Source organism: Pseudomonas weihenstephanensis (genome assembly GCF_001043055.1).
Classification (GTDB): Bacteria; Pseudomonadota; Gammaproteobacteria; order Pseudomonadales; family Pseudomonadaceae; genus Aquipseudomonas; species Aquipseudomonas weihenstephanensis.
In genome coordinates this window covers 115343-173013 of record NZ_JYLF01000008.1, presented here as the reverse complement: position 1 = coordinate 173013, position 57671 = coordinate 115343, and the positions used below count along the sequence as shown (strand labels likewise).

Below are 57671 nucleotides of genomic sequence, written 5' to 3'. Positions count from 1 at the left end.
AAACGGCTGTAAGACAGACCGTTGATACGTGCACCAGCGTTGATACGAGCGATCCACAGAGCGCGGAACTGACGTTTTTTCTGACGACGGTCACGGTAGGCGTATTGGCCTGCCTTGATTACCGCTTGCTTGGCAACACGGAATACGCGGGAGCGTGCGCCGTAGTAGCCTTTAGCCAGTTTCAGAATTTTTTTGTGACGTTTACGGGCGACAACGCCACGCTTTACACGAGCCATGAGTTACTTCCTCTATTCTTGACCGAAATTAGCAAAGGCGCAGCATGCGCTTCACTTTTGCCACGTCAGACGGATGCAGCAAGCTGCTACCGCGCAGTTGACGCTTACGCTTAGTCGACATTTTGGTCAGGATGTGGCTCTTGAAAGCGTGCTTGTGCTTGATGCCGTTAGCAGTTTTCAGAAACCGCTTAGCAGCACCACTTTTAGTTTTCATCTTTGGCATGTTCGGTACTCCGCATTCAGTTGATAAACATAATCAGAAGGCCTGCCGTGCCCAATTGATTACTTCTTCTTTTTCGGGGCGATGACCATGATCAGCTGGCGTCCTTCCATCTTAGGATGCTGTTCGACGGTACCGTATTCCGCGAGGTCAGCTTCAACCCGCTTCAACAGTTCCATACCCAGCTCCTGGTGGGCCATCTCACGGCCGCGGAATCGTAACGATACCTTGGCCCTGTCCCCATCACTCAGGAAACGTACCAGGTTGCGCAGTTTTACCTGGTAATCCCCTTCCTCCGTCCCTGGACGAAACTTGATTTCTTTAACCTGGATCTGTTTCTGGTTTTTCTTTGCAGCGGCAACCTGCTTCTTCTTTTCGAAGATCGATTTGCCGTAGTCCATCAGCTTACAAACTGGGGGTACTGCATCAGCGGAAATTTCCACCAAATCCAGTTTGGCCTCTTCAGCTTTAAGAAGCGCGTCTTCAATTGACACAATCCCAAGCTGCTCGCCTTCAGCCCCAATTAACCGAACCTCGCGTGCAGAGATATTCTCGTTGATCGGGGCTTTCGGTGCAGCTCGTTTATCTTGTCTCATTTCACGCTTAATAATAATTACTCCGAATCATGGCGACCACGCCGGGAAACCGCTTGTGCGAGGAATTCAGCGAATTGCGCGACGGACATAGAGCCCAGGTCAGCACCTTCACGTGTACGCACAGCGACAGTCTGCATCTCGACTTCCCGATCTCCGATAACCAAGAGATAAGGAACCTTGAGCAAAGTATGCTCGCGGATTTTAAAGCCGATCTTTTCATTTCTCAAGTCAGACTTGGCACGAAATCCGCTCTGATTGAGAATTTTTTCAACTTCAGCAGCAAATTCTGCCTGTTTATCAGTGATATTCATGATCACTGCCTGAGTTGGCGCTAGCCACGCAGGGAACGCACCTTCGTAATGCTCGATCAGAATACCGACGAAACGCTCGAACGATCCGAGGATCGCGCGATGCAGCATGACAGGGTGCTTGCGGCTATTGTCTTCAGACACATATTCTGCGCCAAGACGGATAGGCAGGTTGAAATCGAGCTGTAAGGTACCACACTGCCAGACACGACCCAGACAATCTTTCAAAGAAAATTCAATCTTGGGTCCGTAGAAAGCACCTTCACCCGGCTGCAAATCATACGCCAGGCCAGCACTATCAAGGGCTGAAGCCAGCGCGCTCTCAGCGCGATCCCACAACTCATCTGAACCCACGCGCTTTTCCGGGCGCGTCGAAAGCTTCAGCTCGATGTCTTTGAAACCGAAATCTGCGTAAACATCCAGCGTTAACTTGATGAACGCTGCGGACTCCGCCTGCATTTGCTCTTCTGTGCAGAAAATATGCGCATCGTCTTGCGTAAAAGCCCGAACCCGCATGATGCCGTGCAAAGCACCCGACGGCTCGTTACGGTGGCAAGCACCGAATTCAGCCAAACGCAGCGGCAACTCACGGTAGCTTTTCAGGCCTTGATTGAAAACTTGCACATGGCACGGACAGTTCATCGGCTTGATCGCGTAATCGCGGTTTTCCGACTCAGTGGTGAACATGTTTTCAGCATAGTTAGCCCAGTGACCGGACTTTTCCCACAAGCTGCGATCCACAACCTGAGGCGTCTTGATCTCCAGATAACCGTTATCACGCTGCACTTTGCGCATGTATTGCTCAAGCACTTGATACAGCGTCCAGCCATTCGGGTGCCAGAACACCATGCCCGGCGCTTCTTCTTGTGTATGGAACAGACCCAGGCGTTTGCCGATTTTACGGTGATCGCGCTTTTCAGCCTCTTCGATACGCTGGATGTAGGCTGCCAGCTGCTTTTTATCCGCCCATGCGGTGCCGTAAATACGCTGCAACTGCTCGTTCTTGGCATCGCCGCGCCAGTAAGCGCCCGACAATTTAGTCAGTTTGAAGGATTTCAGGAAGCGCGTATTAGGCACGTGAGGCCCACGACACATATCGACGTATTCTTCGTGAAAGTACAGGCCCATCGCCTGCTCATCGGGCATGTCCTCGATCAGGCGAAGCTTGTAGTCTTCACCGCGCTCAGAGAACAGCTCGATAACTTCTGCGCGAGGCGTGACCTTTTTGATCACGTCGTAGTCTTTCTCGATCAGCTGCTGCATACGCTGCTCGATAGCAGCCATGTCATCCGGCGTGAAGGGACGATCATAGAAAATATCGTAGTAAAAACCTTCCTGAATGACAGGACCAATGACCATTTTGGCCGTTGGGTACAGCTGCTTCACTGCATGGCCTACCAAGTGGGCGCAAGAGTGACGAATGATCTCCAGCCCCTCTTCATCTTTAGGCGTGATGATTTGCAGAGTGGCGTCATTTTCAATCAGATCGCACGCATCAACCAGTTTGCCGTTGACCTTGCCGGCCACGGTGGCTTTTGCCAGACCTGCGCCAATCGATGCTGCAACATCGGCAACAGAGACTGCATGATCGAACGAACGTTGACTGCCGTCGGGAAGAGTAATAGTTGGCATGGCGCCTCCTCTCCTAGTGGTGACCCCTACCAAAGGTCACGTGGGTTGGGATGAGCCAGTACGCGATTCGGTGGTGAGCCTGCCTCACAGTGGCAGGAGCCTTGCGGCCAACCATTTACCGAACCAGAGTGACTGGAGTTCAAATCAAAAAGGGTATATGGCTCTGTTCCGGGGCTAACACTGAATGCACCGAGAAAAAAGCCAAGGGCGGCATGCTAGCACAGATGCCTGGTTGATGCAGCGTACCCCGGCATTCAACGCTTCACGCTGCCTTTTTTGCATAATGCTGAACTTGAGCTGCACTTGTGCCCTCAAATACACCGTGAATCACGTTCGACTTAAATGTCCAAGAAGGAGCATCACATGCGCTTGAATCCTCTGTTTGCTTTCGCTGCCCCTCTGGCACTGCTTATTCCTTTAAGCGCTCACGCCGATAACTGGCCTGCAGGCGCTAAAAATGACTACATGAAGGACTGCGTTGCAGCCGCCAGCCAAAGCGTCGATGTAAAGACAGCTCAACAGCATTGCGCCTGCGGTGCTGACAAATTATCCGAAAAGTTTTCGACTGCCGAAATCACGCAGCTAATGAGCAAGACCACTCAGCCTAGTGTCGAACTACGCACCAAAGCCCTGGATGCAATTCAGACCTGCCGCGCTGAGAAAAAGCCCGCGACCAAAGGCTGAGCAAGTGCTTTCGTGAGTAAAAACGACTTAAAAAGCACTTATCTTTAAAAAAAAAATCATTCACAGCAGCTTTTTTTTAAAGCGTTTTTCGACCCCAAGCCCCCATAAAATGGGGGCCATGGCGGTTTTCAGCAACACATACACGCTAACAATTGTGCAAACTGTGACTCAGGGGGGGTTCCAAACCGTACATTTCGACTATGATAGCCAAGTGTGCCCAGTTGGCCTGAGCAACACAGTACTACTGAAAATATAAGTTTCTTGGAGATACACCATGTCTAATCGCCAAACCGGCACCGTAAAATGGTTCAACGATGAAAAAGGCTTCGGCTTCATCACTCCTCAAGGTGGCGGTGACGACCTGTTCGTACACTTCAAAGCTATCGAAAGCGACGGTTTCAAAAGCCTGAAAGAAGGCCAGACTGTTTCCTTCGTGGCTGAGAAAGGCCAAAAGGGTATGCAAGCTGCGCAGGTTCGTCCGGAGTAAATCTCCTTCGAACAAAAAAACCCCGTCCATGTGACGGGGTTTTTTATGCCTGATAGAACGCTAAACCGCTGCGCCTAACCGCAATTCACGCGCGTAATGATCGCGTTATCGTCGGCATTCAGGTTCAGTCGATCAGAACGATATTCCAGCGTCATAACGTCGTGCGGCCCCAGAATGCGCGCATTCTGCGCCCCGGCCTTGACTCGAGCCTGCTCCAGAAGCTCAGAGGAGGCTTTTTTACCGATCACAAACGCTGCGGCTTGAGCGTCGCACCGGCGGTGTCCAGCGTCTTGTGTCACCTCGTTGTCAGAACTCGGTGTGGTGCAGCCAGATAAGACCAGCACCGCCAACAACGAACCCAATGGCATTAGCTTCCAGGACATGAAACCTCCTTAAATTGAATGAGCGAAGCCTTTGCGACAGCTGTATCGCAAAGAGGTTGCACGGCACAAAGCAACAAAACACCTCATGACCGAAAGGCGCGTGATTCTGAACGAAAAATTGGCTATTGCTCAGCCACAATCGTCACGGCATGTGTGCACGCTCTAGTACACGTCAATGTAGTCAAAAGCAGGATTGGGCCAGTTCTCTTTGAGCGCATTGAAAATCTGCATCACCCAAACCTCATCGCTGGCCGCAACGTTGCCCACGTACCCCGACCCTGCCGCCCAGGTTTCCAGCCTGAACAGCAGCCCGTCGATATCGGCTCCACCTACGACGCCGACAGACAGATACGCAATGCCTGCTTTCGTTACGCGCAACTGCGTATGCACATCATCGCTGGCAGAGGCCAGCAACTGGCGTACGGCGTCAATGGTGAGCGCATCCGCTTTGTTCAAATCAATGCTTATCATCCACCTGCCCCTCAAAAAGGCCAAGTGTGACACGCACCCGTCACTGATGGGCCTAAGGATTGGGGCACGACGGCCTCCAACGCTGGTGGCTTATCGATAGCATTTTGCTAAAATCGCGGTTTTAAACGCCATGAGATAACCATGATCACGGTCACGATTGACGCAAACATCAAGGCAAAGTGGTCTCAAGGCCAGTGTTCATACAGCCCGGGCACCCCTGAAGAACTGGCGATTATCGGGATTGATCTGCTGGTCAAGGCGCTGGGGAAAGACGCTGCGCACGTATTTGTCAGCCAGATTTTCGAGAAGTATGGAGACATGTCCCGCGCAACATGACGTTGCGCAGACATGCGTCTGCGCACTTTCTGGTTATTTCAAGCGCCCTAAACGAGCCGTTAGCAAATCAAAAAAACCTTGGGCGTTTCCGTTTTCGACCCAAAATGCATTTTTTGGCTGATCTAAGGTGTTATACCAATCAGCAATGGTCTGACCAAACGTCGGGCCTTCGCGCGTATCAATCACAAGATTGACTTCACGCCCTGTAAACAAGCCAGGCTCCAGTAAATACGCGATAACACTGGCATCGTGCACCGGTCCACCTGGCAAACCATAGTGCTCCATATCCCCTTTCACGTATTCATTCAAAATACCGCCTACCAGCTTCCCGGCCGTATTACCCAACGATGCAATTTGCTTTAACCGCGCGTCGCTGGTGAGGATTTTGTGTGTCACATCCAGCGGTATATAAGTCAGCTTGACCCCGCTTTTGAGCACCACATCGGCCGCATGTGGATCTGCGTACAGATTGAACTCTGCGACCGGAGTGATATTGCCGCCGTTAAAGTGCGCGCCTCCCATTACCACCACTTCTTTAATGCCCTTGGCAATGCCAGGAGCCTGGGTCAACGCCAGCGCAAGATTGGTCTGAGGCCCCAGCATGGCAATGGTCACACTGCCAGGCTTGGCAGCCGTAAGCGTTTCGATCAGGTAGTTGACTGCATTTTTGGACTCAAGACCTTTGGCAGGCTCATGCACAGGCACACCCGTTATGCCCTCCTGACCATGAATGTTCTCAGCGTAGATAGGCGAGCGAACCAGTGGGCGTGGCGCACCCGCGTACACCGGAATCTCTTCGCGCCCTGCCCACTCACGCGCCAGGCGCGCATTGCGCGAGGTTTTATCCAGGCGCACATTCCCGGCCACCGTGGTAATCGCGCGCACGTTCAATTGCTCTGGAGACGCCAGTGCCAGCAGCAAAGCAACCACATCATCAGCCCCCGGATCGGTGTCGATGATGAGATCTATCTTTTCTGCAGCCTGAGCACTTGAAAGCGTGATAGCTGACAAAAACAAGACACTCCTGATGACTTGAGGCAGACGTGGTGTAAAGCGTGGCATAACCGAATTCCTGTATTGATCGTTATTAAAATGTAACACCCGCAAACAACGCGATATTGCTGTAAGGACGACACTCCCCCGTACGCACGATCACTTTTGCCTGCCGGCATAAGTCTTTGAACGCATCATGTGAAAGCAGGCACCTGCCCCCCAACTCGGTCCGAATTGCGTGCGCCTCGATACTGTCCAGCGCGGCACTGGGCACCAGCAGCAGCTCGTGGGCCAGTGCATGGCTTTGCACCTGCATTTCACTCAATACGGTCCGTAAGGTGCTAGCGAAGTCCGGCACGCCTTGAGTCAAGGCCAGGTCGATCAACTCAACACCTTTGGGCACCGGCAAACCGGCATCTGCAATCACCACGATGTCTCCATGGCCCAACGATGCAATGAGCCGGGAAAGCGCAATATTCAATAAAGGCGTCTTTTTCATGACGGTGAAAACCCCTCAACGTCCGATAAATAAGGAATAGAGGGTTGAGCGCCTGAGCGTGTGACCGACAAGGCCGCCGCCACCTGGGCAAATCGGATGGCTTGATCCTCGCTACGACCAGCGGCCAGTGCGGCAGAAAACGCACCGACAAAGGTGTCGCCAGCGGCCGTCGCGTCAACCGCCAGCACCTTGGGCGCCGCAAAATGCACCGCCCGTTGCTCGCTGACAAACAGAGCGCCCTGAGCGCCAAGCGTGACAATGACCTTGCCTGCACCGAACCCCATCAACGTGCGCGCCGCCAATTCGGCTGAGTCGAGTGAGTCGACAACCACACCGCTGAGTGCCTGCGCTTCACTTTCATTGGGAATCAAATAATCAACAGCGTCATACCACTCAACCGGCAATGGGCCGCTGGCCGGCGCCGGGTTGAGAATGACGGTTTTATTCAGCGCTCGCCCCCGATCGAGCGTGTAACCCACAGTGCTCATTGGCACCTCAAGCTGACACACAATCACATCGGCTTTTTGCAATGCGCTATCACACGCATCAATGTCTTGAGACACCAGGCACGCATTAGTACCCGGCACGACCACGATGGTGTTCTGACTGTTGGCATCGACCACAATCAACGCCACGCCACTGACGCCACCTTCAACGTTACGCACACCTTGGCAATCAATCTGTTCGGCCAACAGCCCCTCGCGCAATTGCAGGCCGTACGCGTCACTGCCCACGCACCCTATCATCGCCACCTGCGCGCCAAGCCTCGCCGCTGCAACCGCCTGATTAGCCCCTTTGCCCCCGTGCACGGTCGCCAATGAATGACCAAAGAGCGTCTCGCCCGGTTGAGGCAATCGCTCGGTACGCGTTACCAGATCCATATTCAGACTGCCAACCACTACGACATTTGCTTGCATGTATCGACACTCATCCATTGGATTGCTGTGGGTATTGCAAGGCTACGTCGTACGGCCCTGTGGACTCTCGCAATACGATGCTGGGCGCAACAATCAACTGTTCGACGGCCTGCTGCGGTGTAGCAATACGTCGTAATAAAACCTGTGCGGCGGTTTCACCCAGTTGCAGGATCGACTGCCCCACCGTGGTCAAGGCCGGGTACACATAACGGCTCATTTGCACATCATCAAAACCGATGACAGACAACTGCTCGGGCACCCGAATGTGCCGCTCGGCAGCTGCGCGCAGCACACCAATACCCATCATGTCGTTGCACGCAAAAATGGCCGACGGCCTGCCGCCGCTCAACAAGCGGCCCGCCGCCTCATAGCCACCCGTACAACTGAAGTCACTCTCGATCATCCAGTCGTCGTTGGGTGTCACGCCCGCCTCGCTCAGCGCACGCAGATAACCGGCCTTGCGCATGTGGGCCACGCTAGTGATGGCTGGCCCGCCAATGCACGCGATTGCGCGATGCCCCAGATCAAGCAGGTGCCGTGTAGCGAGATAAGCGCCCTGCTCGTGATCGATTCGCACCAGATCGGCATCTATGCCTTCAAGGCTGCGGTCGACGATCACCATCGGTGTGCGAACCCCCGCCAACCCGCTGGCAAGGCCCGCATTCCCCCCCGCAGAGGCGACCACCAGCCCATCGACGCGTTTTTCCAGCAACACGCGCAAATAGCTGCGTTGCTTGTCGGGGTCATCGTCGCAATTACACAGGATCACGCAGTAATTGTTGCGCTCGCAATAATCCTCGATGCCCCGCGCCAACTCAGCGAAATAGGGGTTGAGGCTATTGGCAACCAGCAGGCCAATGGTTGCCGTGCTTTTGGCCTTCAAGGAACGAGCGACAGCGCTGGGCACGTAGTCAAGGCGCGCAATGGCCTCTTCCACTTTCAACCGCACGGGTTCACTCACAGGACGCGTTTTGTTCAACACATGAGAGACCGTTGTGTAGGAAATCCCTGCCAGTGCCGCGACATCTTTAATCGTTGCCATTGCTTAATTCCGTCGACGTGCTCGTTGACTGCGGTAAGTGTCCAGAATCACTGCTATCACAATGACAGCACCGGTAATAATACGCTTGGTCGGCTCCGTTGCGCCGATTTGGGCCAATCCGGCCGCCAGCACCGAAATAATCAGCACACCAAAAAACGTGCTGATGACCGAGCCACGTCCGCCCATCAAGCTTGTGCCGCCGATCACCACGGCAGCAATGACCTGCAATTCAAGGCCAGAGCCCGCATTGGGATCTGCGGCCTCAAGACGCGAAACCTGGAACAACGCCGCCACGCCAGCCAGTAAACCCATCAGACTGAACACCAGCACCTTATAAGGTTTGGGGTTGATACCCGCCAGCCGCACCGCCTCTTCGTTGGTACCAATGGCGATCAGGTAACGACCAAATACCGTTCGGGTCAGTACTGCTTGAGCCATCAGGATCACCAGTAAAGCGATGATGAATGAAGGCGCGATGCCAAACGCAATCGGGTTGGACAGCCATGCAAAGGCGTCACCGATATAAGCCGTGCGCGAGCCTGTCATTTGATACGCCGCGCCACGCGCCATTTCCAGCACACCCAGTGACACGATGAACGAGGGAATACGCCAGGCAACGGTGATCGAACCCGTGATCGTTCCGGCCAATGCCGCGCACCCCATACCCAGCAACGCAGCAGGCAACACGCCCCACCCCCAGCCGAGTATTGCCACGCTTACCACCGAGGCTGCCAGCGCCAGTACCGAACCCACCGACAAGTCGATGCCGCCGATAATCAGCACGAACGTCATACCGACCGCGAGCACCATCAGGTCCGGGATCTGGTTGGCCAATGTGCTCAGGGTGTCATAGGAAAAGAAGTGATCACTGAGGCTGGAGAACAACACCACCATGCCCAGCAAAGCCCCCGCCAACCCCAAGTACGTCCCCATCCCATAGAAATTGTGTGCAGCTTTGTGCACCGAGGCAGCCGTTTTCATGACGCATCCTTTGGCGTTACTGGCGTGAGTAACGCATCGTGTTTTTGATAACCGGCAAATGCTGCAGCCAGCAGTTGCTCCTGACTCCAGGACTCGCGCTCGAAGGTGTCGATCAAACGCCCGGCAGAGAGCACGCCGATCCGATCACAAATCAGCATCAGCTCACGTAAATCACTGGACACCACCACCAACGCTTTGCCTTGGCGCGTTAGCTCACCCAGCAAACGATAAATATCGAATTTGGCGCCGATATCAATGCCGCGGGTAGGTTCGTCAAACAGTAATACGGTGCAGTCGCGTTCTAGCCAGCGGCCGATGACGACCTTCTGCTGATTGCCGCCCGACAATTGCGCAACCATTTGATCAGGCCCGGAGCTGCGAATGCCCATCGCGTCTATCTGACGCTGAGCCAGAGCGTCTTGAGCAATACCGTTAACAACCCCTGCGCGGGAGATGCGAGCCATATTGCCCAGGCCGACATTGGCGCCGATGGATTGACTCATGAGCAAGCCTTCGCCTTTGCGGTCTTCGGTGATCAGGGCGATGCCCTGCTTAACCGCGTCAACCGGCGAACGGATACGCACCACCTGCAAAGGCGAACCCACGGCTACCGAACCGCTGTCAGCGGTGTCTGCGCCATAAATCAGGCGCAAAAGCTCGGTGCGCCCTGCCCCGATCAAGCCAGAAACACCAAAAATCTCGCCCTTTCGGACCTCAAAAGAGACATCCAGCACTTTGTTCGAGCGACCCAGCCCCTTCACCTGCAACACAGGCGCCCCACGCTGGCGAGACCCCATATCCAGATGATCACCCAGCTCTCGCCCCACCATCAGGTTGACCAGTTGCTGGCTGTCGTAATTGGCCATCGGCTCGACACACACCAGGCAACCATCACGCAATACCGCAATGCGCTGCGCCACCCGTGCCAGCTCTTCAAGGCGATGCGAGATGTAGACGATGGCAACCCCGCGCGCTTGCAGTTGCGCGATCTGCACAAATAACAGCTCAACCTCACGACCGGTGAGCATGGCCGTGGGTTCGTCGAGAATCAGCACATGGCAGTCGCCGATCAAATTGCGCGCAATTTCGACCATCTGCTGATGGCCAACGCCCAATTCTCCTACCAATGTATCGGGGTCTATCGCTTCAAGCCCAACGTGCGCCATTGCTTCAATCGCCGCCTGGCGCAGCTTTTTACGGCTGATCCACCCCCCACGGCTGGGCAGATTATCGAGAAACAGATTCTCAGCCACCGTCAGTGTCGGCAGCAGATTGAGTTCTTGCATGACCATGCGCACACCCAGGCGCTCAGCCTGCGCCCGGCTGCCTGGCGTATAAGGCTGGCCATTGAACTGCATCTGGCCGGTGGTAGGCGTTTCCAGGCCGCCGATGATTTTCGACAGCGTACTTTTGCCGGCACCATTTTCACCGGTCAACGCCAGCACTTCGCCACGATTCAGGGTCAAATCGATGCCGCTCAACACAGGCTGCGTATAGGTTTTACCAATCCCGCTGACTGAAAGGGCCACTCCGGCTACAGGAGTCGTCATAGAGCATCTCCGAACACCTGCTCAACCGAACAGGTGCTCCGGGCAGGGGGAAATTTAAGGTTGGGTGACCAGTTGAACCGGGGTATCAATCACACCCTCTTTGAGGTTTTCAACCGGCTCTTTCTTGATCAGTTTGAGCGCCGTTTCGATACCAAAAACTGCCTGTTGGGTAGCAGCCTGATCCGCAGTGGCAACGACACGACCATCCTTGAGCATCGGTTTGATGGCATCGATATTGTCATACCCCACCACCAACACCTTACCGGTCTTGCCCGCCGCCCGAATGGCCGAGACCGCACCGATCGCCATGCTGTCGTTACCAGCCAGCAGCGCTTTTATGTTCGGGTATTCGCTGAGCATGGCAGCCGCTTTCTTGTTACCGCCATCAATCTCCCAATCCCCCGATTGCACCGAGACCACGTTCATCTGCGCCGCTTGCATGGCGTCCTTGAAGCCAGCTGTGCGCTGCTGGGCGTTGGTGGTGGTCGACACCCCCTCAATAATTCCAACCTCGTCCCCCGCGCTCAGTTTGGCCGCCAGAAACTCGCCCACCTTACGCGCGCCATCACGGTTGTTAGGCCCGACAAATGGCACATCCAGGTGCTTGGCTTTCAACACTTGAGGGTCTAGCTGATTGTCGATATTGACCACCACGATGCCGGCTTTGCGAGCTTTATCAATGGTCGAGATCAGCGCCTTGGAGTCTGCTGGCGCAATAACCAGCCCGTCGACTTTGGCGATGATCATCTGATTGATGATGTCGACCTGACCCGCGGTGTCGGTTTCGTTCTTGATTCCGTTGGAGATCAAGTCGAAATCAGCCGGATGCTGTTGTTGATAAGCCTTGGCGCCATCGGCCATGGTGACGAAGAACTCATTGGCCAGCGACTTCATCACGAGGCCGACCTTCGGTTTCTCAGGGGTATCTGCGTGGGCAACAGGAAGGGATAAAGAGGTCGCCGCCAACATGGCGACAGCGAGAAGACGTCCAGCAAAGGGCAGCTTCATGGGAGCACTCCGATCTTATGATTATTGTGAGCAACATCCTGTTTACGCGAAGTAGCAGGTCGACAGCTACAACCGACCTTGTGTGTTTTCAGACACTTAGAAAAAGCACAACTAAAAGCAGCGCGCAAACGTTTGCTTGAACCTCACTATGGAAACCCGTTTCGTATTTGTCAACGTCAAAAAATGGCGTCATAAAACCGACGAACGGACGCATCTCCGAACAAAAAATCTGCCGGACATTCGGGAAACCGTCCAATAGAGGAAAGACACAGGGTGAAATATTTACTTTTTTTGATATAAATCAATTAGTTGTAGAAATTTCCGAGAACCCTTCGCACTGGCACAAATCATGCGTCCCTAAGACCAGCGCGTGGCCAGTGGATGGCACGCGCCGTGCTAGGTGTATGTGCATCAGCACTCTCATCATTAAGAGAGAACATAATGAAAACAGCTGTGTTGAAATCGATTGTTCCGGGCGCTTTGGCCCTTCTGCTAGCCCTGCCAACTGCTCAGGCGCAAGAAACCGCTACTAAACCCAATGTGATCATCCTGGCCACGGGCGGCACCATCGCGGGTGCTGGCGCCAGTGCTGCTAACAGCGCGACCTACACCGCTGCCAAAGTGGGTATCGACCAACTGATCGCCGGTGTACCCGAGCTGAGCCAATTGGCCAACGTGCGTGGCGAGCAAGTGATGCAGATCGCGTCCGAAAGCATCACCAACGACAACCTGCTGCAACTGGGCCGCCGTGTTGCTGAGCTGGCTGACAGCAAAGACGTTGATGGCATCGTGATCACGCACGGCACCGACACCCTGGAAGAAACCGCTTACTTCCTCAACCTGGTCGAAAAAACCGACAAGCCTATTGTGGTTGTGGGTTCCATGCGTCCAGGCACCGCCATGTCCGCAGACGGCATGCTGAACCTGTACAACGCTGTGGCGGTCGCCGGCAGCAAAGAAGCGCGCGGCAAAGGCGTACTGGTCACCATGAACGACGAAATCCAGTCGGGCCGTGATGTCAGCAAAATGATGAACATCAAGACCGAAGCCTTCAAAAGCCCTTGGGGCCCGCTGGGTATGGTCGTTGAAGGAAAATCCTACTGGTTCCGCTTGCCTGCCAAGCGTCACACCCTGGATTCTGAATTCGACATCAAAAACATCAAGAGCCTGCCAAACGTAGGCATCGCCTACTCCTATGGCAACGTTGATGACACTGCCTACAAAGCACTGGCTCAATCGGGCGCTAAAGCCATCATCCACGTAGGCACTGGCAACGGTTCCGTTTCTTCGCGTGTGGTTCCGACCCTGCAAGCCCTGCGTAAAGATGGCGTGCAGATCATCCGTTCGTCTCACGTGAATAACGGCGGTTTCGTACTGCGTAACGCAGAACAGCCTGACGACAAAAATGATTGGGTGGTTGCACACGACCTCAACCCACAGAAAGCCCGCATCCTGGCGATGGTTGCACTGACCAAAACCCAAGACAGCAAAGAATTGCAGCGGATGTTCTGGGAGTACTAAGTCACGCGGAATCACTTCCCTGTGAGCATTAAAAAAGCCAACTGACAGTCTGCTGTCAGTTGGCTTTTTTGTGAGCCGTCGCTTCAGTGCGTTGCCACGGCGTCCATTTTCTGGCGCAAGCTCAGCGGACGCATGTCCGTCCACACCTCTTCGATATAAGCCAGGCACTCCGGCTTCAAGCCGCTTTTGCCCACTGCGCGCCAGCCGTTGGGAATGGCCTTGTAATCGGGCCAGATCGAATACTGGTCTTCGTGGTTCACCACCACCTGAAAGAGAATGTCGTCGCGGTCAAATACTGAACTCATGTGCGGGTCTCCGTCGCAGCAATCTGGCTGCGCGATCACGCGCAGCGGGGGTAATAAAACAAACGATCAAGGAGGGCCTGGAATTAGAGCCGGGCGATGGCGGCTGCCAGCGCATTGCCAAAAATGGCGGCAACCTGATCAATTTCAGCGCGGGTGATGATCAGTGGCGGCAAAAACCTCACCACACTGCCATGCCGACCGCCCAACTCAAGAATCAGCCCACGTTTGAGGCATTCGCGCTGTACCAAGGGCGCCAACCGGCCAAATGCAGGGGGATGGCCCTGCGCGTCGGCCTTACCTGTCGGGTCAACCAGCTCCACACCCAGCATCAGCCCACGACCACGGATATCGCCCAACTGCGCAAAATCACGTTGCAGGATGTGCAGGTGTTCGCTCAATCGCTCACCCATCGCGGCCGCATGAGCGGCTACTTCGTGTTCCTTGAGGTAACGCATCACGGCCGAGCCGGCCACCATCGCCATTTGGTTGCCACGGAACGTACCCGCATGTGCGCCCGGCAACCAGGTATCGAGCCACTCGCGATACACCACCACCGCCAGTGGCAGACTGCCGCCAATCGCCTTGGACAGCACCACCACATCAGGAATGATCCCGGCATGCTCAAACGCAAACATTTTACCGGTACGGGCAAAACCGCTTTGGATTTCATCGACGATCAGCGCCACGCCGGCCTGCTCCGTGATACGACGTACACCCCGCAGCCAGTCCAGATCAGCCGGAATCACTCCGCCTTCACCCTGCACCACTTCTACGATCACGGCGGCAGGCAATTGCACACCGGCTTCCGGGTCACTGAACAGGTTTTCCAGATAGTGCAGGTTTGCTTTCACACCTTGCTCACCGCCCAAACCGAAGGGGCAGCGGTAATCGTAGGGATAGGGCATAAACTGCACACCGTTGCCGAGCAGTGCGGCCATCGGCTTTTTCGGCCCCAGGCTGCCCATCAGGCTCAACGCACCTTGGCTCATGCCGTGATAGCCGCCTTGAAACGACACTACCGTGTTACGCCCGGTGGCCGTACGCACCAACTTCAACGCCGCTTCGACTGCGTCGGTGCCGGTCGGTCCACAAAACTGGATTTTCGCTTCTGCGGCCAGCGCTTCTGGCAGCAAGCCGAACAAGTCCTGAACGAACTGGTCTTTGACCGGCGTCGTGAGGTCCAGCGTGTGCAGCGGCAGACCGTCATCCAGCACTTGGCGAATCGCGTCGATCACCACCGGATGGTTATGCCCTAGCGCCAGCGTGCCGGCACCCGCCAGACAATCGATAAAACGTCGGCCTTCAACGTCCTCGACGTACAGACCCTTTGCGCGTTTCAACACCAGCGGGATACGCCGCGGATAGCTGCGCGCATTGGACTCTTGACGGCTCTGACGGGCCAACAAAGGGGATTCTTCAAATTCATACAGCGCTTCAGTTGGACTGACTCCAACCGGCTGATCGTCGATAAAACGGCTAGCGACTGACATTTCCGGGACCCTCAATACGCTGATGAGATTGACCAAAACCGCAGACCTGGCCAGTGACCTCCCTGTACGGAAGAACACCGCAGGCTTTCCTGCTTTGGAGACGCATCAGCGCGGTCACGATTTAGAGCTCAAGCAGATAATTCTCAGACGACGGGGCACCAAACGACCAAGGGGGCGGCGCCTTGCAGCGCCCCCCCCTTAAACAAACCGCAAAGCGCTCCGGCCCCTAGAGATCCGCTTTACAGGCCCGCAGTGCTATGCGCTGCTTGTTGCGCACAATTGATCGATAAGCCAATGCCAGCAACACAAACCAGCCTGGCACGACGTACAGCGCCTGGCGGGTGTCGTCTTCGAGCGCCAGCAACACCAGAATGAACGCAAAGAATGTCAGGCACACCCAGACCATGACTTTGCCCCCCGGCATCTTGTAGCGCGATGCCAGATGCAAATGGGCACGGTTTTTACGATAGGCCAGATAGGACAACAGAATCATCGACCAGACAAACATGAACAAAGTCGCTGACACCGTGGTGATCAGGGTGAAGGCCTCCATCAGATTAGGGATCAGATAAATCACCAGTGCCCCCGCCAACAGGCAGATGCAGGAAAAAATCAAACCGTTTGAAGGCACCGCACGACGCGACAGGTGTTTAAATTTACCGGGTGCGTCGCCTTCCAGCGCCAAGCCGTAAAGCATGCGACTGGTCGAGAACACGCCGCTGTTGGCCGAAGACGCCGCTGACGTCAGCACCACAAAATTAATGATTCCCGCTGCCGCCGGAAGGCCCGCCAGCATAAAGAGCTCAACAAAAGGGCTTTTATCGGCGACCACATCCCGCCACGGGGTCACGGCCAAAATGGCAATCAGCGCGAACACATAAAACATGATGATGCGCAGAGGGATGGAGTTGATCGCTCGGGGCAGATTGCGCTCCGGGTTCTTGGTTTCTGCGGCTGTGGTACCGGCCAGTTCAATGCCGACAAAGGCAAATACGGCGATCTGGAAGCCTGCAAAAAAGCCCATCACTCCATGTGGAAACATGCCGCCGTCATTCCATAGGTTCCCCAGGCTTGCCGTGTGGCCGACGGGGGACTGGTATGCCGTAACGACCATATACAGACCGGTGCAGACCAACGCGCAAATGGCAACGATCTTGATCATGGCAAACCAGAATTCCAGCTCGCCGAACATTTTCACGGTAATCAGGTTCAGCGACAGCAGTAACGCGACACACCCCAGCGCCGGCAACCACAGAGGTACGTTCGGAAACCAGAATTGTGTGTACCCGGAGATGGCAATCACATCAGCGATGCCGGTGACTATCCAGCAAAACCAGTAGGTCCAGCCCATGAAATAGCCAGCCATCGGTCCGAGCAAGTCGGCCGAAAAATCAATAAATGACTTGTAGTTGAGGTTGGATAAGAGCAATTCGCCCATCGCACGCATGACGAAAAACAGCATGAAACCAATGATCATGTAGACAAAAATGATCGAGGGCCCTGCCAAGCTAATGGTCTTGCCAGAGCCCATAAACAGACCGGTACCAATGGCTCCGCCAATGGCAATCAGTTGAATGTGGCGGTTGGACAAACTGCGCTGCAATGCTGGGGGTTCCCCAGCTGGACGGTGATCAAACGCTGAATCCTTCAATGTTCTATTACCTTACAAGTGGATTATTTTTATAGGCGGGACCCACGTGGCCCCCTTATAAATCGAGAGCCACTGTAAAGAGGTAACGGGTGCGAAACACTGAGCTATATCAGTGCTTGCTCGACTGCCTGTTTGCCGGTTCGATACAAACAGGCACCCAAAACCTGCCCTATTGCAACGGCATCCTGAGTTCAACCCGCAGCCCGTCGGGCTGACTGTCAAACTGCAACTCACCCCCACAACGCTCAACAATTGCCTGCACAATCGCCAGTCCCAACCCACAACCATTGCTGTTGTCATTGCGCCAGAAGCGCTGGGTCATGTGTTGCAAGGTTTGAGGCGAGATACCTGGCCCATGATCGCGCACCACAAAATAGATGAACTGACCTTCGGCACGCAATTTCAATTCGACCCGGGTCTCTTCCGGCGTATGGCGCAAGGCGTTGTCCAGCAGATTTCGCAATGCGGCAATGGCCAGAACCGATGGCACCTTCAGTGCTGTGGCGGGCAAATCTGCGGGCACTTGCACAATGATTCGATCCGCCGCACCACTCGCCGCATCGTGGATCGCCAGACGCGCCACTTGCTCGGCCGAACACTGCACACCGTCATCGAAGGACAAGCTGCCCTCCACCCGCGCCAATAGCAACAACTGCTCAAGGGTACGGTGCAAACGGTCAGCACCCGCCTCGGCATGCGCCAGCGACTGCTCACGGGCCTCGCCATCCGTCATGCGCGCCACCTGTAAGTGGGTCTTGATTGCCGTCAGCGGGCTGCGCAATTCGTGGGCAGCGTCACCCGTCAGGCGCCGTTCACGCTCAATCGCTTTGGCAATACGCGCCAGTAACTGGTTCTGTGAGTCGAGCAAAGGTTGCAGTTCGCTGGGCAATGGACTGATTTGCAACGGTTGCAACGAATCAGCATCCCGGCGCATCAACGCATCGCGCATCCGTTTGAGTGGCGCCAGCCCCTGGCCAATCCCTAGCCATAACAACAGCAAACACACCATCAGCGCCATGCCCACCGGCACAGAGGCCGCCAGTAACACGGAGAGATTCAGCGCCTCGCGCTCCACTTGCCGGTCTGCGGTAGTGATGCGCAAGTCACCGCGTACCAGGGTAAACGTGCGCCAGGCTGCGCCATCGATGATCTGATCGCGAAACCCGGTGGACTCGGACTGCATGGGTTGATCGGGATTGTTATGGCTGCGAGCCAGAACTTCTCCACGTAGCGAACTGACCTGGCAGGCCATGCCGCCGGGTATGGTCAACTGCTCGGCACTGAAATGCGTGCCCTCACCCTTTACCGGCAGTTGCGGCAATTGCTCCAGCAAGCCCGCCACCATCCGTGCAGACGCCACCAGGCGCTGATCGAGGGAAAACATCATTTGTTGACGCAGATCGCTGAGCATCCAGGCCGCCGCCAACACCCATATCAGGATGAAGGCTGAACCAATGGTCAGGCTCAAGCGCAGGCGCAGGCTCATCATGCGTCAGGCTCGGCGCCATCCGCTGGCCCCAGGCGATACCCCAGGCCGCGCACGGTTTCGACGATGCCATTGCCCAGTTTGCGCCGCAGATGATGAATATGAACGTTCAAGGCGTTGCTCTCCAGTTCATCGCTGAAACCGTAAATGCTGTCTTTGAGTTGCTCAGTCGACAATACCCGCCCGCGGTTATGCAGCAAAGCTTGCAGCAGGGCCTGCTCGCGACGGGATAGATCCACCGGTTTGCCGCCCAGCAACGTTTCGCGGCTGCTCGGGTCGTAACTCAAGCGACCGTGCTCGATCAGGTTGACACTGCGCCCCGCCACGCGGCGCAGCAAGGTGTGCAAACGGGCCGCCAGCTCGCGCAGGTCGAACGGTTTGAGCAAGTAATCGTCCGCGCCGGCTTGCAGGCCATCGACCCGATCCGTCACCGAGTCACGCGCAGTGAGCACCAGCACGGGCAACTCCAACCCCTGCTGGCGCAACTGTTGCAATAACTTAAGACCGTCTTCGTCGGGCAACCCGAGGTCAAGCACCATCACGTCAAACTCAGCCGCCTTGAGCATGGCCCGGGCGGCACCCGCAGTGGCGACATGCTCCACCGTCATACCCTGAGCCTTAAGCCCCGCCACAATGCCGCTGGCAATCAGCTCGTCGTCTTCGCAAACCAATACGTGCATGCAGATACCCGCGTAAATAGGCCGATTAAAGGGCGGTGGGATTAAGGCCCGATTATGCCGTTTTTAACACTCGGTTAATCAAGTGCCTCCAAGGTGGCGGCTAATTGAAAATACCAAGGTCTGGCGCATGTCTCGTTTGATTGTGTTTTTTTTCCTGCTGCTGACGGGTTTTAGTCAGGCCTACGCCAGCGACAACCCCTTTGAGCAAAAGGCCGACTTCCTACCGGCTGAACAGGCGTTCGTCTTCAGCGCCGAGCCGCTGCCTTCAGGTGAAACGCGTCTGCAATGGAAAATCACCGATAAGTATTACCTGTACAAGAAGCGTCTGAAGTTCGAGGGCCTGGATGCCGCGCACACGCCACCACTCCCTGAGGGGTTGGCGCACAGTGACGAGTTTTTCGGCGCGACTGAGGTTTATCGAGACCGCCTTGAGCTGCTCATTCCCGCCAATGCCAGCGGCCAGATCAAGGTCAGTTGGCAAGGGTGCGCCGACGCCGGATTGTGTTACTCACCGCAAAGCCAACAGGTTGATCTGGGGGGCGCTCAATCCGCGACTGCGCCCGAACAGGCGCAAGACCAGTCGTTAGCCGCCACTTTGCAGCAGGGTTCACTGGTCTGGAGCTTGCTACTGTTCTTCGGGCTGGGCCTGTTGCTTGCTTTCACCCCTTGTTCGCTACCGATGCTGCCTATTTTGGCAGGCCTGGTGGTGGGTAGCGGCGCCAGCCCCGGTCGCGGCTTTGCGGTGGCGGGCAGTTATGTCGTCAGCATGGCGCTGGTGTACGCAGGTTTGGGAGTACTGGCGGCCTTGCTCGGCGCCAATTTGCAGGCGCTGCTGCAACAGCCGTGGCTGCTCGGCAGTTTTGCCGCGTTATTTGTGGTTCTGGCACTGCCGATGTTTGGTTTCTTCGAACTGCAATTGCCCACCGCGCTGCGTGATCGCCTCGAAACAGCCGGTCGCGGGCGCAAAGGCGGCAGCCTGATTGGCGCGGGCATTCTCGGCGCTTTGTCGGGCTTGCTGGTCGGCCCGTGCATGACCGCACCGCTGGCGGGCGCCTTGCTCTATATCGCGCAAAGCGGCAATGCCGTGGAGGGCGGTTTGGTGCTGTTTACAATGGGTATCGGGATCGGCATGCCGTTGTTGCTTCTGGTCACTGTGGGCAGCCGTTTCCTGCCTAAACCCGGTGCCTGGATGAACCTGATGAAAGGCCTGTTTGGCTTCCTGTTCTTGGGCACCGCCCTGCTGTTGGTGCGCCCGGTGCTGGATGAATCGTTGTGGGTCGGCTTATGGGGCGTCCTGCTGCTGATTTTTGCCAGCAGCCTGTGGCAACAAGGCCAGCCGTTCTTGCGGGCCAAAACCCTGTTCAGCCCATTGAGCCTGGTGGCAGGCATATGGGGCGCACTGATGTTGCTTGGTGCCGCCGGGGGCAGCACCGATACCTGGCAACCGCTTGCGGTGTACACCGCCAAAACCGTGGCGGGCAGCAGTGCCAATACGGGCCACGACGCGTTCATCACGGTCAAGGACATCCCCACCCTTGAGCGAGAACTGGCCAGCGCCAAAGCGCAGGGCCAGTGGGTGATGCTCGACTACTACGCTGACTGGTGCGTGTCCTGCAAGGTGATGGAGAAAAAAGTCTTCGGCCAAGCGCAGGTGATGAACGCCCTGCAAGGCGTGCGCTTGTTGCGTCTGGACGTGACCGCCGATACTGTCGCCAGCCGCGACCTGCTCAGCCGCTATCAAGTACCCGGCCCGCCCAGCTTTATCTGGATAGGCCCCAACGGAGTTGAGCGTCGCGCGCAACGCATTACCGGCGAAGTCAACGCCGAGACTTTTTTGAATAACTGGAACGCCACCCGGGAACTCCTCTAAATGCTGACCCTGACCATCGGTTCGTTTGCACTGGCAATCAACCATTTGCTGCTGATACTGGCCCTCGCCCTGGCGACGCTGGTGGGCTGGCGCGTGGCTAAACGCGGTGGCGAAAACCCTGAGTCAGTGTTGTTCAGCTTGTTCCTGCTGGGTTTGCTGGCAGCACGTATAGGGTTCGTCATTGGCTACTGGCGCTACTTCGAAAACGATCCCCTACAAATGCTCGACCTGCGCGACGGCGGCTTTTTGATGTGGCCGGGATTGCTGGCCGTCGTGGTCGGGGCCGTGGTCTGGAGCTGGCGTCGCACCGGCCTCAGACGCCCGCTCGGCTGGGGGTTGGGCAGTGGCCTGGCGTTCTGGCTGCTCGCCAGTCTGGCCTCGAATCTCTACGACAAAGGCACCCAATTACCCGACATGGCGCTGCGTAATGCCAACGGCGAGTCGGTGCAACTGAGCAGCTATAAAGGCGGCCCGTTAGTGATCAACCTCTGGGCTACCTGGTGCCCGCCTTGCAGACGCGAAATGCCCGTGTTGCAAAACGCGCAGCACCAACACGAAGACGTGACCTTCTTGTTCGTCAATCAGGGCGAGAGCATGCAAAGCGTCAGCACCTTCCTTGAAACCCAAGGTCTGAACCTGAGTAACGTGCTGTTCGACAGTGGCGGCCAACTGGGGCAGAAAGTAGGCTCGATGGCCTTGCCGACCACCCTGTTCTACAACGCTGAAGGACGCTTGCTGGCCAGCCATTTGGGCGAGTTGTCGCAAGCCAGCCTGGCCCGGGCGCTCGAAAATTTTGACCCGAACACCTCAAAGTCAGCCCTCCAGGGCAACCCTGCAAGGACTACCCAATGCCTAACCGCACACTGCTAAACCTGAGCATGACCACACTGCTCGGCGCTGCCCTGCTGCAATCGCCATGGCTGCACGCCGAAGAATTGCCCCCGGCGATCAAAAAAATCGAGGCCAAGGGCGCCAAAATCGTTGGCAGCTTTGACGCGCCCAGCGGTTTGCGCGGCTATGCAGCGCAATACCAGAATCGCGGCATGGCGCTGTACCTGACCAAAGACGGCAACGTGCTGGTGGGTAATTTGTATGATGCCCAAGGCAAAGACCTGAGCCTGGCACCGCTGCAAAAGTGGGTGTACGAACCGATGGCCAAGGAAGTCTGGGCCAACATGGAAAAGAGCAATTGGATCGCAGACGGCAAAAAAGATGCGCCGCGCATTGTTTACCTGTTCAGCGACCCGAACTGCCCGTACTGCAACATGTTCTGGGAGCAAGCCCGTCCGTGGGTAGACTCTGGCAAGGTGCAATTGCGCCACATCATGGTCGGCATCATCCGTGAAGACAGCCCCGGTAAATCGGCCGCGCTGATGGCAGCCAAAGACCCGATGCAAGCCCTGCATGACCACGAAAAAGCCGGCAAAGCCAGCACCCTTAAAGCACTGGGCAGCATCCCGGTCGACGTACAGGCCAAGCTCGATGCCAACATGCAACTGATGACCGAGCTGGACGTAGCGGCCACCCCGGCGATTTTCTATCTCGACGAGCAAGGCAACCTGCAACAGCAGCAAGGCGCGCCGTCGCCAGACAAACTGCTGAAGATTCTCGGTCCCAAATAACGCCACAAAAGGCCCGTGCTTGATGCAAGCACGGGCCTTTGCGCTGACTACAGCCCTTCCAGTTCCGCCATCAAATCGCTGAGACGGTCTACTTTCTCCTCGTTGATTTCACTGCTTTGCAGCCCTTCGATGTACTGCGCCAGTTCCTCCACGCAACTGCATTCGAACATGGCGCGTAACGGCACGTTGCGTTGCAGCACCTTCTGCACCCGCGAAGCAATTTGCGTGGCCAACAACGAATGGCCACCCAACTCGAAGAAGTTGTCGCTCACCCCTACCCGCTCCACCGTCAGCACCTCGGCCCAGATATCGGCCAGGGTCTGTTCCAGCTCGGTGCGTGGCGCCACATAGCCTTCGCGTTGCAACTGGCCGATCTCGATCACAGGCAATGCCTTGCGGTCCAGTTTGCCGTTGGCATTGAGCGGCAAGTGTTCGAGCCATGCCCAATGCAGCGGCACCATGTACTCCGGCAGTTCGGCGCGCAAACAGCGCTTGAGCTGCTCCAGACGCTCGCGGTGGCTCAGCGTCGAAGGCGCCGCCACCAAATAACCCACCAGGTACTTGCCGTTTGGACCTTCTTGAACGCTGACCGCCGCATCGCGTACCTGCGGTTGCTCGTGCAGACGCGCCTCAATTTCGCCCAGTTCAATGCGATAGCCGCGGATCTTCACTTGATGGTCGATGCGCCCCACGTACTCCAGCACCCCGTCCAGGCGTCGGCGTGCCAGATCGCCGGTGCGGTACAAGCGCTCGCCCGGCGCACCGAACGGGTTAGGCACAAACACCGTCGCCGTGCGCAGCGGATCACTGACATAGCCGCGCCCGACCCCGGTCCCGGCTACGCACAGCTCGCCAACGGCACCCAGCGCAACCAGCTGCAAGTCACCGTCGAGCAGGTACAAACGGTTGTTGTCGGTAGGTGTGCCGATGGGCAAATAACTGCCTTGGGTGGAAGCCTGATCGACACGGAAGAATGCCACATCATCAGAGCATTCCGCCGGGCCGTAGGCATTCACCAATCCAACGTGCGGGTAACGCAATAGCCATTGCTGAGCCAGTTCGGGCGGCATCGCTTCGCCCGTCGGCAGCATCCAGCGCAACCCGTCGAGCACAATGCGCTCTTGCGCCAACATCCCCTGAATCAGCGACGGCACGCTTTCCAGCACCGTGATGCCCTGCGCATTGACCTGCGCCAACAAGGCCTGCGGGTCATGGGCGATGGTGTTCGGCACGATGTCGACGCGCGCACCAAACAGGGGTGCAGCCAGGAACTGCCAGACCGAAATATCAAAGCTTTGTGAAGCCGTTTGCGCGATGACGTCGTGTTCGGTCAACTGCAAATACGGCACTTTGCTCAACTGGTTGTTCAACATCCCGCGCTGTTCGACCATCACCCCTTTTGGCAACCCGGTCGAACCCGAGGTGTAAATCACGTACGCCAGATTGTCCGGCTGGCTGTAAACCTGCGGGTTATGGTCGGCCAGCGCGGCGGCTTGTACCTGCTCCCATACCAGTAAACGCGGGCGAATCGGGCAACCCGCCTCGTCGAGCAGCGCCTCGGCCTGTTCGAGGCAGGCTTGGGTGCACACCAGCAACGGCGTGCGGCTCATATCAATAATGCGGCTCAAGCGTGAACTCGGCAGCGCCGGGTCCAGGGGCAAATAACCAGCCCCGGCTTTAAAGCTGCCGATGATCATGCCGAGCAGGTCCAGGCCGCGCTCGGCCAACAGCGCCACCGGCTGGTCCGGCCGCACCAAGGCGTTGATCAAGGCATGCCCCAGACGGTTACTGCGCGCATTCAACTCGCGGTATCGCCACTGCTGATCAAGGCAGCTGGCAGCGATGCGTTCTGGATGGGCTGCCACTTGCGCTTCAAACAGCTGGGCATAGCTCTGATCCAGCGGGTATGGGCGCTGGCTCTGATTGCACCCCGCAAGCAGAAATTCGCGCTCGCAGTCACCCAGCAAGGGCAACTGCGCCATATCGCCTTCCAGCCCGTCCATCAGCGCCAGCAACAGACGCTTGAATTCGGCCAGCAAACGCTCAACGCTGCTGCGTTCGAAGTAGCGCTGGTCATACGACAGGTGCAGGCCCAAGTCATCGCCGGGATAGCACACGGCCGTCAGCGGGAAGTTGGTGTGGGTGCGCCCCGAGTCCGACGTCGCCTTAAGGCTGTGCGCCCGATCCATGACCGTCATGTCGACCGGCGCGTTCTCGAACACAAACAGGCTGTCGAACAGCGGCTGACCTTTTGGCAGCTCGCTGCGCTCCTGAATCGTGACCAACGGCAGGTATTCGTACTCACGCAGCTCCATGTTGTGTTCGAGCAGGTTGCTCAGCCACTGACGCACTCCCAGCGCCTGGCCCTCAGCCGGCATTTGCACGCGCAGGGCCACGCTGTTGATGAACAGACCGACCGTGTGTTGCATCTGCGGCAATTCCACCGGGCGACCGGCCACGGTCACGCCAAACAGTACGTCGCGCTCACCGCTAAAGCGTTGCAGCACTAAGGCCCACGCGGCTTGAGCGAAGGTATTGATGGTCAATTGATGTTGCTGCGCCAGCTCACGCAAGCGCACACCGTCTTGCACCTCAAGCCGGGTGTAGCAGTCGCCCACCAGCATGCCGCCGCTGTCGCCCGCGTGTTCACGCAAGAACGGCCGGTCACTGGGGATGTAAGTGGTTTGCTCGAAACCTTGCAGGTTGCGCTGCCACCAGTCATTGGCCTGTTGCAGGTTGCGCTGCTGCAACCAGCCGATGTAATCGCGGTAGCGCGGCGGTGTGGCCAGTTGTGCAACACGGCCTTCACCCAACGCGCTGTAAATGTCGAAGAAGTCGCTCATCAGCAATGAACGGCACCAGGCGTCAATCAGGATGTGGTGGTTGCTCATCATGAACCAATAACGCTCAGCCCCCAGACGGATCAGGCGCAGGTGGAATGGCGCCTTATTGAGTAAATCAAACCCGACCTCACGCTCCTGCTTGAGCAGGGCTTGCAAGCGCGCTTCATGCCCCTCCTGCGGCTCGGCACTCCAATCCAGATAGTCAATTTCAGTGCTGCCGGGGCGATGAATGATTTGCAGCATGTCTTCGCCCACGTTCCAGCAGAACGAGGCGCGCAGCGCTTCATGCCGCCCGACCACTGCCTGCCAGGCTTGCGCGAACCGTTGCGGGTCAAGCGCGCTGTTGATGCGGTAACGGTCCTGCATGTAATACAACCCGGTACCCGGCTCCAGCAAGGTGTGCAGCAGCATCCCCTCTTGCATCGGGGTCATCGGGTACACGTCTTCAATCAGCTCGGCCGCCACCGGCAAGGCGTCCAGTTGTGCCTGACTAAGCCTGGCCAGCGGGAAGTCAGAAGGCGTCAGGCCGCCAGCGCCGCCACTCACGCAATGGGCTATCAGCGCGTGCAGTTCACTGACATAGGCTTGCGCCAACTGCTCGATGATCGCTGCGTCGTAACGCTGGGCGCTGAATGTCCAGCGCAGCAGTAGCTCGCCGCCATACACCTGACTGTCGATACTCAGTTCGTTGGGCAACGGCCCCAGTGGGTCATGGGCCGCGCCCACAGGTTCGTCCAACGGGTGGAACAGCGCGTCACTGGCAAAGCTCTGGTCGAACTGCCCCAGGTAGTTGAACGTCACCGCCGCTTGCGGCAACGCCGCCAGCGCCTGACGCGTGGCGTTATCGGTCAGGTAACGCAGCACGCCATAGCCCAGCCCTTTATGCGGCACGTTGCGCAGTTGCTCTTTGATAGCCTTGATCGAAGCGCCCTGTTCTTCATCCGGCAACGGGGTCAAACGCACTGGATAGGCGCTGGTGAACCAGCCCACAGTACGGCTCAGGTCGATGTCATCAAACAGCGTTTCGCGGCCATGCCCTTCCAGTTGAACCAGCGCCGACGGCTGCCCGGTCCAACGACACAGCACCCGTGCCAGTGCGCTCAGCAGCAGGTCATTGACCTGCGTGCGGTAAGCACTGGGCGCCTGTTGCAAGAGTTGCCGGGTTCGCTCGGCGTCCAGGTGCACGCTGACCGTCTGCGCGTGCTGATTTTGCCCGCCACCCTGTGGCCTGTCGCAGGGCAGCTCGACCCGTGGCCCGTTCAATTGCTGGCGCCACAGGCTTAACTCTTCACGCAACGATTCGCTGCCGGCATAGGCTTGCAAGCGCTCTGCCCACGCCCGTGAAGCGCTGGTTTTTTCAGGCAACCGCACAGGCTGTTGCGCCGCCAATTGGCGGTACAGCGTTTGCAAATCTTCAAGCAGCACGCGCCATGACACGCCGTCCACCGCCACGTGATGGATAACCAGCAACAAGCGCTGCTGACCTTGCGGCCCATCGACCAACAACGCCCGCAGCAGAGGACCGCTTTGCAGGTCAAGGTTGCGTTGGGCATCGGCGTACAGCGCCTCACATTGCTGCATATCAGACGCGGAGACCTGCCACAAAAGTGCGTGATCGGCCTCGGTGCAATATTGCGCACGCCATTGCCCCGCTGTTTTCTGGAAGCGCAGGCGCAACGCATCATGGTGCTCCAGCAGCGCACTCAGGGCCTGCTCCAGCGTATGGGGCTCAAGCGCCAGACTCGGCTCCAGCAGCAACGACTGGTTCCAGTGCTCACGGTGTGGCATGTCGGTGTCGAAGAACCAATGCTGGATGGGCGTCAGTGCCGACTCACCACTGAGTCGTCCTTGCTCGGCGTGGTGCTGCGCGGTGCGCGTCGCAACCGCCGCCAATGCCTGCACCGTTTGGTGCTGAAACAGGTCACGCGGGCTGAAATGAATGCCCAGTTGCCGCGCACGGCTGACCACTTGAATCGACAGAATGGAGTCGCCGCCCAGTTCAAAGAAGTTGTCGTTGAGACCGATCTGTTTGAGGTTCAACACATCGCACCACACACCGGCCAGGCTTTGCTCCAGCGGGTTGCTGGGGGCCACATACTGTTGACGGTTCAGCTGCGGGTCCGGGGTTGGCAAGGCGCGCCGATCGAGCTTGCCATTGGCCGTCAGCGGCATGCTGGCCAGCAGCATCAGGTGGGTGGGGACCATGTAGTCGGGCAACTGCACCTTGAGCTGCGCTTTGAGTTCATCCCGTAGCGCAGCCTGTTCAACCTCGCTGTGTTGCGCAGCGTCGCACACCAGATACGCCGCCAATTGTTTGCCACCGGCCATGTCGAGCGCCAGCACCACCGCTTCACGCACGTCGTGGTGATCCAGCAGGCGGTTTTCGATTTCCCCCAACTCAATACGGAAACCGCGGATTTTTACTTGATGGTCAACCCGCCCGACGTACTCAACCAAACCATCGGCGCGTTGGCGTACCACATCGCCGGTGCGGTACAGCCGCCCGCCATTATCGGAAAAAGGATCAGCGACAAACCGCTCGGCGGTCATGCCGGGCCGTTGATGGTAGCCCTGCGCCAATCCTGCACCGCCGACATACAACTCACCCGTGGCGCCTTGCGGCACCAGGGCCAACCCGGCGTCGAGGATATACGCCACCCGCGCGCCGATGACCTGGCCGATGGGCACACTGCTCGCGCCCTCTTCCAATTGTTGCGGCGCCAGGCTGGCCAACGGCATGACCACGGTTTCGGTGGGACCATAGGCATTGAAAAACACCTTTGGCGCGAACGCCGCGCGAATCCGTTGCAAGTGCTCGCCGGTCAGCGCCTCGCCGCCGGTGATGCACATGCGCACCGGCAAGGTGTGCTGCTGCGTCGCCAGCCACTGTGCCAACTGGCTGCCGTAGCTGGGGGTGAAGCCCAGAATATTGACCTGTTGCTCGCGGATCAGTTGGCAGATCTGCTGCGCATCCCACTGCCCCTGCGCGCGCAATACCACCCGCGCACCACACAGCAAGGGCACCAGCAAACGTTCCGTCGCCGCATCAAAATTGATTGAGTAGAAGTGCAGCTCACAGTCGTCAGGGCGCATGCCGAAGCGCTCGATCACCGCACGACAGTGCATGGCAATTTCGCCGTGGGACACCACCACGCCTTTGGGCTGCCCTGTGGAGCCAGAGGTGTAAATCAGGTACGCCTGATGCCCCGCCAGGCTGATAAACGGCAGCTCAGCAGACGGGTAATTGTCCAGTTCCTGCGCGAGGTCTTCCATGCACCCGGGCGCGACGTGCTGCGGCAACTCGCCCAAGGCGTCAAACAACGCACGGTGACTCAACAGCAGACCAATGCCGCTGTCTTCAATCATGTAGTGCAAGCGTTCCAGCGGATATTCCGGGTCCAGCGGTACGTAGGCGCCCCCCGCCTTGAGGATCGCCAGCAAGCCGATCACCATCTCCAGAGATCGCTCAAGGGCCAAGCCCACACGCACCTGCGGTCCGACACCGCGCTGGCGCAGCCACCCCGCCAACCGGTTAGCACGGCTGTCCAGTTCGGCGTAGCTCAGGTGCTGGCCGGCGAAGGTCAACGCGATGGCGTCGGGGCGAAGCCGTGCTTGTTCAGCAAACAGGCTATGAATGCACAGGTCCAGCGCATGTTCGGCCACCGGCGCGGCCATGCGTTGCACCAGTTGCTGTTGCTCTGGGGCCAGCATCAGCGGCAACTCGCTCAGGCGCTGTTGCGGATCGCCCAGCAGCGCCTCAAGCAGGTTGAGCCAGTGCGCGGCCATTTTGGCGATGCGCGGTTCGTCAAACAGATCGGTGCTGTACGTCAGGCAGCAACCCAGACGATGGTCAAGGTCAGTGACTTCCAGGTTGAGGTCAAACTTGGTGGCACGCGCATCGTTGGCCAGGTACTCGACGCTCATCCCTGCCAATTCACGGCGTTGCTGGAACGCCCAGCGCTGCACGTTGCACATGACCTGGAACAGCGGGTTATAGGCCGCGCTGCGCGGTGGCTGCAACGCTTCGACCACATGATCGAAGGGCAAGTCCTGATGCGACTGACCTTCAATCACGGTCTGACGCACTTGTTCTATCAGTTCGCCCACACTCATCTGCGCATCGAGTTGGCAACGCAGCACTTGGGTGTTGAGGAAAGCGCCGATCAGCCCTTCGCTTTCAGGGCGGATGCGGTTGGCAACAGGTGCGCCGATGCGCAGATCGCTCTGGCCACTGTAGCGATAGAGCAACACCGCCAGCGCGGCGGTCATGGTCATGAACAGCGTCAGGCCATGCTCGGCATTGAAAGCCCGCACCCGCGCCGCCAATTCGTCGCTCAGGTCGAAGCGGTACAACTCACCCTGATAGCTTTGCACCGGGGGCCGCGCACGGTCGCTCGGCAGCTCCAGCAGCGGGTGTTCGCTGCCCAGTTTGGCGGTCCAGTAATCGAGCTGGCGTTGACGCTCGCCCGACTCCAGCCACTGGCGTTGCCACACGCTGTAATCCAGGTATTGCACGGCCAGCGGGGCCAGCGGTGACAGGCGGTCATCGAGGAAGGCTTCGTAGAGCACGCCCAATTCACGGGCGAAAATGTCCATCGCCCAGCCTTCCGTCACAATGTGGTGCAAGGTCAGCACAAAGTAGTGTTCGCGCTCACCCGCCTTGACCATGCACGCACGCAGCAGCGGCCCCACTTCCAGGTCGAACGGTCGATGCGCTTCACTGTCAGCCAGCGCTTGCAAACGCTGCTGACGCGTCGGTTCATCCAACTGGCTGAGGTCGAGCCAGGCCATGTTTACGCCGGTTTCGTGGTGCACGCGTTGGCACGCCACGCCGTCGATGCTCGGGAAGGTGGTGCGCAAGGTTTCGTGACGCAAGATCAACGCTTGCAACGCGGCCTCAAAACGCCCGACATCCAGCACGCCCTTGAGCCGCGCCATGCCCCCCACGTTGTACGCCGGGCTGTCGGGTTCCATCTGCCACAAGAACCACATGCGCTGTTGCGAGTACGACAAGGGCACCGGCTGACGACGGTCGACTTTTTCAATCGGCCGTTGCGTATTACGTGTGCCCGCCGCCTGAATCAGTGCCACCTGGTCGGCAAACGCTCCCAGTTCACTGGCTTCAAACAGCGTTCGCAGCGCCAGCTCCACATCACACGCCTGACGCACCCGCGAAACGATTTGCGTGGCCAGCAATGAATGCCCGCCCAATGCAAAAAAGTCATCGCGCAAACCGATGCGCGTTTGCCCCAGCACTTCACGCCAGATGCCCGCGATCTGTTGTTGCAGTTCTGTCTCAGGCTCGACATGTTCTCGCACCTGCCACAGCGGTTCAGGCAATGCGCGCCGATCCAGTTTGCCGCTCGGGCTGAGCGGCATGGCGTCCAGTTGCAGCAGTTGCGCGGGCACCATGTACTCCGGCAACACCTGTGCCAGCGCGGCCCTCACGTATTCGTTGTCAAAGGCGTCAGCCCCGTGCGCAGTGTAGTAACCGATCAGTTGCGGCCCCGCGGCGGTTTCACGAATCAAGACTGCCGCTTGCGCCACACCCGGTAGTGCCAGCAAACACGCTTCGATCTCTTGCGGTTCGACACGAAAGCCGCGCAATTTGACCTGTTGGTCGAGTCGCCCGAGGTACTCCAGCACACCGTCGGCGCCCCAGCGCACCTGATCGCCCGTGCGGTACAAGCGCGCGCCAGGCTCACCCAGCGGGTCGGCGATAAAGCGCTCGGCAGTCAGCCCCGGCCGTTGCAGGTAGCCACGCGCCAAACCGATACCGCCGATGCACAACTCACCCGGCACCCCGGCCGGCAGCGGGTTCAGCTCACTGTCGAGAACACGGCACAGCACGTTGCCCAGCGGTCGTCCAATGGGCGAGCGCTCGCCGTCTTCGGGACCGCAGTGCCAATGGGTCACGTTGATGGCGGTTTCGGTGGGGCCGTAGCGGTTATGCAATTGCACCTGTGGCCATTGCGCCAGCACCCGATTGCGCAATTCGGCCGGCAGCGCTTCGCCCCCCGAGAACAGGCGACGCAGGCTGTGGCACTGCGCCGCCTGAGGTTCATCCACAAACAGACGCAACAACGGCGGCACAAAATGCAAGGTGGTCACGCCAAACTGCTGCACCAACTGCGCGATACGCTGCGGGTCGCGGTGCTCGCCGGGGGCGGCCAGTACCAATGGGCACCCGGTGATCAGCGGCCAGAAGCACTCCCACACCGACACGTCAAAACTGATCGGCGCTTTTTGCATCAGCACATCGTCGGCGTGTAGCCCGTAAGTGGCCTGCATCCATTGCAAACGCTCACTCAGCGCGGCATGGGTGTTGCCTACGCCTTTGGGTTGCCCGGTGGAGCCAGAGGTGTAAATCACGTACGCGAGGTTGTCGCCGTGCAGGTGCAAGCCCGGCGCGTGGCTCGGCCAGTTGTCGAGCTTGAGCAAGTCCATCGCAATGACGCTGACGGCTTCGACAGCAGGCAAGGCAGCGAGCAGTTGGCTTTGAGTCAGCAACAATTGGGCACCGCAATCCTCAAGCATGTAGGCCAGGCGGTCCTGCGGGTAATCGGGGTCCAACGGCACATAGGCGCCACCGGCCTTGAGAATCGCCAGCAGCCCGATCAACAGTTGTGGCGAACGCTGGGCGGCAATCGCGACGCGTACATCCGGGCCGACGCCTTTATCGCGCAGGTAGTTGGCCAACCGGTTGGCCTGAGCATGCAGGCTGGCAACGTCAAGGCTGCCACCGTCCCACAGCAACGCTACAGCGCCAGGCGTTTGCAGGGCCTGTTGTTCCAATAATTGCGGCAACCACTGCGCTGCTGGCGCGCAAGGTGCCTTGCCCCAGCCTTGCTGCACAGCGCACTGCTGAGCCGAGAGCATGTGCAAATCACCGAGTGGCTGATCCGCGCGCGCACTCACCTGGCCCAACAGGCTGACAAACTGCTCGGCCAGACGGGCAATCGTGCTGGCATCGAACAGTTCATCGGCGTAATCGAATGACAGTTTCAGGCGCCCCTGGCGGTCTTCTTCACTGTGCAACTGCAAGTCGAACTTGGCTTCGCGGCTGTGCCACTCCAACTCTTCGGCGAGCAAACCCGGCAACCGGCGCAAGGCACTCAGGTCGCGCTGCTGGTGATTGAACATGACCTGAAACAAACCGTGCTCGCGAGCCTGCGGGCAGGCTTCGACCAATTGTTCGAACGGCAAATCCTGATGCGCTTGAGCCTCCAATGTGGCCTGACGGGTGTGTTGCACCAGCTCTGCAAACGTTAAACGCCCCTCCACATGACCGCGCAGCACCAAGGTGTTGATGAAGAAGCCGATCAGGCCGTGGGTTTCCTGACGTGGCCGGTTGGCGCTGGGCACGCCAATGCGAATGTCGTTCTGGCCGCTGTAGCGATAGAGCAGGGTTTGGAAAGTCGCCAATAGCCACATGAACGGCGTGGCATTGTGCGCGTGCGCCGCCGTGCGTACCGCCCCACTCAGGGCGGCGTCCAGCGTTAAGCTGTGGCGGGCAGCGCTGGCGCGCTGGAGAGCTGAACGCGGGTGGTCGGCCGCCAGCCGCAACACCGGATGCTCATCGCCCAACTGGCGGTGCCAGTAATCGAGCTGGCGTGCCGCTTCACCTTGCGCCAGCCATTGGCGCTGCCAACTACCATAGTCAGCGTATTGCAGCGCCAGCGGCGTCAGTTCCAGCGGCTGGCCGAGACAGGCAGCCGCGTACAACCGTGAGAACTCTTCTATCAACAGGTTGAGCGACCAGCCATCGGCAATGATGTGGTGCAAGGTCAAGAGCAACTGGTGCTCTTCGTCATCGAGCTTGACCAGCGTGACCCAGAACAACGGACCGTTTTGCAGATCGAACCGGGTGTGTGCTTGTTCATCGCGTATCTGTTGTGCACGGGACTCGCGCTGATCAACTGCCAGGTCGCTGAGATCAATCCGTTGCAGGTCAAAATCTGCACGTTCATCGACCCACTGCATGGCTTGCCCGTCATGCTCATAAAAGCGCGTGCGCAAGGCTTCATGGCGTTCAACCAACTGCGCAAAACTGCTGCACAACGCGGCTTCGTTGAGTTCACCGCGCAGGCGCAAGGCACCGGGAATCGTGTAGGCGCTGCTGGTCGGGTCGAGCTGCCACATAAACCACAAGCGGTTTTGCGCCAGCGATTGAGGCAGGCCGTTCTGGCGCGGCAATGCCACGATGGCGCCCTGGGCCACGCCGCCATCCTGCTGCAATGCGCCGATTTGCGCAGCGAAAGCGCCCAGCGTCGGCGCTTCAAACAACAGGCGCAGGCTCAGCTCCAGCTTGAGTTCTTCGCGCAGGCGGGCAATCACTTGGGTGGCGAGAATCGAGTTACCGCCCAACAGGAAGAAATGATCATCGCCAGCGACTTGCTCGACCTGCAAGTGCTCACACCAGACCCAGGCAATCAGCGCTTCAAGTTCGGACACGCGCTGCGCGCCATCCTCTTTGAGCGCTGCATCGTCGCCCGACGGGAACTGCGCGTAACTGTCGAGACTGCCATCGGCCAGGCGATTGCGACAGGCTGAACGTTGCAGTTTGCCGCTGGAGGTTTTGGGCAACGCGCCGGGGTTGAGCAGCACGACCACGCTGGGTGCTTGCTGGCAGGCGTCGGCTACCGCTTGGCGAATGGCATTGATCAACGCGTCGGGGGGGAGAATTTTTTGCACGCTGCGGCTGATTTCTGCCGCAATGCCAATCCCCTCCTCGCCTTTGACATTCACCGCAAACGCCGCCACCCGACCTTTGCGCACCACTTCGACTTCGCGCTCGATGGTTTTTTCGATGTCTTGCGGGTACAGATTTTGCCCGCGCACGATCAGCAGGTCTTTCAAGCGACCGGTGATAAACAACTCGCCGTCGTGCATAAACCCCAGATCGCCGGTGCGCAGCCAGGTCGCCCCCTGAAACTCGACAAAGGTGTTGGCACTGGCCTGGGGGTTGCGCCAGTAACCGTGGGCAATACTCGGGCCGCTGGCCCACACTTCACCGACGCGATTCTCAGCCAGCACGTGGAGCTGACCCGGTTCGACGATCAATACCGCGTGTTCAGGCTGGCTGGTGCCACAGCTCATCACCGGGCTACCGTCGCCCGGCACAATGCGGTTATCGGCCAGCGCCAATTCGTCCAGGCACAAGGCCGGGATGCCCTGACCGCGTTGGCCACCGGCCACAAACAGCGTGGCCTCAGCCAAACCATAGGAGGCGAAATAACTGGCGGGGGTAAAACCGCAGGAGGCGAACTTCTCGGCGAAGCGCTCAAGGCTGTCCTGGCGGATCGGTTCAGAACCCGAGTACGCCACGCGCCAGCGGCTCAGGTCCAAGCCTGCCAGCGCCGTGTCACTGACTCGCTCGCTGCACAATCGATACGCAAAGTCCGGGCCGCCGCTGATAGTGCCGCCGTACTCGCTGATCGCTTCAAGCCAGCGCAAAGGGCGGGTCAAAAAGTACGCCGGGGACATCAATATGCACGGCACACCGCTGAAAATCGGCTGCAACAAACCGCCAATCAAGCCCATGTCGTGGTACAGCGGCAACCAGCTGACAATGACGTCGTCCGGGTTCAGGTCGATGCCAAAACCACGGCGAATCAATACTTCATTGGCCACCAGATTGCCGTGGGTGACTTGCACCCCTTTGGGCAAGGCGGTGGAACCCGAGGTGTACTGCAAGAACGCAATGTCGTCAGCCTGCAAGGCGATCGGTTGCCAGCCCTGAGCAATGCCCGGTTCAAGCTCATCGACACACAACAGCTGTGGCGCGCCTTCGCCTGAGAGTTCATCCATGTGCAGCAAGGACGCGCGCAAACCGCTGCTGGTCAACAGCAGGCGCGGCTCGGCATCGGTCAGAATCGACAGCAAACGCTCTTGATGATGACGTCGCGCTGACTCAGGCGGATAAGCCGGTACAGCAATGACACCCGCGTACAGGCAGCCGAAAAACGCAGCCACATAATCCGGGCCACTGGGAAACAACAACACCGCGCGATCACCCACCCGGGCATTGGCCTGCAATGCTGCGGCAATGGTGCGCGCGCGAAGATCCAGATCGCCATAGCTCAGCACCTGGCCTGCCTGCGGGTCGTCGGCCAGAAAGCGTAACGCCAGTTGATCCGGGGTGTGGGCTGCACGTTGTTGCAGGGCTTGGGCCAATGTGCCGGGAAGTTCGAACGCGTCCATCATGGGGTTTCCTGCCTGGGGTCGGCTTGAAAGAAATTCGGTCTGCTAGAAGTACGAGGCGCCGGGGCTGCGCTTTACACGCTCGCCCCGGCCAACTGCCGGGCCTGGTGATTGCGCCAGCGGGCCAGATGCTCTTCGAGATAACGGCGCACGCAGCGCAGCAAGGGCTGCTCTTGCTCGACCAGAAAGAAGTGGTGCCCCTCAAACATGTCGAGGGAAAAGACGCTGCTGGTGTCGGCCTGCCAATCGAGCAATTGTTCGGCACGTACGCTGTCCTGCTTGCCGCCGAAGACGTGGATCGGCAGCGCCAGGGCGGGTCGTTGACCGTGGACGAAACTGCCGCACAACAGAAAGTCCGCACGCATGATGGGCAGCATCAATTGCATCAATTCGCCATTGCCCAGCACCGCTTCGTCAGTGCCTTTCAACTCACGTAAACGGGCGATCAGTTGCGCATCGGTTTTAGCCACGGTGTATTCGCTCACATCGCGCCGGGCAGGCCCCGCCGTCGCTGACGCAAACAGCGCCAGCGGTTCAGGCACGCCGCGTGTGCGCAAGGCATGCACCAGCTCAAAGGCCAGCAACCCGCCCAGGCTATGGCCGAACAACGCATAAGGCCGGTCCAGCTCCAGGCTGATTTCATCCGCCAACTGGCTGGCCAAACGCTGGATATCGCATTGCAGCGGTTCGTCCATGCGCATGCCGCGCCCTGGCAGCTCCAGCGGACGCACGTGCAGCCATGCAGGTAATGAGCGGCGCCAGCGGCTGTACGACATGGCACTGGCGCCCGAATGCGGCAAGCAAAACAAGCGCAGTTTGATCTCGTCGCTCATATCAAACAGCCACTGCGGTATGAGGCGCCAATGCTCGGGCGGTGCGCGCTGTCACCCGGCTGAAACACACCCTGTTCACGATCAAAAAACATCTCGCCCTCCTGTCCGAGCCATTACGCGGCCAGCATTGATGCCCGACCTTTGTCCATTGAGAACGGTTGGCCACGGCAAATAATTAGTCTGGCGCCAGACAGCGGTTTTGAGCGGATACGGCGTGATGTGAGGTGTTTCTCAAAGTTTTGTAATTGCGATCATTAATTCTCTTTCTCAATTGACAATCATTATCATTCAACCTAATTTGTTGCCAGCTGTGTAGGCGGCGCCTTGTGTACCCGCCCACACTTTTTCAATTGCAGCAGGTGATTTCCATGACGGAACAAGTGTTCACAAGCAAGTGCGATTCACCCTTACTTCAAGCCTTTGTTGAAAACAGGCTCATTCTGGTCAAGATCGCCGCGCGCATTACCGGTTGTCGTTCCAGGGCTGAAGATGTGGTGCAAGACGCCTTCTTCCGCTTGCAGTCAGCGCCGCAAATCACCTCTTCCTTCAAGGCGCAGTTGAGTTACCTGTTTCAGATCGTGCGAAATCTGGCGATCGATCATTACCGCAAGCAGGCGCTGGAGCAGAAATACTCCGGTACAGAAGAGGAAGGCTTGAATGTGGTCATCCACGGCGCGTCGCCCGAAACCTCGCACATCAACTTCTCGACCCTGGAAAACATCGCCGAAGCGCTGACCGAGCTGCCTAGCCGCACGCGCTATGCGTTCGAGATGTACCGGTTGCACGGTGTGCAGCAAAAAGACATCGCCAAGGAGCTGGGCGTGTCCCCCACGCTGGTGAACTTCATGATCCGCGATGCACTGATTCACTGCCGCAAGGTCTCGGGCACCCCGCGCGATACCTTCGCACGCCGTTAAAGCCCGAGCCTTGCGCTCGATCCTGTAGCCGCGGGCGAGGCATGCGACTACAGGTCAGCACGGGTCAGAGCAATGAGCACCCGTCAAAGAACCGCTCGCGGCTTTGCATCATCAGCGCTGCGCGCTTGTGCGGGAAGTTGAACTCTTTTTCGCAGTGATACCCCTGAGCCTGCATGTAGCCGATCATTTTTGCGTTATCGGCACGCGGCTCTGCCACCACCCGCCGGGTGCGCGGGTCAGCCAAAAACAGGTAATGGGTGAGCGCCGACAGCCAACTGGCCACTTTGTGCGGCCCACGATGCGCCTGCTCCCCCACCAGCATATGAATGCCGCGATCAAAATCATCCACGTCGTAAAACGGCGCGATGCGGTCTTCCTTGGCCCAATACGCCTCAAAGTACGCAAATGGCTGATCGTCGAAACAACCGATCAAGGTCAGGGTATGCGGGTCAGCGGCCAGGGTTTCGAGAAACTGGCGATGACGCTCAAGCGTGCCGCCCTCCTCCCAGAAGTCCATGACTCGCGGGGTGTTTTGCCAGCGGCTGAAACGCTCAAGGTCCAACTCGATATCCAGCGTGCGCAGGGAGATCCATTGACCGAGCCGTGAATCAAACCGGCGATACACTTCCCCCTCCGGTTTGGGCGCTCGCAGCGGGTGACGTTTGCCTGCGCTGATGACCATGTGCAATGGATACGCTGGCGCAACTGTTTCGCCCAGCCACGGCTGAGGCCGCTGCCAAAACAGGCTGCGCAAACAGGTGTATTGACCGGCGATGTCAGTGGCCAGAAGCAGACCGTCAAGCAGTGCTTCATGGGGGGGCTGGCTGAGGTGCCAAGTCAGTTGCTGGCAGTGCGGATCACTGGCCAACAACCAGTAACACCCCGCCCAGACGGCCTGGAGTGACGGCGCCGCACGGTGATCGCCCAGGTACACATTCAGCCCTTCGCCGCGCTCAAGTCGCAGGTCGATCAACGGCTCATGGCCGAGGGCAAGGGTCAGGCGGGTGTCTGTCACGTCGGCGCTCAAATCGCGCCAGCAGGGTTGATGCGCTAAAACAGAAGTCATGGTATGGGCTCACGATTATCGTCAACAGTCAGGCTGTTTGACGTTAGCCGCTCGCTGGAATTTAGGGCAGGGTTTGGGGCGATGCCGTGCGAACCGGCACCAGGGCAATTTTGAACGGCGCAAAAATAGCGTTCATTTGCCCGTTGTCCCGCAGTTTTTGCAGCAGGTCTGCAAATTGAGGCCCGGTGATCGGCGCCTGCGGGCGCAACAACGCGTAGTGATGGTAGATCTGGTCGATCCGCTGCGAGACCAGGATGTTGTGCTGGATCTGCGGATCGCGACTGAGCAGCTCAGCCAGGTTGGAGCGCGTGATCAAGGCGATGTCGACCCTGGCGCGCAATACCATCTGCAGATTGCTCTCATGGGAATAGGTGAGCACCGCGTTGAAGGTCTGCGTCAGGTATTTAGGTGAAGAGTCGAACCCTGCAAACGCGTAGTGATAACCGCTGAACAACGCCAACCGCTTGTTGCTCAAGTCGTCGAAGTAATGTTGCTGGCGTTGCGGCTGGCGCCTGGCGACAAACACCTCGGCATCTTCCAGCCCCATGTCGACAGCGCTGTAAGCAATGCCCTGCCAGCCCCAGGCCGGGTTTTCGAACATCACGACATCGACCCGCCCTTGCTCGAAATCGCGGAAGCGACGGGGAATGGAGCTGGGCACCAGTACAAAACGGTAGTCACTTTGCAGGCGGTTCAACGCCTCCAGCAATTGCGGCAGCAAGCCGGTGTCGGCGCCGCTTTCAGGGCGCACGGTGTAAGGGGGGAAATGAGCTGCGCCGACCCTGATTTCCTGAGCCGCCCACACAGGTGTCAGGCACATCATGCCAAGGGCCAGCAACACGCTATGAGCCATCCGGACTGGCAAACACTTCAAACCGTACACCTCTGGAAACGCCCTTGGCTGGAACTTATTGATCGCCACACGACCTGAGATCGGGCGTGCTGGCAATTTAAGCCTGTATAGCCTACCAAGGAAGCGCTTGACTGGCCCATACAAAATAGAACCTAGGCGGATGTCAACGCTTTAGCTACGCTCCATTGCTCAACGCGGATGCTGTTAAAGGAAGCTGCACATGCCTCACTGGCTGGTAATTGATCTGGAAGCCACAACCGACGATGGCGGCTGGCCTCTGGAGGAAATGGAGGTAATTGAAATCGGTGCCAGTGTTGTCACGCGGGCTGGCCGTGAGGTGGATCATTTCCAGCGTTTTATTCGCCCAGCACGCCGCCCTTTGCTCACGCCCTTCTGTCGCCAATTAACACGCATCACTCAAGCCAACATTGATGGCGCGGCACCGCTGCCCCTCGTCTGGGAGCAGTTTGAGCGCTGGCTTGGGCAACACGGGCCCAAGCTTGAGGCCTGGGCCAGCTGGGGCGATTATGACCGCCTGCAACTTGAGCAGGAGTGGCAGCAAAAACAGCTCAACAGTGTGCTGGCACACCTGCCGCACCTGAACCTCAAGCAGCAATTTGCTCATGCCCGTCAGTTGAAGCGACCGCTGGGCCTCAACAGTGCGTTGCAACTGGCGGGCATGCAATTTAACGGTCAGCAACATCGGGCACTGGAAGATGCGCGAAATACCGCACGTTTATTGCCGCTGATTCTTGAAGATAAGCGCTTATAAAAGGGCGTGACGGGATAAAACGGCTTCTGCATACTGGCCAGCCATTTTTAGCCCTTCCCGAGGAATCGCCATGTTTAAAGTCAACGAATACTTCGACGGCACCGTCAAGTCGATTGCCTTCACGCAAGCTGAAGGCAAAGCCACCATTGGCGTCATGGCCCCGGGTGAATACGAGTTCGGTACGGCCGAGCGAGAAATCATGCACGTGGTCTCGGGCGAACTGAGCGTCAAACTGCCAGGCAGCGACACATTTCAAACCTTTAAAACCGCCAGCCAATTCAACGTACCGGCCAACAGCAAGTTTCAGCTCAAGGTCGCGGTTGAAACCGCTTACCTGTGTGAATACCGCTGAGATACCCCCCGGGTGTAGCTACCTCGCAAGGCGCACGCGCAAGACGTCGCCTCGCGTTACTCGTCAACGGCTACACATACAACGCACTCTTCAGGCAATCACTCTCGTCCATTGAACTGCAAGGCCGCCAACCGCGCATACAGAGGGTTGCTGGCGATCAGTTCGGCATGGGTGCCAATAGCCACCAGCTTGCCGTGATCCATGACCGCAATGCGGTCGGCATTTTGCACCGTGGCCAAACGGTGGGCGATCACCAGCGTAGTGCGCCCCGACATCAGGCTGGGCAACGCTTGTTGAATCAAGTGTTCGCTTTGAGCATCCAATGCGCTAGTGGCTTCATCCAGCAACAGGATCGGTGCATCCACCAGTAAGGCGCGGGCAATCGCCAAACGCTGACGTTGGCCGCCCGACAACCCAAGCCCACCATCGCCCAAATGAGTCTGATAACCCTGGGGCATTTGCAAAATGAACTCATGCGCGTGGGCAATGCGCGCGGCCGCCTCCACTTGCGCGTCAGTGGCCTGAGGGTTGCCGTACCGAATGTTGTCCTCCACGGTGCCGAAAAACAGCGCCGGGTTTTGGGACACCAGGGCAAAACAGCGGCGCAGGTCTTGCGGGTCTAATTGCGAAATGGGCAGCCCTTCAAGCAGGATCTGACCGTGCTGCGGGTCGTAGAAGCGCAGCAGCAAATCAAACAGCGTGGATTTGCCCGCGCCAGACGGCCCCACCAGCGCCAATGTCTCGCCTGCATGGATGGTCAGCGTGAGGTCTTCAAGGGCGTAGCGTTCAGGCCGTGACGGGTAGGAAAAATACAGCCGATCAAGCTGAAGATTGCCTGCCACCCGCTCAGGCAAAGCCTGCACCCCCTGGCTGGGCGACACGATCAGGCTTTGGGATTGCAGCAGCTCTGCGATCCGTTCGGCTGCGCCTGCTGCGCGCTGCAATTCACCGATGACTTCACTTAACGTGCCAAAAGCGCTGCCTACGATCAGGCTATAGAACACAAACGCTGCCAGCTCACCGCCCGTGATACGCCCTGCGATCACGTCCATGCCGCCCACCCACAACATGACCCCGACAGCACCCAGCACCAGCAAGATCACCAGCGTTATCAGCCAGGCACGCTGAGCAATACGCTTGCGCGCGGTGGCAAAGGCCTGCTCCACCGTTTGGGCAAAGCGTTGACGGTCCTGCTGTTGGTGGTTATAGGCCTGCACGGTTTTGATCTGCCCCAGCGCTTCGGACACGTAACTGCCTACGTCGGCAATCCGGTCCTGGCTCTCACGCGACAAACCCCGCACCCGTCGGCCGAAAATCAAAATCGGCGCCAGCACCAGGGGCAACGCCACCACCACGATGCTGGTGAGTTTGGGGTTGGTCACGAACAGCAGCACGATACCGCCGATCACCATCAGGCTGTTGCGCAAGAACAGTGACAAGGAAGAGCCAATCACCGATTGCAGCAACGTGGTGTCCGCAGTCAGCCGGGACTGGATTTCCGAGCTGCGGTTGTTCTCATAGAACCCTGGGTGCAAGTCGATCAGATGGTTAAACACCTGGCGCCGGATATCGGCCACCACCCGTTCCCCGATCCACGACACCAGGTAAAAGCGCACAAAAGTGCCCACCGACAATGCCAGCACCAGCAGCATAAACAAGCCGATGGACTGGTTAAGCAGATGCGCAGACTGGGTCATGAAACCTTTGTCCACCAGCAAACGAATACCCTGCCCCATCGACAGCGTGATGCCGGCGGTCACAATCAGCGCCAGTAATGCACCTAGCGCTTGCCAGCGATACGGCGCAACAAAATGAGTGGCCAAACGAATGGCGCGGCGTTGAACGGAAGAAAGCATCCAGGGCATCCGAAAAATCAGCAAAAGAATGGACAGCGATTAAAGGCTGACAGCCTACAACGAATGTTCTGTAAGACCTGTAAACCTTTCTCACTCGTTTTGAATATGACCGGGTGCAGCAAACCGTAGGCCTGAATGATCTAAACCGAGGCTGGTAGTTTCAAGATAATTCTGTTTGAGTAAATGGCCGCCAAGTGTTGTCACTGCTTGGTCATTAAACGGAACTACATTAGCGCTACACCCTGATGAGGAGACAGGCCATGGACTTGCAACACAACGCTCAACACGCAGTACCGGTGATTCGGACTCAGCCAGACCAGTCATTGGGGTGCGCGATCATTGATGCGCAGGGCAATGAAGTGTCGATCACTGAAGAAATGATTCAACACGCGTGCGCCGAACTGGATAAACGCCTGGTTCAGCCCAAGCACGAGAATTGATAGCCGTCGTTGGGTGACATCGGTTTAACCACGCATCCACCTGTAGGCGCGAACTTGCTTCGCGCCTACAGGGACCTTGTTCAGGCGACCGTTTAAACGACTACACACCCGAGCGCTGTGACCATCGACGTCAGCGTCTCGTGTTCACCTTCAATGTGTACCGCCAGCCCTTCAATCTCGCGACGCACCGGGTAATGCTTGCGCAAGGCATCGAACGCCAGCTTTTGTTGCTCAACCGTACCGACCAGACTGCGGCGAAATTCAGCATCGTCACGACGCGGGTCATACACGCCCCGACACAACATGGCCAATGCCCAGTCCAGATCACTGTTGGCGCTGAGTTCAACCTTGGCCAACCACGGTGCTGGCAGCAAGTCCGCCAGGTGGACTTCAGGTGTTTGCCCCCACGCATCACACAACGCCTGATAAATCTGCGCCGTGCCGCGTTGCTTGCCGTCCAGGCTGTAACCCGCGATGTGCGGGGTCGCCAACACGCACAGCTCCGCCAATTCAACATCCACCTGCGGCTCACCTTCCCAGACATCCAGCACGGCTTGCAGGTCTTCACGCTCGGTCAACACCTGGCGCAGCGCTGCATTATCGACCACCGGTCCGCGGCTGGCATTAATCAGCCAGGTACCAGGCTTGAGTTGGTTCAAGCGTTGCGCGTTGAGCAAGTGCCAGGTCGCATCATTGCCGGATTTGATCAGCGGGGTGTGCAGGCTGAGCACGTCGCACTGCTCGATGATCTGCTCGAGGGTGACGTAATCGCCGCCTTCTGCTGCCTGACGCAGCGGGTCGCACACTTTGACGTTCCAGCCAAGTGCGCGCAGCACGTTGACCAGCCGCCCACCGACCTCACCCGCACCGATCACGCCATAGGTACGCTGCTTGAGGTCTACGCCTTCGATCTCCGCCAGCGTCAACAAACTGCCCAGCACGTAGTCCACGACCCCGCGCGCATTGCAGCCCGGCGCGCTGGCCCACTGAATACCGGCTTGTTCGAAGTAGTCCAGCGCCAAGTGATCGGTGCCAATGGTGCACGTGCCGACAAATCTCACCGCACTGCCTTCCAGCAGCTCGCGGTCGACGCGCGTCACTGAACGCACCAGCAACACATCGGCATCATGCACGTCGGCACGGGTGATTTGACGCCCCGGCAAACGGCGGATTTCACCGAATGAGGCAAAGAACGGTTCGATCAGCGGAATATTTTCATCAGCAACAATCAACATGGCAGGCTCCTTTGGCGGAGCAGCAGTGTAGGCGTTGTTGTACACAATGGGCCAGTGAGGTGTCGCGCGAGTTTCTTCAGCCTGCTTACAAAGCTGCTACAACTCGGCGGTTAGGGGCGCGTACAATCCCCGCCTTTGCGCGTTAAACACTGTGGATGCACGCTTGTGAATTCTGTTTCTCCTGATATTTGTGCCACTCGCATCAGCCGCCCTGCACGGGTACGTACCGAAGTACGCGCGCTGATGGCGCTGGCGTTTCCGATCATCATTTCCCAAGTGGCCACCACGGCGATGGGGTTTGTCGATGCGGTCATGGCTGGGCGAGTCGGCCCGCGCGATCTGGCGGCCGTGGCGCTGGGCAACTCGGTGTGGGTGCCGGTATTTCTGCTGATGTCTGGCATTTTGCTGGCCACCACGCCCAAAGTCGCTCAGCGTTTCGGCGCCAACAACCACCGTGACATCGGCCCTATCGTGCGCCAGGCCCTGTGGCTGGCCTTGATAACCGGCGTCTGCGCCGCCTTGATTCTGATCGCGGCCGAACCCTTGCTGCACTGGATGAAGGTCGCGCCTGACTTGATTGAACCGTGCATGGGCTATTTGCACGGGATTGCCAGCGGCATGCCCGCCGTGGCGATTTACTGCGTGCTGCGCGGGTTCAGTGACGGGCTGGGTAAAACCCGCCCGAGCATGGTGCTGGGCCTGTGTGCGCTGGCGCTGAACATCCCTCTCAACTACGTGTTCATCTATGGCCATTTGGGCGTACCGGCCATGGGTGGCGTCGGTTGCGGCTGGGCGACGGCCATTGTGATGTGGTTTATGGCGTTGGGCATGGTGGTGTGGACGTACCGTGGCGCGATCTATCAAACGAGCCAGGTGTACAGCCATTTCGAATGGCCCCAGTGGCCCATTCTTAAACGCTTGCTCAGCGTCGGCCTGCCCATTGGTATCGCCGTGTTTGCCGAGTCGAGCATTTTTGCGGTGATTGCGTTGTTGATTGGCAGCCTGGGCGCAACCGTGGTTTCTGGCCATCAAATTGCCCTTAACTTCAGCTCGCTGGTGTTCATGATCCCCTACTCATTGGGGATGGCGATCACCGTGCGCGTGGGTCAGGCGCTGGGCCGTGAGCAACCGCGTGAAGCCCGCTTTGTCGCAGGCGTAGGCATGGGCACCGCACTGGTGTGGGCGTGTATTTCCGCCAGTTTGATTCTGCTGCTGCGCGGGCCGATTGCCAGTATCTACACCGCCGATCCAATGGTGCTTGAAGTGGCTACCCTGCTGCTGGTGTTCGCAGCGCTGTATCAGTTTTCGGACGTGATTCAAGTGACCGCAGCCGGTGCCCTGCGCGGGTATCAAGACACGCGGGTGACGATGATCATGACCTTGTTCGCGTACTGGGGTGTGGGCTTGCCCGTGGGCTATGCGCTGGGCCTGACCGACTGGTTGGGCGAACCCAGCGGCCCGAGCGGGTTGTGGCAAGGCTTGATTGTCGGCCTGACCTGCGCGGCGTTAATGCTCAGCGTGCGACTGGTGAGCAGTGCCAAAAAACGCATTCGTGCGGCCCGCATCTAGCCTGGTTGGACACACGGTTTGCGTTGCAACCTTGCGCCGCCTGCGTCAGCGACTACGGGGTTTGTCTTGATCCCTGTAGTAGCTGGCGCAGGCGGCGGTCGGTTTTATCCCTGCTTTTTGCGGATCCAGTACAGGTACGTGCCCGCCTCTTCTTTTTGTTCCACCAGTTCGTGATCCAGAAACACACAAAACTTGGGGATGTCGCGTTTTGTCGAAGGGTCGGTGGCAATCACTTTCAACACACCACCCGGCACCAGGTCGCGGATGTGTTGATGCAACATCATCACCGGCTCCGGGCAGTTAAGGCCGCTGGCATCCAGCGTGCCGTCAACCGGCAGGTCAGCGCTACTCATCAGTCACTCCTTAATCAACGGGATTTAGGTTTTTTCACGTCCAGTCGACGCAAGTGGCAGGTCACTTCTTCGCGGTCGTGGTACAGCTGCTTGCAGCCAATTTCGACCGTGATGCCACGCGCCTTGAAGCCATCGGCGATGCGATCGAGCAAACGGCGCACTTCGGCATAGCGCTGCTTCATGGGCAACTTGAGGTTGACCACCGCTTCACGGCAGTGACCGTCGCCGATCCACTCTTCGAGCATTGCCGCATTGCGCGCAGGCTTTTCGACGATGTCGCAGACCATCCAGTCCACCGGCTGTTTAGGCTTGAAGGTAAAACCGTCAGCCATCAAATGCTGCACCAGCCCCGTGTCCATCAAGCTCTCGGCCATCGGGCCGTTGTCGATGGCCGTCACCAGCATGCCACGGTTGACCAACTGCCAGGTCCAACCGCCCGGTGCGGCGCCCAGGTCAACCCCGGTCATGTCGCTGTGCAGACGATCGTCCCACTGCTCACGGGGGATGAAGTGGTGCCAGGCTTCTTCAAGCTTCAAGGTCGAGCGACTTGGCGCCTCACGCGGGAACTTCAAGCGCGGGATGCCCATTGGCCACATCGCACTGTTGCCAGACTCGGCCAGCCCAAGGAACAGCTCGCGACCACTTTTAACCGTCAACAGCAAACGCGGTTTGCTGTCATCGTCTTCCACCAGCTTGCCGGCCTTGATCAGCGCCTTGCGCAGGTGAGCGTCAAACTTTTTACAGAAGTTGGACAGCTCTTTGCCGTCATTGGTATCGACCATTTCCAGCCACAGGCTGCCACACACCGCAAAATCGGCCATGTGTTCAAGGATCACACTGATACGGTCGGTTTCGGGCAACTCAATAAATTCACCCCGCGCCCACTGCCGCGGAAAAATCAGTTCGGCGAAACGCAAACCGCGCATCAGGCGTTCAGCGCCGCCCGCTTCGGTGCACACAAATTCGGCGCAGGCACTGGCAGGTTTGGCTTTGGCGTAACCGGACACATTGAGGCGCGCGGCATGCTCGGCGATTTCCGAGCAGACCTCACCTTCAAAACCTGGGCGGCAGTGCATAAAAACGGTGTTCATTGAATCACTCCTGAGCAGCGCGCGAGGATTAGCCCGCTGCACATCCTTGCTTTGGCGCAAGGACTGTCACAAAAAGGCCGGCATGATAACTGAGATTGGAACCTTGAACCTGCATAGACAGTCCAGTTATTAGCCAGTTTGATGAATCAGAGCTAGGTTAGAAGCTCAGTTTGTTCCACACGACCCGTACCGTGCGGGTCTAAAGGAGTCATTTCATGTCCTCCCTCGATAGCCTGAACACCCTCAGTACATTAAAAGTCGACGATAAGACTTATCACTACTTCAGCCTCCCGCTGGCCGCCAAAACACTCGGCGATCTCAGTCGCTTGCCGATGTCACTCAAGGTGCTGCTGGAGAACCTGCTGCGTTGGCAAGACAACAAGACCGTCACTGAAACCGACCTCAAGTCCCTGGCGGCGTGGCTTAAGGAGCGTCGCTCGGATCGCGAAATCCAATATCGCCCGGCCCGCGTACTGATGCAGGACTTCACCGGGGTGCCCGCCGTGGTCGATCTGGCGGCCATGCGTGCCGCGATGGCCAAGGCCGGTGGCGACCCGCAGCGCATCAACCCGCTGTCGCCAGTGGACCTGGTAATCGACCACTCCGTGATGGTCGACAAATTTGCCAGCCCCAGCGCCTTTGAACAGAACGTTGACATTGAAATGGAGCGTAACGGCGAACGTTATGCGTTCCTGCGCTGGGGCCAAAACGCGTTCGACAACTTCAGCGTCGTGCCACCGGGCACCGGGATTTGCCATCAGGTGAACCTGGAGTACCTGGGGCGAACGGTCTGGACCAAAGACGAAGACGGCCGCACCTATGCCTTTCCTGACACGCTGGTAGGCACCGATTCCCACACCACCATGATCAACGGCCTGGGCGTACTGGGCTGGGGCGTAGGCGGTATCGAGGCTGAAGCGGCGATGCTCGGCCAACCCGTGTCGATGCTGATCCCGGAAGTCGTGGGCTTCAAGCTCAGTGGCAAACTCAAAGAAGGCATCACTGCCACCGACCTGGTGCTGACGGTGACGCAAATGCTGCGCAGCAAAGGCGTGGTCGGCAAGTTTGTTGAGTTTTATGGCGACGGTCTCGCGGATTTACCGCTGGCCGACCGTGCGACGCTGGCCAACATGGCACCCGAATACGGTGCGACCTGCGGCTTTTTCCCAGTGGATCAAATCACTTTGGACTACCTGCGCCTGTCCGGGCGCCCCGACGCCACTGTGAAACTGGTCGAAGCCTATTGCAAGGCGCAGGGCCTGTGGCGTGAACCGGGTCAGGAACCGGTGTTCACCGACACATTGGCGCTGGACATGGCCACCGTCGAGGCCAGCCTGGCCGGGCCGAAACGCCCACAAGACCGCGTTTCGCTGCCCAACGTGGGCCAAGCGTTTAGTGATTTTCTGAGCCTGCAATTCAAACCCACCAACAAAGAAGAAGGCCGTCTGGAAAGTGAAGGCGGAGGCGGTGTCGCCGTGGGCAATGCCGACTTGGTGGGTGAAGCCGATTACGACTGGGAAGGTAAAACCTATCGCCTGAAAAACGGCGCCGTGGTGATTGCTGCGATTACCTCGTGCACCAATACCTCCAACCCGAGCGTGATGATGGCAGCGGGCCTGGTGGCCAAAAAGGCGGTCGAAAAAGGCCTGATGACTCAACCTTGGGTCAAAACCTCCCTCGCACCCGGCTCCAAAGTCGTCACCGACTACTACAAGGCGGCGGGCCTGACGCCTTATCTGGATCAACTGGGTTTTTCGCTGGTGGGTTACGGCTGTACCACCTGTATTGGCAACTCCGGCCCGTTGCCTGACCCCATTGAAAAAGCCATCACCCAAAACGATTTGACCGTGGCCTCCGTGCTGTCCGGCAACCGGAACTTTGAAGGACGGGTTCACCCGCTGGTCAAAACCAACTGGCTGGCCTCCCCGCCGCTGGTGGTTGCTTACGCCCTGGCGGGCAGCGTGCGCACGGACATCAGCAGTGAACCGCTGGGCATTGGCAAAGACGGCCAGCCGGTGTACCTGCGCGATATCTGGCCCAGCCAAAAAGAAATCGCCGACGCCGTGGCCAAGGTCAGTACCGCCATGTTCCACAAGGAATACGCCGAAGTGTTTGCGGGCGATGAGCAATGGCAAGCCATCGAAGTGCCACAGGCGGCCACTTACGTGTGGCAGGCGGACTCGACCTACATTCAGCACCCGCCGTTCTTCGATGACATCAGCGGACCCTTGCCGGTGATCAAGGACGTTGAAGGTGCTCGGGTGCTGGCATTGCTCGGCGATTCGGTGACCACCGACCACATCTCCCCGGCCGGCAATATCAAGGCCGACAGCCCCGCCGGGCATTACCTGCGCGAAAAAGGCGTCGAACCGCGAGACTTCAACTCTTACGGTTCGCGCCGTGGCAACCATGAAGTGATGATGCGCGGCACCTTTGCCAACATCCGCATTCGTAACGAAATGCTTGGCGGTGAAGAAGGCGGCAACACGATTTATATCCCGACCGGCGAAAAGCTGTCGATCTATGATGCGGCCATGCGCTATCAGGCCTCGGGCACGCCGCTGGTGGTGATTGCCGGTCAGGAATATGGCACCGGCTCCAGCCGCGACTGGGCCGCCAAAGGCACCAACCTGCTGGGCGTCAAAGCCGTGATTGCCGAAAGTTTTGAACGTATTCACCGCTCCAATCTGGTGGGCATGGGCGTGTTGCCCTTGCAGTTCAAGCTTGATCAAAATCGCAAAAGCCTGAACCTGACCGGCAAGGAAACCCTGGACATTCTGGGCCTGAGCGGCGCCGAGTTGCAGCCGCGCATGAACCTGACGCTGGTGATTACCCGTGAAAACGGCAGCAAAGAGCAGGTTGAGGTGTTGTGCCGCATCGACACCCTAAATGAGGTGGAGTACTTCAAGGCCGGAGGCATTTTGCACTATGTGCTGCGTCAATTAATTGCTTCCTGAAAACCGGAAGGCACTTACGACGTTTTTTGATAAATCCGTCTCAGCGTGATCGTTATAATTGCGCGCCCCGAACATGTGTCGGGGCGTCTTTTTTTCGACCACTCAAAGGATTTTCATGATTGCTCTGCCATGGCCTTATCTGGCACTTCTGACGCTGGGATACGGGTTTGCCTTGAGCTACGGCCAATGGGGTCTGCAAGCTGCGGGCGCAGGCTCATTACTGATCATTAGCGGGCTTGCAGCACTGCAAACCCGGCACCGTTACCTGCGTTATGCAGGGCACGGGCTGTTCGTATTGGTAGCGCTGGCCCTGGCCATGCACTGGCTGCCGGGGTTCCATAATGGCCGCGCCATCGCCCCTCAACGGCTGACCCCTGATGCCGTACCGTTCTCGATGTACCTCAACCTCGACAAACCCCTAATCGGCTTTTGGCTGCTGCTGGTGTGCCCGTGGATTGCCACGCGCCTCAACTGGCGTGCCTCCCTCGGCGCAACCCTGATGGGGCTTGCACTGGCAGTCACCGGCGCACTGGGCGCAGCGCTGTTACTGGGCATGATCAACTGGGCGCCAAAATGGCCGCCTCAAGGCTGGCTGTGGTTATTGAATAACCTGCTGCTGGTCACGCTGGTCGAAGAGGTGTTGTTTCGTGGCTATATACAAGGCGGCCTGAGTCGCTGGCTCAAACAGGTGCCTTATGGGCAAGCACTGGCGCTCTTGATCGCCAGCGCACTCTTTGGCCTGGCACATATTGCCGCAGGCTGGCAGTGGATGCTGTTGGCGGGAATCGCGGGGGTCGGCTATGGTTTGGCCTACCGTTTTGGGGGGCTCGGTGCGGCGATCGCCACCCATTTGGGGCTCAACGTGCTGCACTTTGTTTTTTTCACCTACCCGATGCTGATGCCATAGGCGTCAACCGGCCCTCGTAGTGGCGCTATGACAGCGCCCCGCGACTGAAATATTAATTAAACAATTCCCCCCATGGGCCGACACCCTGTCAAAGCCTTGCGGATTGAAACGACATGCGTAATAACCAGCCCATCACTCAACGCGAACGCACATTCCCCGCTCAACAACGGTTGATTTCCACGACCGATGCCAAAGGCGTCATTACCTATTGCAACGACGCCTTTGTCGAGATCAGCGGGTTTTCGCGTGAAGAGCTGATGCGCGCTCCGCACAACCTTGTGCGCCATCCCGACGTGCCGCCTGCGGTCTTCGACCACATGTGGACCACCCTGAAAAAGGGTTTGCCGTGGATGGGCATCGTCAAAAACCGCTGCAAGACGGGCGACCACTACTGGGTTAACGCCTACGTAACGCCGGTGTTCGACGGCGAACGCGTGGTGGGCTACGAGTCGGTACGCGTCAAACCGACCGCCGAACAAGTGCGTCGGGCCGAAGCCCTGTACTCGCGAATCAATCGTGGCAAAGCGGCCATCCCGCAGCGCGACAAGTGGCTGCCGGTCTTGCAAGACTGGCTGCCGTTTATTCTGGTTAGCCAGTTGAGCTTCATGATCGGCGCCCTGCTCACCTCCAGTTGGGGTTTTGCCCTGGCCGCCGTGTTGTCGATTCCGCTGGGCCTGCTGGGCCTGACCTGGCAGCAGCGCGGTATCAAGCGCTTGCTGCGTTTGGCCGAGCAAACCACGTCTGACCCGCTGATCGCGCAGATGTACACCGACAGCCGTGGCCCGCAAGCGCGTCTGGAAATGTCCATTCTGAGCCAGGAAGCGCGCCTCAAAACCTGCCTGACACGCCTGCAAGACACCGCCGAGCACTTGAGCGACCAGGCTCGTCAATCTGACGCGCTGGCGCACCAAAGCTCCACCGGGCTTGAACGTCAACGTATGGAAACCGAGCAAGTGGCCACGGCCGTCAACCAAATGGCGGCGACCACGCAAGAAGTCGCCAGCCACGTACAACGCACCGCTGACGCCACCCAGGAAGCCAATCGCCTGACCCGCCGCGGCCGTGACATTGCCGGTGAAACCCGCGAAGCCATCGAGCGCTTGTCGGTGGTGGTCGGCGAGACCGGTGCCACGGTGACGCAACTGGCCAAAGACAGTGACGAAATCGGCGGCGTCGTCGATGTGATCAAAGGCATTGCCGACCAGACCAACCTGCTGGCGCTGAACGCCGCCATCGAAGCCGCCCGGGCGGGTGAGATGGGCCGTGGCTTTGCGGTGGTCGCCGATGAAGTCCGCCAACTGGCGCAACGCACCAGCACCTCGACCGGGCAAATTCACAGCCTGATCGCCAAGCTGCAACAGACCGCCGCCAGCGCCGTGCAAACCATGGACGCCGGGCACCGTCAGGCTGAAGAAGGCGTGGCGCGGGTACTGGAAGCTGACGAGGCGTTAGTGGGCATTAGCGAAGCCGTGGCCAACATCACCGACATGACCACGCAAATCGCGGCCGCGACCGAAGAACAAAGTTCGGTCGCCGAAGAGATCAGCCGCAACATCAGCACCATTGCTGACCTGGCTGACCAAACCTCCGATCAGGCCCAACGCTCGGCACAACTGAGTGAAGAACTGACCCAGACCGTCAATGTGCAGTATTCGTTGGTGGAGCGGTTTAACCGCTAATCCTGAGACCGCTCGTCAGGCACTGCGCAGTGGCCGGTTTTACGATTGCTGCGCAACCGGACGCAGCCTCGCACTACTCGTCAGCCACTACAGGTTTTGCGTTCACATCGTTCGAGCGCCTACGCATGATTTATTGCTGTTGTATCAAATATGGCTGCGCAACCAGCTCGCAATATGATCCGCAGCCGCATTCAGGTGCTGCTCATGGGTGAAGCCCGAGGCCTTGAGCGGCTTGAGGTCGTGATCGCCCGCCACCAACCACATCACGTCAATGCGCGGTGACAGTGTGTAAGCCTCCACGGTTTCACGGTTGCCCAACGCATCCCGTTCACCCTGCACGATCAACGTCGGGGTTTTTAAATCGGCCAGATGCGCCACACGAGGCTTCTCGGGTTTACCCACGGCATAGAACGGATAGCCCAAACACACCAAGCCATCTGCGTGTAGCGCATCCGCCAGCAAACTGGCCATGCGCCCACCCATGGATTTGCCGCCAATGGCCAATGGCCCAGCGACATGCCGTCGCACCTCTTCATACACCTCGCTCCAGCACTCAAGCAGTTTGACCTGCTGATTGGGAGGCCTTTTGCCACCATCAAGCCTGCGCTGAGCCATGTACGGGAACTCGAAGCGCAGGACGCTGACCCCGCGAGCAGCAAGGCGTTCAGCCATTTCGCTCATCCACACGCTGTCCATCGGCGCGCCTGCGCCATGCGCCAGGATCAAGGTCGCAGCAGGGGTGATGGGTGCGCAGTTCCACAGCCAACCTCGCTGCTGCACGCGCTGCGCCCATTGATCCTTGTCAATACCGACATCACCCGCTACGCCCATGCTTGCCTCGCTTTTAGTCTGCTTATAACTCCAGGCGCGCGTTTGTACGCGCCTGATCCGTGGATGGGGAACCATGAACACTTCTACAAGTACCGCCTACAACTACAAGGTGGTCCGCCAATTTGCCATTATGACGGTGGTTTGGGGCATCGTCGGTATGGGGCTCGGCGTTTTTCTCGCCGCGCAGTTGGTCTGGCCAGAACTTAACTTCAATCTGCCTTGGACAAGTTTCGGGCGCCTGCGCCCTCTGCACACCAACGCCGTGATCTTCGCTTTCGGCGGCTGCGCACTGTTCGCATCGTCGTTCTACTCGGTGCAACGCACCTGCCAGGCGACCCTGTTCGCACCTAAAATCGCCGCGTTCACCTTTTGGGGTTGGCAGTTGGTGATTTTGCTGGCCGCGATCAGCCTGCCGCTCGGTTACACCAGTTCCAAGGAATACGCCGAGCTGGAATGGCCGATCGACATTCTGATCACCATCGTCTGGGTCGCCTATGCCATCGTGTTCTTCGGCACGATCATGAAGCGCAAGACCAAGCACATCTACGTGGGCAACTGGTTCTTCGGCGCGTTTATCGTGACCGTGGCGATTTTGCACATCGTTAACAACCTGGAAATCCCGGTCAGCTTCACCAAGTCCTACTCACTTTACGGTGGCGCCACTGACGCCATGGTGCAGTGGTGGTACGGCCACAACGCCGTAGGCTTTTTCCTGACTGCTGGCTTCCTGGGGATGATGTACTACTTCGTGCCGAAACAGGCCGAACGTCCGATCTACTCCTATCGCCTGTCTATCGTGCACTTCTGGGCGCTGATCACTCTCTATATCTGGGCCGGTCCGCACCACTTGCACTACACCGCACTGCCAGACTGGGCACAGTCGCTGGGCATGGTGATGTCACTGATTCTGCTGGCACCGAGCTGGGGCGGCATGATCAACGGCATGATGACCCTCTCGGGCGCCTGGCATAAGTTGCGCAGTGACCCGATCCTGCGCTTTTTGGTGGTGTCACTGGCGTTCTACGGCATGTCGACCTTCGAAGGCCCGATGATGGCAATCAAGACCGTCAACGCCCTCTCCCACTACACCGACTGGACCATTGGTCACGTACACGCCGGTGCGCTGGGCTGGGTAGCGATGATTTCGATTGGCGCCCTGTACCACATGATCCCGAAAATTTTCGGCCGCCCGCAGATGTACAGCCTGGGCTTGATCAACGCGCACTTCTGGCTGGCAACCATCGGCACCGTGCTGTACATCGCCTCGATGTGGGTCAACGGCATCGCTCAAGGCCTGATGTGGCGCGCAGTCAACGAAGACGGCACGCTGACTTACTCCTTCGTCGAAACCCTGGTGGCCAGCCACCCTGGCTTTGTGGTGCGACTGGTCGGTGGGGCGATTTTCCTCAGCGGCATGTTGCTGATGGCTTACAACACTTGGCGCACTGTGCGTAACGCCGAGCCCGCTGAAGTCGTAGCCGCCGCGCAGATGGCCTGAGGAGTTCGCCATGAAACATGAAGTCGTAGAGAAGAACATCGGCCTGATGCTGTTGCTGATGATTCTGTGTGTGAGTGTGGGCGGTCTGACGCAGATCGTGCCGCTGTTCTTTGAAGACGTGACCAACACCCCGGTGGAGGGCATGAAGCCTTACACCGCACTGCAACTGGAAGGGCGTGACATCTATATCCGCGAAGGCTGCGTGCAGTGTCACTCGCAGATGATTCGTCCATTCCGTGCCGAAACCGAGCGTTATGGTCACTACTCGGTTGCCGGTGAAAGTGTCTGGGATCACCCGTTCCTGTGGGGTTCCAAGCGTACAGGCCCCGACCTTGCCCGCGTTGGCGGTCGTTACTCGGATGACTGGCACCGCGCGCACTTGTACAACCCGCGCAACGTAGTGCCTGAGTCGAAAATGCCCGCCTACCCTTGGTTGGTGGCCACGCCGGTAGACGACAGCCACACCCGCAAGAAGCTTGAAGTCATGCGCATGATGGGCGTGCCGTACACCGACGAAGACATCGCCGCAGCCAAGGACTCAGTCAAGGGCAAGACCGAAATGGACGCGTTGGTGGCTTACTTGCAGGGCCTGGGCACTGCCATCAAGAGCAAGAGGTGAGCCATGGTTTTGGAGATGAGTAGTGGAATGATTCGCGGCCTGGGCACTGTCGTCGTGGCCGTGGCGTTTATCGGCCTGGCGTTGTGGGTGTTCAGCCCGCGGCGCAAGTCCGAATTCGAAGACGCGACCTTACTGCCATTCAAGGACGATCCAGAAGCCATCAAACACGTCGAGCAAGAACAAGCGTCTAGGAGTAACAACGCATGACCACCTTCTGGAGTATCTATATCTGCGTGCTGACCATCGGCACGCTGATCGGCCTGACTTGGCTGCTGGTTGGTACGCGCAAGGGTGAAACCAAGAGCGAAACCGTCGAGACCATGGGGCACGCCTTTGATGGCATCGAGGAATACGACAACCCGCTGCCGCAGTGGTGGTTCATGTTGTTCGTCGCCACCCTGGTGTTTGGCGTGGGTTATCTGATCCTCTACCCCGGTCTGGGCAACTGGAAGGGCCTGCTGCCGGGTTATGAAGATGGCTGGACCGGGGTCAACGAATGGCAAAAAGAGATGGACAAGGCAGACGCCAAGTTCGGGCCTATTTTCGCCAAGTACGCCGCCATGCCTGTAGAGCAAGTCGCTCAGGACCCTAAAGCGCTGAAAATGGGCGGACGCCTGTTTGCCTCAAACTGCTCGGTGTGCCACGGCTCGGATGCCAAGGGTGCCTTCGGCTTCCCCAACCTCGCTGATAACTCATGGCGCTGGGGCGGCGATGCCGACACCATCAAGGCCACGATCATGGGCGGACGCATGGCAGCCATGCCTGCGTGGGGTGAAGTGCTGGGTGAAGACGGGGTCAAGAACGTAGCGGCTTATGTACGTCACGACCTGGCTGGCCTGCCACTGCCGCAAGGTACTGCGGTCGATCTGGCCGCAGGCAAGCAAGCGTTCGACACCACTTGCGTGGCGTGCCACGGCGCAACGGGCAAAGGCACACCGATCATGGGTGCACCTGACCTGACGCAACCGGCCGCGTTCATCTATGGCACCAGCCTGGCGCAATTGCAGCAAACCATTCGTCACGGTCGTCAGGGCCACATGCCTGCGCAAAACGAATTGTTGGGCAATGACAAAGTGCAACTGCTGGCGGCATACGTGTTCAGCTTGTCGCACGGTAAGCAAGAGGAGAAATCAGCGGAATAATTTCCGGACATTTCCTGCCGCATCATTTTGGTGCGGCAGTTCCCGCCCCAAATCGCGACCAAGTGTCGCACCCCTCCCCCCTCCCTCATTGCTCTCTCGCCATTCGGGACTAAGCTCTTAGTTCTGGGATTCGGCCTACGCCGTATTCAGGTCAAGTGAAAAAAATCGGTCAGTTGAAGGGCAGTGATACGGGCCACACTGGTGGGTTTATACCGGCTGTCATCGATTGCGGTCTTCGCCATGATGTCGCCGTGCCTTATCCCCACCCGGTTTTAACCGCCACCTTCCCCTTCGCCTGCGTGCGCCACACACTAAATTTTCGCGGTCGAATTTGACCCTACGATACGTGTGGAAAGGGCGCAGAATCAGCGTTGGAAAGCATTGACCGAGGTCATGCTGCGTTGCAATAACCCTACGCTTTATACATACTTGCGCCCGATTTTTACTCCTAATAAAACACCTAAACCGTGGAACCTTAGAATGAGCACAGCAATCAGTCCGACTGCTTATAACTATAAGGTAGTCCGCCAGTTCGCCATCATGACGGTGGTCTGGGGGATCCTTGGCATGGGGCTCGGGGTTTTCATCGCTTCACAACTTGTGTGGCCTGAATTAAACCTTGGCCTTGAGTGGACGACCTTCGGCCGTCTACGTCCTTTGCACACCAACCTGGTGATTTTCGCCTTC

The 57671-nt window shown here is 58.2% G+C and carries 47 protein-coding genes (2 of these 47 running past the window's edge); 20 read left to right on the top strand and 27 right to left on the bottom strand.

The window, feature by feature from the left end; genetic code table 11:
- The 4 genes in view from rplT to thrS are tightly spaced (at most 59 nt apart) and all read right to left on the bottom strand, a layout consistent with a single transcriptional unit that may run on beyond the window.
- On the bottom strand, nt 1-236 hold the 5' portion of the coding sequence (rplT, locus tag TU86_RS18030; protein ID WP_047275143.1) for a 50S ribosomal protein L20. The gene continues 121 nt to the left of window position 1, outside the view; 236 of the gene's 357 nt are visible here — the first part of the coding sequence; its start codon is at nt 234-236; its stop codon lies beyond the left edge, outside the window.
- A 28-nt stretch (nt 237-264) separates the two neighbouring features.
- Nucleotides 265-459: a 50S ribosomal protein L35 gene (rpmI, locus tag TU86_RS18025; RefSeq protein WP_003442181.1), complete on the bottom strand. Its 195-nt coding sequence runs from the start codon at nt 457-459 to the stop codon at nt 265-267.
- Between the two features lie 59 nt (nt 460-518).
- A complete protein-coding gene (infC, locus tag TU86_RS18020) occupies nt 519-1070 on the bottom strand; it encodes a translation initiation factor IF-3 (protein ID WP_169916631.1) in 552 nt (183 codons plus the stop codon).
- Nucleotides 1070-2992: a threonine--tRNA ligase gene (gene thrS / locus TU86_RS18015; protein WP_048365675.1), complete on the bottom strand. Its 1923-nt coding sequence runs from the start codon at nt 2990-2992 to the stop codon at nt 1070-1072. The genes infC and thrS overlap by 1 nt, the downstream gene beginning before the upstream one ends.
- Before the next feature lie 363 nt (nt 2993-3355).
- On the opposite strand from thrS, the gene TU86_RS18010 reads away from it, so the two are divergent.
- Nucleotides 3356-3676, top strand: a complete 321-nt coding sequence (locus TU86_RS18010; RefSeq protein WP_048365674.1) for a hypothetical protein — start codon at nt 3356-3358, stop codon at nt 3674-3676.
- 274 nt (nt 3677-3950) lie between these two features.
- Nucleotides 3951-4163: a cold-shock protein gene (locus TU86_RS18005; protein ID WP_003179963.1), complete on the top strand. Its 213-nt coding sequence runs from the start codon at nt 3951-3953 to the stop codon at nt 4161-4163.
- Nucleotides 4164-4237: 74 nt separating this feature from the next.
- Here TU86_RS18005 and TU86_RS18000 read toward each other — a convergent pair whose 3' ends face one another.
- Together TU86_RS18000 and TU86_RS17995 are read right to left on the bottom strand one after the other, a co-directional pair.
- Nucleotides 4238-4546: an I78 family peptidase inhibitor gene (locus TU86_RS18000; protein ID WP_048365673.1), complete on the bottom strand. Its 309-nt coding sequence runs from the start codon at nt 4544-4546 to the stop codon at nt 4238-4240.
- A gap of 162 nt (nt 4547-4708) precedes the next feature.
- Nucleotides 4709-5014, bottom strand: coding sequence for a hypothetical protein (locus TU86_RS17995; RefSeq protein WP_048365722.1), 306 nt, complete (start codon nt 5012-5014; stop codon nt 4709-4711).
- A 144-nt stretch (nt 5015-5158) separates the two neighbouring features.
- Between TU86_RS17995 and TU86_RS17990 the strand changes: the two genes are divergently transcribed.
- Nucleotides 5159-5353 (top strand): hypothetical protein, encoded by a 195-nt coding sequence (locus TU86_RS17990; protein ID WP_048365672.1) that lies wholly within the window; start codon nt 5159-5161, stop codon nt 5351-5353.
- Nucleotides 5354-5386: 33 nt separating this feature from the next.
- Here the strand turns inward: TU86_RS17990 and TU86_RS17985 are convergent, their stop codons facing one another.
- The 7 genes from TU86_RS17985 to TU86_RS17955 are packed head-to-tail and all read right to left on the bottom strand — an operon-like array spanning nt 5387 to nt 12343.
- A complete protein-coding gene (locus TU86_RS17985; protein WP_048365671.1) occupies nt 5387-6415 on the bottom strand; it encodes a nucleoside hydrolase in 1029 nt (342 codons plus the stop codon).
- 25 nt (nt 6416-6440) lie between these two features.
- Nucleotides 6441-6845 (bottom strand): D-ribose pyranase, encoded by a 405-nt coding sequence (rbsD, locus tag TU86_RS17980; RefSeq protein WP_048365670.1) that lies wholly within the window; start codon nt 6843-6845, stop codon nt 6441-6443.
- Entirely contained in the window at nt 6842-7762 is a 921-nt protein-coding gene (gene rbsK / locus TU86_RS17975) for a ribokinase (RefSeq protein WP_048365669.1), read from the bottom strand. Before rbsK ends, rbsD begins: the two co-directional genes overlap by 4 nt.
- Nucleotides 7763-7772: 10 nt before the next feature.
- Nucleotides 7773-8804 (bottom strand): LacI family DNA-binding transcriptional regulator, encoded by a 1032-nt coding sequence (locus TU86_RS17970; protein ID WP_048365668.1) that lies wholly within the window; start codon nt 8802-8804, stop codon nt 7773-7775.
- A gap of 3 nt (nt 8805-8807) precedes the next feature.
- Nucleotides 8808-9785, bottom strand: coding sequence for an ABC transporter permease (locus tag TU86_RS17965; RefSeq protein ID WP_048365667.1), 978 nt, complete (start codon nt 9783-9785; stop codon nt 8808-8810).
- Nucleotides 9782-11335 (bottom strand): sugar ABC transporter ATP-binding protein, encoded by a 1554-nt coding sequence (locus TU86_RS17960; RefSeq protein ID WP_048365666.1) that lies wholly within the window; start codon nt 11333-11335, stop codon nt 9782-9784. The genes TU86_RS17965 and TU86_RS17960 overlap by 4 nt, the downstream gene beginning before the upstream one ends.
- Nucleotides 11336-11389: 54 nt before the next feature.
- Nucleotides 11390-12343 carry a sugar ABC transporter substrate-binding protein gene (locus TU86_RS17955; RefSeq protein WP_048365665.1) on the bottom strand — a complete coding sequence of 318 codons (954 nt, stop codon included), beginning with the start codon at nt 12341-12343 and terminating at the stop codon, nt 11390-11392.
- Between the two features lie 441 nt (nt 12344-12784).
- On the opposite strand from TU86_RS17955, the gene TU86_RS17950 reads away from it, so the two are divergent.
- Complete coding sequence (locus tag TU86_RS17950; RefSeq protein WP_048365664.1) at nt 12785-13864, top strand: asparaginase; 1080 nt, start codon at nt 12785-12787, stop codon at nt 13862-13864.
- Between the two features lie 83 nt (nt 13865-13947).
- Here the strand turns inward: TU86_RS17950 and TU86_RS17945 are convergent, their stop codons facing one another.
- The 5 genes from TU86_RS17945 to TU86_RS17925 form a co-directional block, all read right to left on the bottom strand.
- A complete protein-coding gene (locus tag TU86_RS17945) occupies nt 13948-14169 on the bottom strand; it encodes an MbtH family protein (protein WP_047275172.1) in 222 nt (73 codons plus the stop codon).
- An 83-nt stretch (nt 14170-14252) separates the two neighbouring features.
- Nucleotides 14253-15659 (bottom strand): aspartate aminotransferase family protein, encoded by a 1407-nt coding sequence (locus TU86_RS17940; RefSeq protein ID WP_048365663.1) that lies wholly within the window; start codon nt 15657-15659, stop codon nt 14253-14255.
- 226 nt (nt 15660-15885) lie between these two features.
- The gene (gene cycA / locus TU86_RS17935; RefSeq protein WP_048365662.1) at nt 15886-17310 is read right to left on the bottom strand and encodes a D-serine/D-alanine/glycine transporter; all 1425 of its coding nucleotides are present in this window, start codon (nt 17308-17310) and stop codon (nt 15886-15888) included.
- Between the two features lie 169 nt (nt 17311-17479).
- Complete coding sequence (locus TU86_RS17930) at nt 17480-18799, bottom strand: ATP-binding protein (protein WP_193387790.1); 1320 nt, start codon at nt 18797-18799, stop codon at nt 17480-17482.
- Nucleotides 18796-19476, bottom strand: coding sequence for a response regulator (locus tag TU86_RS17925; protein ID WP_048365661.1), 681 nt, complete (start codon nt 19474-19476; stop codon nt 18796-18798). Before TU86_RS17925 ends, TU86_RS17930 begins: the two co-directional genes overlap by 4 nt.
- Nucleotides 19477-19603: 127 nt before the next feature.
- On the opposite strand from TU86_RS17925, the gene dsbD reads away from it, so the two are divergent.
- Genes dsbD through dsbG form a run of 3 tightly spaced genes read left to right on the top strand, consistent with a single transcriptional unit; the run spans nt 19604 to nt 22968 of the window.
- Complete coding sequence (gene dsbD, locus TU86_RS17920) at nt 19604-21346, top strand: protein-disulfide reductase DsbD (RefSeq protein ID WP_048365660.1); 1743 nt, start codon at nt 19604-19606, stop codon at nt 21344-21346.
- The gene (locus TU86_RS17915; protein ID WP_048365659.1) at nt 21347-22216 is read left to right on the top strand and encodes a TlpA family protein disulfide reductase; all 870 of its coding nucleotides are present in this window, start codon (nt 21347-21349) and stop codon (nt 22214-22216) included.
- The gene (gene dsbG / locus TU86_RS17910; protein WP_048365658.1) at nt 22195-22968 is read left to right on the top strand and encodes a thiol:disulfide interchange protein DsbG; all 774 of its coding nucleotides are present in this window, start codon (nt 22195-22197) and stop codon (nt 22966-22968) included. Before TU86_RS17915 ends, dsbG begins: the two co-directional genes overlap by 22 nt.
- Before the next feature lie 47 nt (nt 22969-23015).
- Here the strand turns inward: dsbG and TU86_RS17905 are convergent, their stop codons facing one another.
- The gene (locus tag TU86_RS17905) at nt 23016-36017 is read right to left on the bottom strand and encodes a non-ribosomal peptide synthetase (RefSeq protein WP_048365657.1); all 13002 of its coding nucleotides are present in this window, start codon (nt 36015-36017) and stop codon (nt 23016-23018) included.
- A 71-nt stretch (nt 36018-36088) separates the two neighbouring features.
- Nucleotides 36089-36847, bottom strand: a complete 759-nt coding sequence (locus TU86_RS17900; RefSeq protein WP_048365656.1) for a thioesterase II family protein — start codon at nt 36845-36847, stop codon at nt 36089-36091.
- Between the two features lie 368 nt (nt 36848-37215).
- Here TU86_RS17900 and TU86_RS17895 point away from each other — a divergent pair, with 368 nt between their 5' ends.
- Nucleotides 37216-37764, top strand: a complete 549-nt coding sequence (locus TU86_RS17895; protein WP_048365720.1) for an RNA polymerase factor sigma-70 — start codon at nt 37216-37218, stop codon at nt 37762-37764.
- A gap of 64 nt (nt 37765-37828) precedes the next feature.
- Here the strand turns inward: TU86_RS17895 and TU86_RS17890 are convergent, their stop codons facing one another.
- Together TU86_RS17890 and TU86_RS17885 are read right to left on the bottom strand one after the other, a co-directional pair.
- Nucleotides 37829-38830, bottom strand: a complete 1002-nt coding sequence (locus TU86_RS17890; RefSeq protein WP_048365655.1) for a GNAT family N-acetyltransferase — start codon at nt 38828-38830, stop codon at nt 37829-37831.
- 61 nt (nt 38831-38891) lie between these two features.
- Nucleotides 38892-39683: a substrate-binding periplasmic protein gene (locus TU86_RS17885; RefSeq protein WP_048365654.1), complete on the bottom strand. Its 792-nt coding sequence runs from the start codon at nt 39681-39683 to the stop codon at nt 38892-38894.
- Nucleotides 39684-39903: 220 nt separating this feature from the next.
- Between TU86_RS17885 and TU86_RS17880 the strand changes: the two genes are divergently transcribed.
- On the top strand, nt 39904-40455 hold the full coding sequence (locus tag TU86_RS17880; RefSeq protein ID WP_048365653.1) for a 3'-5' exonuclease: 552 nt from the start codon (nt 39904-39906) through the stop codon (nt 40453-40455).
- 70 nt (nt 40456-40525) lie between these two features.
- On the top strand, nt 40526-40807 hold the full coding sequence (gene ppnP / locus TU86_RS17875; protein WP_048365652.1) for a pyrimidine/purine nucleoside phosphorylase: 282 nt from the start codon (nt 40526-40528) through the stop codon (nt 40805-40807).
- A gap of 98 nt (nt 40808-40905) precedes the next feature.
- Here the strand turns inward: ppnP and TU86_RS17870 are convergent, their stop codons facing one another.
- Nucleotides 40906-42672, bottom strand: a complete 1767-nt coding sequence (locus TU86_RS17870; protein WP_162207809.1) for an ABC transporter transmembrane domain-containing protein — start codon at nt 42670-42672, stop codon at nt 40906-40908.
- Nucleotides 42673-42923: 251 nt separating this feature from the next.
- Here TU86_RS17870 and TU86_RS17865 point away from each other — a divergent pair, with 251 nt between their 5' ends.
- On the top strand, nt 42924-43103 hold the full coding sequence (locus TU86_RS17865) for a PA1571 family protein (protein ID WP_048365650.1): 180 nt from the start codon (nt 42924-42926) through the stop codon (nt 43101-43103).
- A 92-nt stretch (nt 43104-43195) separates the two neighbouring features.
- On the opposite strand, the gene pdxB is transcribed toward TU86_RS17865, so the two are convergent.
- Nucleotides 43196-44338, bottom strand: coding sequence for a 4-phosphoerythronate dehydrogenase PdxB (gene pdxB, locus TU86_RS17860; RefSeq protein ID WP_048365649.1), 1143 nt, complete (start codon nt 44336-44338; stop codon nt 43196-43198).
- Nucleotides 44339-44503: 165 nt separating this feature from the next.
- Here pdxB and TU86_RS17855 point away from each other — a divergent pair, with 165 nt between their 5' ends.
- On the top strand, nt 44504-45907 hold the full coding sequence (locus TU86_RS17855) for an MATE family efflux transporter (protein ID WP_048365648.1): 1404 nt from the start codon (nt 44504-44506) through the stop codon (nt 45905-45907).
- 104 nt (nt 45908-46011) lie between these two features.
- On the opposite strand, the gene tusA is transcribed toward TU86_RS17855, so the two are convergent.
- Complete coding sequence (tusA, locus tag TU86_RS17850; protein ID WP_048365647.1) at nt 46012-46260, bottom strand: sulfurtransferase TusA; 249 nt, start codon at nt 46258-46260, stop codon at nt 46012-46014.
- 14 nt (nt 46261-46274) lie between these two features.
- Nucleotides 46275-47351: a 23S rRNA (cytidine(2498)-2'-O)-methyltransferase RlmM gene (gene rlmM, locus TU86_RS17845; protein ID WP_048365646.1), complete on the bottom strand. Its 1077-nt coding sequence runs from the start codon at nt 47349-47351 to the stop codon at nt 46275-46277.
- 215 nt (nt 47352-47566) lie between these two features.
- Between rlmM and acnA the strand changes: the two genes are divergently transcribed.
- From acnA to TU86_RS17830, 3 genes are all read left to right on the top strand, one after another.
- Nucleotides 47567-50308, top strand: a complete 2742-nt coding sequence (gene acnA / locus TU86_RS17840; protein ID WP_048365645.1) for an aconitate hydratase AcnA — start codon at nt 47567-47569, stop codon at nt 50306-50308.
- A gap of 115 nt (nt 50309-50423) precedes the next feature.
- Nucleotides 50424-51215, top strand: coding sequence for a CPBP family intramembrane glutamic endopeptidase (locus TU86_RS17835; RefSeq protein WP_048365644.1), 792 nt, complete (start codon nt 50424-50426; stop codon nt 51213-51215).
- 113 nt (nt 51216-51328) lie between these two features.
- Complete coding sequence (locus tag TU86_RS17830; RefSeq protein WP_048365643.1) at nt 51329-52894, top strand: methyl-accepting chemotaxis protein; 1566 nt, start codon at nt 51329-51331, stop codon at nt 52892-52894.
- Nucleotides 52895-53038: 144 nt separating this feature from the next.
- Here the strand turns inward: TU86_RS17830 and TU86_RS17825 are convergent, their stop codons facing one another.
- A complete protein-coding gene (locus TU86_RS17825) occupies nt 53039-53725 on the bottom strand; it encodes an alpha/beta family hydrolase (RefSeq protein ID WP_048365642.1) in 687 nt (228 codons plus the stop codon).
- Between the two features lie 73 nt (nt 53726-53798).
- On the opposite strand from TU86_RS17825, the gene ccoN (TU86_RS17820) reads away from it, so the two are divergent.
- From ccoN (TU86_RS17820) to ccoN (TU86_RS17800), 5 genes are all read left to right on the top strand, one after another.
- Nucleotides 53799-55223, top strand: a complete 1425-nt coding sequence (ccoN, locus tag TU86_RS17820) for a cytochrome-c oxidase, cbb3-type subunit I (protein ID WP_048365641.1) — start codon at nt 53799-53801, stop codon at nt 55221-55223.
- Between the two features lie 10 nt (nt 55224-55233).
- On the top strand, nt 55234-55842 hold the full coding sequence (gene ccoO, locus TU86_RS17815; RefSeq protein ID WP_048365640.1) for a cytochrome-c oxidase, cbb3-type subunit II: 609 nt from the start codon (nt 55234-55236) through the stop codon (nt 55840-55842).
- 15 nt (nt 55843-55857) lie between these two features.
- Nucleotides 55858-56049, top strand: coding sequence for a cbb3-type cytochrome oxidase subunit 3 (locus tag TU86_RS17810; protein ID WP_082149327.1), 192 nt, complete (start codon nt 55858-55860; stop codon nt 56047-56049).
- Nucleotides 56046-56984 carry a cytochrome-c oxidase, cbb3-type subunit III gene (ccoP, locus tag TU86_RS17805; RefSeq protein ID WP_048365638.1) on the top strand — a complete coding sequence of 313 codons (939 nt, stop codon included), beginning with the start codon at nt 56046-56048 and terminating at the stop codon, nt 56982-56984. The genes TU86_RS17810 and ccoP overlap by 4 nt, the downstream gene beginning before the upstream one ends.
- Nucleotides 56985-57464: 480 nt before the next feature.
- On the top strand, nt 57465-57671 hold the beginning of the coding sequence (ccoN, locus tag TU86_RS17800) for a cytochrome-c oxidase, cbb3-type subunit I (protein ID WP_048365637.1). Its footprint extends 1236 nt past the window's final position; only the first 207 of its 1443 coding nucleotides appear in the window; the start codon lies at nt 57465-57467; its stop codon lies off the right edge, out of view.

What these genes read in the sequence shown, in the direction of transcription:
- TU86_RS17865 (WP_048365650.1), top strand. Translation starts at nt 42,924, where the DNA reads ATGGACTTGCAACACAACGCTCAACACGCAGTACCGGTGATTCGGACT.
- TU86_RS17880 (WP_048365653.1), top strand. Translation starts at nt 39,904, where the DNA reads ATGCCTCACTGGCTGGTAATTGATCTGGAAGCCACAACCGACGATGGC.
- rpmI (WP_003442181.1), bottom strand. Translation starts at nt 459, where the DNA reads ATGCCAAAGATGAAAACTAAAAGTGGTGCTGCTAAGCGGTTTCTGAAA.
- ccoP (WP_048365638.1), top strand. Translation starts at nt 56,046, where the DNA reads ATGACCACCTTCTGGAGTATCTATATCTGCGTGCTGACCATCGGCACG.
- TU86_RS17810 (WP_082149327.1), top strand. Translation starts at nt 55,858, where the DNA reads ATGAGTAGTGGAATGATTCGCGGCCTGGGCACTGTCGTCGTGGCCGTG.
- TU86_RS17945 (WP_047275172.1), bottom strand. Translation starts at nt 14,169, where the DNA reads ATGAGTTCAGTATTTGACCGCGACGACATTCTCTTTCAGGTGGTGGTG.
- ccoO (WP_048365640.1), top strand. Translation starts at nt 55,234, where the DNA reads ATGAAACATGAAGTCGTAGAGAAGAACATCGGCCTGATGCTGTTGCTG.
- pdxB (WP_048365649.1), bottom strand. Translation starts at nt 44,338, where the DNA reads ATGTTGATTGTTGCTGATGAAAATATTCCGCTGATCGAACCGTTCTTT.
- ppnP (WP_048365652.1), top strand. Translation starts at nt 40,526, where the DNA reads ATGTTTAAAGTCAACGAATACTTCGACGGCACCGTCAAGTCGATTGCC.
- TU86_RS17970 (WP_048365668.1), bottom strand. Translation starts at nt 8,804, where the DNA reads ATGGCAACGATTAAAGATGTCGCGGCACTGGCAGGGATTTCCTACACA.
- TU86_RS17835 (WP_048365644.1), top strand. Translation starts at nt 50,424, where the DNA reads ATGATTGCTCTGCCATGGCCTTATCTGGCACTTCTGACGCTGGGATAC.
- TU86_RS17965 (WP_048365667.1), bottom strand. Translation starts at nt 9,785, where the DNA reads ATGAAAACGGCTGCCTCGGTGCACAAAGCTGCACACAATTTCTATGGG.
- thrS (WP_048365675.1), bottom strand. Translation starts at nt 2,992, where the DNA reads ATGCCAACTATTACTCTTCCCGACGGCAGTCAACGTTCGTTCGATCAT.
- TU86_RS17930 (WP_193387790.1), bottom strand. Translation starts at nt 18,799, where the DNA reads ATGATGAGCCTGCGCCTGCGCTTGAGCCTGACCATTGGTTCAGCCTTC.
- dsbD (WP_048365660.1), top strand. Translation starts at nt 19,604, where the DNA reads ATGTCTCGTTTGATTGTGTTTTTTTTCCTGCTGCTGACGGGTTTTAGT.
- rlmM (WP_048365646.1), bottom strand. Translation starts at nt 47,351, where the DNA reads ATGAACACCGTTTTTATGCACTGCCGCCCAGGTTTTGAAGGTGAGGTC.
- dsbG (WP_048365658.1), top strand. Translation starts at nt 22,195, where the DNA reads ATGCCTAACCGCACACTGCTAAACCTGAGCATGACCACACTGCTCGGC.
- TU86_RS17885 (WP_048365654.1), bottom strand. Translation starts at nt 39,683, where the DNA reads ATGGCTCATAGCGTGTTGCTGGCCCTTGGCATGATGTGCCTGACACCT.
- TU86_RS18000 (WP_048365673.1), bottom strand. Translation starts at nt 4,546, where the DNA reads ATGTCCTGGAAGCTAATGCCATTGGGTTCGTTGTTGGCGGTGCTGGTC.
- TU86_RS17915 (WP_048365659.1), top strand. Translation starts at nt 21,347, where the DNA reads ATGCTGACCCTGACCATCGGTTCGTTTGCACTGGCAATCAACCATTTG.
- TU86_RS17825 (WP_048365642.1), bottom strand. Translation starts at nt 53,725, where the DNA reads ATGGGCGTAGCGGGTGATGTCGGTATTGACAAGGATCAATGGGCGCAG.
- ccoN (WP_048365641.1), top strand. Translation starts at nt 53,799, where the DNA reads ATGAACACTTCTACAAGTACCGCCTACAACTACAAGGTGGTCCGCCAA.
- TU86_RS17900 (WP_048365656.1), bottom strand. Translation starts at nt 36,847, where the DNA reads ATGAGCGACGAGATCAAACTGCGCTTGTTTTGCTTGCCGCATTCGGGC.
- rbsK (WP_048365669.1), bottom strand. Translation starts at nt 7,762, where the DNA reads ATGCAAGCAAATGTCGTAGTGGTTGGCAGTCTGAATATGGATCTGGTA.
- acnA (WP_048365645.1), top strand. Translation starts at nt 47,567, where the DNA reads ATGTCCTCCCTCGATAGCCTGAACACCCTCAGTACATTAAAAGTCGAC.
- TU86_RS17905 (WP_048365657.1), bottom strand. Translation starts at nt 36,017, where the DNA reads ATGATGGACGCGTTCGAACTTCCCGGCACATTGGCCCAAGCCCTGCAA.
- TU86_RS17960 (WP_048365666.1), bottom strand. Translation starts at nt 11,335, where the DNA reads ATGACGACTCCTGTAGCCGGAGTGGCCCTTTCAGTCAGCGGGATTGGT.
- TU86_RS17830 (WP_048365643.1), top strand. Translation starts at nt 51,329, where the DNA reads ATGCGTAATAACCAGCCCATCACTCAACGCGAACGCACATTCCCCGCT.
- TU86_RS17890 (WP_048365655.1), bottom strand. Translation starts at nt 38,830, where the DNA reads ATGACTTCTGTTTTAGCGCATCAACCCTGCTGGCGCGATTTGAGCGCC.
- TU86_RS17985 (WP_048365671.1), bottom strand. Translation starts at nt 6,415, where the DNA reads ATGCCACGCTTTACACCACGTCTGCCTCAAGTCATCAGGAGTGTCTTG.
- TU86_RS17950 (WP_048365664.1), top strand. Translation starts at nt 12,785, where the DNA reads ATGAAAACAGCTGTGTTGAAATCGATTGTTCCGGGCGCTTTGGCCCTT.
- TU86_RS17870 (WP_162207809.1), bottom strand. Translation starts at nt 42,672, where the DNA reads ATGCCCTGGATGCTTTCTTCCGTTCAACGCCGCGCCATTCGTTTGGCC.
- rbsD (WP_048365670.1), bottom strand. Translation starts at nt 6,845, where the DNA reads ATGAAAAAGACGCCTTTATTGAATATTGCGCTTTCCCGGCTCATTGCA.
- tusA (WP_048365647.1), bottom strand. Translation starts at nt 46,260, where the DNA reads ATGAGTAGCGCTGACCTGCCGGTTGACGGCACGCTGGATGCCAGCGGC.
- TU86_RS17940 (WP_048365663.1), bottom strand. Translation starts at nt 15,659, where the DNA reads ATGTCAGTCGCTAGCCGTTTTATCGACGATCAGCCGGTTGGAGTCAGT.
- TU86_RS17895 (WP_048365720.1), top strand. Translation starts at nt 37,216, where the DNA reads ATGACGGAACAAGTGTTCACAAGCAAGTGCGATTCACCCTTACTTCAA.
- TU86_RS18010 (WP_048365674.1), top strand. Translation starts at nt 3,356, where the DNA reads ATGCGCTTGAATCCTCTGTTTGCTTTCGCTGCCCCTCTGGCACTGCTT.
- TU86_RS17925 (WP_048365661.1), bottom strand. Translation starts at nt 19,476, where the DNA reads ATGCACGTATTGGTTTGCGAAGACGACGAGCTGATTGCCAGCGGCATT.
- TU86_RS17990 (WP_048365672.1), top strand. Translation starts at nt 5,159, where the DNA reads ATGATCACGGTCACGATTGACGCAAACATCAAGGCAAAGTGGTCTCAA.
- TU86_RS18005 (WP_003179963.1), top strand. Translation starts at nt 3,951, where the DNA reads ATGTCTAATCGCCAAACCGGCACCGTAAAATGGTTCAACGATGAAAAA.
- TU86_RS17955 (WP_048365665.1), bottom strand. Translation starts at nt 12,343, where the DNA reads ATGAAGCTGCCCTTTGCTGGACGTCTTCTCGCTGTCGCCATGTTGGCG.